Raw genomic sequence first — 57,186 nt, forward strand, 5'->3', positions numbered from 1 at the left:
ACGGGGCAGCCTCCAGGACGCCGGCCGGACACAGGGGCGGGCGCCGCCGGGAGCGGCGACCCGAGCCGCCCCTACCCAGATCGACCGGTGCTTGCACGCACCGTGGCCGGCCGGCGCCGGCCGCTCCCCCACCGGGCAGGATCGGCGCCCGTGGGCTCCTCCGTCGTCGACCTCGGCCCCCGGCTCGCCGTGGTGCTCGGCCTGCTCACCGTCCTCGCGGCGGTGGCCGGCCGGGTCTCCGGCCTCGGCCAGGACCGTCCGGTCGTCGTGGCCGCGCTGCGGGCGACGGTGCAGCTCGGGGTCGTCTCCGCGGTCCTGCTCGCGGTGGTCGGCTCGCTGCCGCTGTCAGTGGCGTTCGTGCTGCTCATGCTCGGCGTCGCCGCGGCCACGGCGGCGGGCCGGGCCACCGGGCTGCCGGTCCGCGCCCCCGGCACGCTGCGCCGGGTCGGGACCGCCGCCCTGCCGGTGGCCGTCGGGGCGGTCCCCGTGACCGCCCTGGTGCTGGCCGGCGGCACCGTGCCGCTGCGCGGGGTGGCGGTGATCCCGATCGCCGGCATCCTCATCGGCGGCGCGATGACGGCGACCTCGCTGGCCGGCCGCCGGCTGCGCGAGGAGCTCACCTCGCGGCGCGGCGAGGTGGAGGCGGCACTGGCCCTCGGGTTCCTGCGGCGGGACGCCGTCCTGGAGATCGGCCGTCCCGCCGCGGCGACCGCCCTCGTCCCGCCCCTGGACCAGACCCGCACCGTGGGACTGGTCACACTGCCGGGCGCGTTCGTCGGTGTGCTGCTCGGGGGCGGCAGCCCGCTGGAGGCCGGCGCCGCCCAGCTGCTCGTGCTCGTCGGCCTGCTCGCCGCGCAGGTCGGAGCCGTGTGGACGGTGACCGAGCTCGTCGCGCGCGGCCGGCTGCTGGCCGACGTGCCCCGGTAGGGGCGTCCAGCGACCTCACAGCGGGTCACCAGCAACGGGGCAGCGGCCGGACCGACAGTGTTCTGCGAGGGCAGCGGACCGCTGCTCGTGAGGAGGACTCGGACAGTGAGCGACTACGGCACCCCCCGCCCGGCGCCCGGCCCGTGGGCGCCCCCGTCGGCGTGGCAGCAGCCGGTGCCGGCGCAGCCGGCCGGAGGACAGCCAGGCGCCACGCACCCCGCGGCGCACCCCGCCGGCCCCGGCCAGGCGACGGCCCCGCAGCACGGCGCCGCGTACCCCGCCGCGGGGTACCCGCCCGCCGGGCAGCCGGTCCCCGGCCAGCCCGGGGGCCCGGGCGGGCCCGACGGCACCGCGCAGTTCCCCCCGGCCGCGCCCGGCCCCCAGCGGGGGCAGCGCTCCGGCAGGTGGCGGATGGGCATCGCCGGCCTGGTCGCCGGCGCACTGATCGGTGGTGGCGCCGGTGCCGGTGTCGCCACCCTCGTCGACGGTCCGGACGGCGGCGGCGGATCGGTCGCCGCCCAGAACGTCACGATCACCAACCCCGAGACGGCCACCGCGGTGACCGCCGCCGCGGCCAAGGCGGCGCCCAGCGTGGTGACGGTGTACGTCACCGGCGCGTCGGGCTCCGGCAGCGGCTCCGGCGTCGTGCTGACCGACGACGGCTACGTGCTCACCAACAACCACGTGGTGAGCCTCGACGGCGCCGGCGGGCAGGCCACGGTCTCGGTGCGCACCTCCGACGGCACGCTGCACGACGCCACCGTGGTGGGCACCAACGCCGTCTACGACGTCGCGGTGCTCAAGGTGGACGGCGTCTCGGACCTGACCCCGGCCACGTTCGCCGACTCCGACGAGGTGCAGGTCGGCGACCTCGCCGTCGCCATCGGTGCCCCGCTGGGCCTGTCGGACACCGTGACCGACGGCATCATCAGCGCCACCGGCCGGGCCGTGGCCACCGGCTCCACCGAGGGCGACGCCACGGTCATCGACGCCCTGCAGACCGACGCGGCGATCAACCCGGGCAACTCCGGCGGCGCGCTGGTCAACGGCGCCGGCGAGGTCGTCGGCATCAACACCGCGATCGCCACGGTGGCCTCCGGCGGCCCCGGCGGGCAGTCGGAGAGCGGCAGCATCGGCGTCGGCTTCGCCATCCCCGGCAACACCGCCCACCGGATCGCCGAGGAGATCATCCAGAACGGCTCCGCGGAGACGACCTACCTCGGGGTCAGCGCGCAGACCGCGTCCGCCGGCGGCAACAGCGAGATCGGCACCGGCGCGCAGATCGTCCGGGTGGAGCCCGGCACCCCCGCGGCCGACGCCGGACTGCAGGCCGGCGACGTCGTCACCGCCGTCGGCGACCGGGTGGTGACCACCTCCACCGAGCTGACCGCCGCGGTCCGCAGCGCGACCCCCGGTGACCGGGTGAGCCTCACCGTCCAGCGCGGCCAGGACACCAGCCAGGTCGAGGTCACGCTCGGCAGCACCACCGGCTGACCTGCCCGTGGACGGGGATGGCGGCGGGGTGCCTAGGCTCGGGGGGGGGGGGGGGGGGGGGGGGGGGCGCGGCCCCCCCCCCCCCCCCCCCCCCCCCCCCCCCCCCCCCGACCGCCCCGCTCGCCCGCTCCCTCGACGACCCGGAGCGGGCCCGCGACCTCGCCCGGATGAAGCGGCTGGCCACCGGTCTGTTCCTCGTCGCCGCGGCCGTCTTCGTCGCCTGCGTGCTGCTGGGGCCCGAGACCGGGGCGTGGGTCGGCTACGTCCGTGCGACCGCCGAGGCCTCGATGGTCGGGGCGCTGGCCGACTGGTTCGCCGTCACCGCGCTGTTCCGGCACCCGCTGCGGCTGCCGATCCCGCACACGGCGATCATCCCGCGCAAGAAGGACCAGATCGGCGCCAGCCTCGGCTCGTTCGTCCAGGAGAACTTCCTGACCCGGGCCGTGGTCGAGGAGAAGCTGACCACCGTCGACGTCCCGGGCCGGCTCGGCGCCTTTCTCGCCGCCCCCGGCCGGGCCGAGCGGCTGGCCGGGGACGCCTCGGCGGTGCTGCACTCGGTGGCCGACCTGCTCAAGGACGACGACCTGCAGCCCGCCGTCGCCGCCCTCGTCGACCGCAAGCTGCACGCCACCCCCGCGGCCCCGGTCGTGGCCCGCGCCCTGGAGCTGGTCGTCGACGGCGACCGCCACCAGGAGGTGCTCTCGGCCGCGCTGCGGGGGCTGGCCCGCTTCCTCGAGGACAACCGGGTGGTCTTCCGCGCCCAGCTGGGCGACGCCTCCCCCGCCTGGGTGCCCGACTGGGTCGACGACCGGGTGTTCGACCGGGTCTTCGCCGCCGTCCAGGGCTTCCTGGAGGAGGTCGGCGAGGACCCCCGGCACGAGCTGCGGCGGGACTACGACGCCCGGCTGCGGGCCTACGTGCACGCGCTGCGCACCGACCCGGCGACCGCGGGCCACGTCGAGGAGCTGAAGAAGGAGCTGCTCGAGCACCCCGCCGTCCGGGCCTGGTCGGGATCGCTGTGGAGCAACCTCAAGAACGCCGTCCTCGCCGCCGCCGCCGACCCCGAGTCGGTGCTGCGGACCCGGGTCGCCGCGCTGATCGGCGACGGCGCGCGGCTGCTGCAGACCGACCCGACGGTGCGCGAGCTGGTCCAGCGGCGGGCGCACACGATCGCCGGCTCCCTGGTCGAGCGGTTCGCCGGCGACCTGGCCGACCTGGTCGGCGGGACGGTGGCCCGCTGGGACACCGAGGAGACCAGCCGCCGGATCGAGCTGCAGGTCGGCCGGGACCTGCAGTGGATCCGCGTCAACGGCACCGTGGTCGGCGGCCTGGCCGGCCTGGTGATCTACACGGTCGCCCAGCTGCTCGGGTAGCGGAGGCCGACGGCGCAGGAGCCGTGCGGGGTCACCCTCCGCCGGAGCGGCGGGCGGAGGCGGCGGCGTAGAGGGCGATGCCGGCCGCCACGCTCACGTTGAGCGACTCGGTGTCCCGGGCGATGGGGATGCGGACGACGACGTCGCAGCGCTCCCGCACCAGCCGCGACAGCCCGGTGCCCTCGGCGCCCACCACCAGCGCCACCGGGTCGGCGAACCCGTCGAACTCGTGCACGTCGACGTCCCCGTCGCCGGCCAGGCCCACGGTCATGAGCCCGGCGTCCTGGTAGGAGCCGAGCGCCCGGGCCAGGTTGACCGCACGGGCGACCGGCAGCCGCGCCGCGGCGCCCGCGCTGGTGCGCCACGCCGAGGCGGTCATGCCCACCGACCGGCGCTGCGGGACGACGACGCCGTGCGCGTCGAACGCGGCCGCCGACCGGACGACGGCACCGAGGTTGCGGGGGTCGGTCACGCCGTCCATGGCGACGACCAGCGGCGGCCGGCCGGAGTCACGGGCGAGGTCGAGCAGGTCGTCGGGGTGCGCGTACTGGTACGGCGGCACCTGCAGGCCGATGCCCTGGTGCAGCGCCCCGCCCGACATCCGGTCGAACTCGGCCTTGCCCACCTCCAGCAGCGGCAGTCCCCGGTCGCCGGCCAGCGCGATGGCCTCGGCGATCCGCTCGTCGACCGCACCGCGGGTGTCACCGGTGACCACGTAGAGCGCGGTCGCCGGGATCTGCGCCCGCAGCGCCTCGACCACCGGGTTGCGGCCCAGCAGCAGCTCGGGCGCCTCCTCGGCGCGCTGCCGGCTGCGCTCCCGCTCGACCCGGCGCCGCGCGTCGGCCTGGGCCCGGCGCTGCGCCGGGTGCCCGGTGCGGGCCTCGGCCGGCGGGGTGGCGCCGCGACCGGCCAGCGCCCGGCGGTTCTTGCCACCGGTGCCCGCGGTGGCCGTCTTCTTGCCGGCGCCGCTGCTGCGGCCCCGTCGCTGACTGTTGCCGGCCATCAGCGGCTCAGCTCCCATCGGGGTCCGTTCGGGGTGTCCTCGACCTGCACGCCCAGACCGGCGAGCTGGTCGCGGATGGCGTCGGCGGCGGCGTAGTCCTTGCGGGCGCGGGCGGCCTGCCGCTGCTCCAGCGCCAGCGCCACCAGCCCGCCGGTGACCTCGGTCAGCCGGTCGTCGCCGCTCCCAGCGGCCCAGTGCGGGTCGAGCGGGTCCAGGCCCAGCACGGCGAGCATGGCACGCACCGAGCCCAGTGCCGCGGCCACCGCCTCGTCCTTGCCCTCGGACAGTGCGGTGTTGCCCTGCCGCACCACCTCGTGGACCACGGCGATCGCCGCGGGGGTGCCCAGGTCGTCGTCCATCGCCGCCCGGAACTCCGGGGGGAGCTCGGGCTTGCCGGCGTCCGGCCCGACCCGCTCGGCCGCCCGCCTGACGAACGACTCCAGCCGCCGGTAGGCCGCGCCGGCCTCGGCGAGTGCGGCGTCGGTGAACTCGATCGTCGACCGGTAGTGCGGTGCGACCAGGTAGTAGCGCAGCTCCACCGGCCGCACGCGCTTCACCACCTCGTCGACCAGCGCGGTGTTGCCCAGCGACTTGCTCATCTTCTCGCCGCCGAGGGTGACCCAGCCGTTGTGCAGCCAGTACCGCGCGAACCCGTCACCGGCGGCCATCGACTGGGCCCGCTCGTTCTCGTGGTGCGGGAAGCGCAGGTCCAGCCCGCCGCCGTGGATGTCGAACTCCGCACCGAGGTAGCGCTCGGCCATCGCCGAGCACTCCAGGTGCCAGCCGGGCCGGCCACGGCCCCAGGGCGTCGCCCAGCCGGAGGACTCCGGCTCGTCGGCCTTGTGCGCCTTCCACAGGGCGAAGTCGCGGGGGTCGCGCTTGCGCTCGTCGCTGTCGGTGTCGGCGGCCGGCTCGAGGGCGTCCAGCCGCTGCCCGGTGAGCTCCCCGTAGCCGGGGAAGGAGCGGACGTCGAAGTACACGTCACCGTCGGCGGCGTAGGCGTGGCCGCGCTCGATGAGCCGCTCGATCATCGCCACCATGTCGGGCACGTGGCCGGTGGCGCGCGGCTCGTAGGTCGGCGGCAGCACCCCGAGCACGTCGTAGGCGCGGGTGCAGGCCAGCTCGTTGGTGTAGGCCCAGGCCCACCACGGGACGCCGTGCTCGGCCGCCTTGGCCAGGATCTTGTCGTCGATGTCGGTGACGTTGCGGACGTACCGGACCTCGAGGCCGCCCGCGGCCAGCCACCGCCGGAGGACGTCGAAGTCGAGCTGCGCCCGCACGTGACCCACGTGCGGCGGCCCCTGCACGGTGAGCCCGCAGACGTAGATGGAGGCCTGTCCCGCACGCAGGGGCGTGAAGTCGCGGACCGCTCGGGCGGCCGTGTCGTACAGGCGGAGGCTCACTGCGCGGAGTCTACGGAGCGCGGCACCGGCTCCGCGCGGAGTCCACGGAGCGCGGCACCGGCTCCGCACGGAGTCCACGGAGCGCGGCACCGGCTCCGCACGGGGCCGCGGTGCTCAGGTCGGCCCGGCGTCGGCCCGGACCACCAGCGCGGTCGCCATCGCCGCGCGGCCCTCACCCCGGCCGGTGAGGCCCAGGCCGTCGGTCGTGGTCGCGGTGAGGCTGACCGGTGCGCCCAGGGCGGCCGACAGCACGGCCTCGGCCTCGGCCCGGCGCGGCCCGACCCTGGGACCGTTCCCGACCAGCTGCACCGCGGCGTTGCCGACCCGCCACCCGGCCGCGGCGAGCGTGGCCCGGACGTGCTCGAGCACCGCCGCACCGCGGGCGCCGGCCCAGCGGGGGTCGTCGGTGCCGAGCAGCCCGCCGATGTCGCCGAGGCCGGCGGCCGAGAGCACGGCGTCGGTCAGCGCGTGGGCGACGACGTCGCCGTCGGAGTGACCGGCGCAGCCGTCGACCCCCGGCCACTCCAGCCCGGCCAGCCAGCAGGACCGGCCGGCCTCGATCGGGTGGACGTCGACCCCGAGCCCCACCCGCGGCAGGTCGGCGCTCACCGGTCCGCGCCCAGCTGCAGCTCGGCGAGGGCCAGGTCGTGGGCGACGGTCACCTTCGCCGCCCGCTCGTCGCCGGCCACGGTGGCGACCGGGAGCCCGGCGGCCCGGACCACCGCGGCGTCGTCGGTCAGCTCCGCGTCCGCGGGCAGGCCCGCGTAGGCCGCGGCGAGGGCGGCCCGGGCGAAGCCCTGCGGGGTCTGGACCCGGCGCAACGCCTCCCTGGGGAGGGCCCCGGTGAGCACGCCGTCGCCGTCCACGGTGACGGTGGTGTCGACCACCGGGAGGACGGGGACCACGGCCGGGGCGCCGGCGTCCAGCGCGTCGAGCACCCGGCGGACGACGTCCGGTGGCGTCAGCGGACGGGCGGCGTCGTGCACCAGCACCGCGTCGGCGCGGTCGGTGGCCGCGGCGAGGGCGGCGCGCACCGACGCGGTGCGCGTGGCACCGCCGACGACCAGTCGCACGTCCATCGGCAGCACCGTCGCAAACGCGCCGAGCTCCGACGCCGGGACGGCGACCACCACGTCGGCCACGCCGGCGTCCCGGAGGGTGTCCACGGCCCAGCAGACCAGCGCCCGCCCGCCGAGCGGCACCAGCGCCTTGGGCCGATCCGCCCCCAGACGCAGACCACTCCCGGCCGCTGCGACGATGCCGACAGCGTGCACGGGAGTGGTCTGGGACGTGCGGGGGTTCGCCGAGCCGGGGCTCAGCTGGCGAGGACCTCGTCCAGGAGCACCTCGGCCTTGTCCTCGTTGGTGCCCTCGGCGAGCGCGAGCTCGCTGACCAGGATCTGGCGGGCCTTGGAGAGCATGCGCTTCTCGCCCGCGGAGAGCCCACGGTCCTTGTCGCGGCGCCACAGGTCGCGGACGACCTCGGCGACCTTGTTGACGTCACCGGAGGCGAGCTTCTCGAGGTTGGCCTTGTAGCGACGCGACCAGTTGGTCGGCTCCTCGGTGTGCGGGGCGCGCAGGACCTCGAAGACCCGGTTCAGCCCCTCCTGACCGACGACGTCACGGACGCCGACGATCTCTGCGTTGTCGGCCGGCACGCGCACGGTGAGGTCGCCCTGGGCGACCTTCAGCACGAGGTAGGCCTTCTCTTCACCCTTGATGACCCGCTTCTCGATCGCCTCGATGAGCGCGGCACCGTGGTGCGGGTAGACAACGGTCTCGCCGACAGTGAAGCCCATGTGTGTGTGACCCCTTTCGCTGTCCACAGGTTACCACGGCAAACTGACGAACGGGACGGCCGAGATTCGTAAATCCGCAGGTCAGCGGCCCCATGAAGTACCCGGGAGGGGTTGACAGCAGCGTGGTCGATGTGCCTGCACACCCCGCCCGGCCGGGGGTCACGGCCCGCGCCCTGGTGCTCGCCACCCACCCCGGGCCCGCCGTCGCGGTGACCCTCGTGGCCACCCTCCTGGCCGTCGCCGCGGGCTCACCGGCGGGTCGGGTGGCGCTCGTGGGGGTGGCCGTCCTCGCAGGTCAGGCATCCATCGGCTGGAGCAACGACTGGCTCGACGCCGATCGCGACCGCGCCGTCGCCCGCGCCGACAAGCCGGTGGTGCAGGGTGCGGTCGCCCCCGCGCTGCTGCGCTCGCTCGCCCTGGGCGCGGCCGCGGCGGCCGTCGTCCTGTCGCTGCTGCTCGGGCCCGTGCCCGGCCTGCTGCTGCTGGTCCTCGTGGTGAGCGGGTGGGCCTACAACGCCGGCCTGAAGCGCACCGCCGTCTCGGCCGTGCCCTACGTGACGGGGTTCGGCGCACTGCCCGCCGGCGTGGTCGCCGCGGCACCCGGCGCCCCGGCCGCACCGTGGTGGCTGGTCGCCGCCGGCGGCGCGCTCGGTGCCGCCGCACACCTGGCCAACGTCGCGCCCGACATCGAGGACGACCTGGCCACCGGCGTGCGCGGGCTCCCCCACCGGCTGGGCGCCCGCGTCTCCGCCGTCGTCGGTGCGCTCCTGCTGGGCGGGGCCTCGCTGGTGCTCGTCCTCGCCCCCGACGGCCGACCGACCGCGGCCGCCTGGGTGGGGCTCGCGCTGGCGCTGCCCGCCGTCGTGGTCGCCGCCCTCGCGGGCGGCCCCCGGTTCCGGCGGCTGGCCTTCCCCGCGGTCATGCTGCTGACCGTCCTGGACGTCGTCCTGCTGCTGGCCGGTGGGGGGGGGGCGGGGGGGGGCCCGCCCCCCCCCCCCCCCCCCCCCCCCCCCCCCCCGCCCCGGTCACTTGCGGCCGTTGCCGTTCCCGTTCCCGTTCCCCTGGCCGTTGCCGTTGCCGTGGCCGTTGCCCGGGGCGGACTGCTCGACGGGGACCGACTGCTGCGGGGTGACGGGCACCGCCTCCTCGACCGGGGCCGGGACGGGAGCCGGCACCGGGGCCGGAGCGGGAGCCGGCTCCGGAGCGGGAGCCGGGGCCGGAGCGGCGTCCCGGGCGGCCTTCTGCTCGGCCTTGCGCTGGTCGTGCTCCGCCTTGCGGGCTGCGTTGCGCTCGTGCGCCTCCCGGCTCACCGTCGCGCCGTGGTTGTCCGGGTGCGCCTTGCCGACCCCGCCCTCCGTGGGCTCGGGCGCCTCGGCGGCCGGGTCCTCCGGCTCGGCCACCGGGTCCGTTCCCGGATCGGTCGCCGGGCCGGTGGGCTGGGTCGGGTCGGTCGCCCCGTCGTCGCCGGTGACCGGGTCGACGGTGCCGCCGTCCTCGACAGGGGCGCCGTCCCCGACGGGGGCGCCGCCCTCGACGGGAGCGTCGCCCTCGACAGGGGCGCCGTCCTCGACGGAGGACGAGCCGGCCGGGTCGACCGACCCCGGGGCGTCGACGCCGCCGGTCTCCTGGGCGGGGTCGCCGGAGTCGGGCAGGTCGGCGCCGGTGACCGTCTCGACGGCGCCGGAGACGGCGTCCTGCACCGGCCCGGGCAGGACGCCGGCGGTGCCGGCGCCGGTGAGGGCGACGACGACGGCGCCGGTCCCGGCGGCCGCCTTGGCGAGGGCGCCGGCCGAGGCGATCTTGGCGGCGAGGGTGGTGAGCAGCATGCGAGGCCTCTTCCGTGAGGTCCGGGCGGTGGGCCCGGCCGTCCCGCAGGACGGTTCCTGGGTGGGGGTGAGGTGACCGGTCGCCAGCAGCTCGGCCAGGGCCGCGTTCGGCCGTCCCGGCGCGGTGCCGCCGGCCCGGACCGCGTCGGTGAACGCGGCCAGGCCGGAGGCGCCGTCCGGTACCGGACGGCCGGCGAGGCAGGCCTCGAAGGCCTGCTCGGCGGCTCGGGCGTCGGCTGGGATGGTCATCTCGTCCTCGTCATCGCCGGAGGGCCGCTGGAGGGTGCGCGGGGGATGCCACCCGTTCGGGTGGAACGCCCTCGAGGGCGGCCCGCAGGCTGCGCAGCCCGCGCCGCTGCAGGGCCTTGACCGAGCCCGCGGACCGGCCCAGCACCTGCGCCACCTGGTCGACGGTGAGGTCGCCGAGGATCCGCAGGAGCAGCACGGCCCGCTGGTCGCCGGGGAGGGTGCCGCAGAGCCGGTGGACGTCCGTGGCGCCGATCCGCACCAGGGCGTCGTCCTCGACGTCACCACCGCCCAGCTCGTCCAGCGACGCGTCGTCGTCGTGCACCTGCGGACGGCGACCGCGGCGCCGCCAGTCGTCGACCAGTCGCCGGTGGGCGATGGTGAAGACCCACGCACGCAGGGCGTCCTCGTCCCCACGGAAGCCGGCCAGCCCGGTGAGGACGCCGATGAACGTCTCGCTGGCCAGGTCGTCGGGTTCGACCGCCCCGTGCAGGCGCAGGTAGCCGGTCACCGCCGGGGCGAGGTCGCGGTAGAGCACCTCGAAGGCCCAGGCGGCCCCCGCCTGGGCCGCGGCCAGGACGTCGTCGAACGGCAGTCCCGTCCGCACACAGCCTCCCGTCGCCGGTCCCCGTCTCCGCCTGGTGATCGGCAGCCGAGGAGCGGGCCTGCACCGACATCACCCGGACGGGTCGCGGAGGCCGCCGCACCGTCCGGCCACGGCGCCCCGGCACCCGTTCCCTCCCGGCGGGCGCGGGGGGACGGGCGTTAGGCTCGGCGCGACCCGGGCCATCGACGTGCGGTGGCCGGCACGTCCCTGGAGGTCGACGGCTGTGAACCGCGCACTGCGCGCCGCCACGATGGGTGCCCTGCTCCTCAGCCCGATCGCGCTGACCGCGTGCGGCGCCGGGCAGGTGACGCAGACCGCCACCCAGAACCGGGACAAGGTCGGCGCCGAGGCCCAGGTGGGCTCGATCACCCTCCGCCAGGTCACGCTGGAGCACCCCGACGAGGGGCGCTACGACGCCGGCGACGACGCCCCCTTGCGGATGGCGGTGATCAACTCCGGCAACGAGGACGACACGCTCGTCGGCATCGAGGGCGAGGGTTTCGACGGCGTGCTGGTGACCGGCCAGGCCAGCGCCTCCCCCGCCGTCCCCGCGTCCCCGTCGGCGTCCGCGCCGGCGACCGGCGCCGCAGGCACGACCACCGCACCCGCCGCCGGCGCCACCACGGCCGCACCGGCAGCGTCGTCGCGGGTCGACGTCCCCGTCCCCGGCAACTCCACCGTCTTCATCGGGGGTGACGGCGACCTCACCGTCGAGCTGGCGGACCTGACCGAGGAGCTCACCGCCGGTCAGAGCATCGAGCTGACCCTGACCTTCCAGCAGGCCGGCGAGGTGACCGTCCGCGCGATCGTGGCCAACCCCGACCGCGTGCTGCCGCGCGAGGAGGGCTTCGACTTCCACACGGAGGAGGGGTCCCACGACCAGGACACCGAGGTCGCCGGCGGGGGCAACCCCGAGTCCGGCGGCTGAGCCCGCGCGGCTGTCCCGGGACTGTCGTACCCGGCGGTTAGCGTCGCCGGGTGCCCGCAGGAGTGAAGTCCGCCCGCCCCGCCCACCGCTGCACCGAGTGCGGCTACGCCTCGGCCAAGTGGGTCGGCCGCTGCCCTGAGTGCCAGGCGTGGGGCACCCTGCAGGAGGTGGGCGTCCCGGCGTCGCCGCTGCGTGCCGTGGCCGCCGGCCCCGTCACCGCCCCGGCCGTGCCGATCGCCCAGGTCGAGCTCGCCGCGGCGCGCGCCGTCCCGACCGGCATCGAGGAGTTCGACCGGGTCCTGGGCGGCGGCCTGGTCCCGGGCGCGGTGCTGCTGGTGGCCGGCGAGCCCGGCGTCGGCAAGTCCACGTTGCTGCTGGAGGTGGCCCACCGGGTCGCCGCCTCGAACGGCCCCGCGCTGGTGGTGTCCGGCGAGGAGTCGGCGGCCCAGGTGCGGCTGCGCGCCGAGCGCATCGGGGCCCTGCACGACCGCCTCTACCTGGCCGCCGAGACCGAGCTGTCCGCCGTCCTCGCCCACGTGGAGCAGGTCGCGCCCTCGCTGCTGGTCCTCGACAGCGTGCAGACGGTGCGCTCCCCCGCCGTCGACGGCACCGACGGCGGCGCCACCCAGGTGCGCGCGGTGGCCAGCGCGCTCACCGGCGTGGCCAAGAGCCGCGGGATGACGACGATCCTGGTCGGCCACGTCACCAAGGACGGCGCGATCGCCGGCCCCCGCGCCCTCGAGCACCTCGTCGACGTCGTCATCTCCTTCGACGGCGAGCGGCACTCGACCCTCCGGCTGATCCGCGCGGCGAAGAACCGGTTCGGCCCGGCCGACGAGATCGGCTGCTTCGAGATCGGCGACGGCGGCGTCATCGGCGTCCCCGACCCGTCGCACCTGTTCGTCTCCCGGCGCGCCGCCCCGGTGCCCGGCAGTTGCGTCACCGTGACGATGGAGGGCAGCCGCCCCCTGCTGGCCGAGGTCCAGGCCCTCGTCGCCGGCTCCGGTGGGGGCGGGTCGCCCCGGCGCGCGGTCAGCGGCCTGGACAGCCAGCGGGTGGCGATGGTCAACGCCGTGGTGGAGCGCCGCGGCGGGGTGCGCCTGGCCGACGCCGACGTCTTCGCCGCCTCCGTGGGCGGGGTGCGCATCGCCGAGCCGGCCGCCGACCTCGCCCTGGCCCTGGCCATCGCCTCCGCCGCCAAGGACGTCCCTCTCCCCCAGGGCCTGGTCGCCCTCGGCGAGGTCGGGCTGTCGGGGGAGATCCGCCGGGTCGGCGGCACCTCCCGCCGCCTGGCCGAGGCCGCCCGCCAGGGCTACCGGGTGGCCCTCGTGCCCGAGGACGCCGGCCCGGCGCCACGCGGCATGCGCCTGGTCGAGGTACCCGACCTGGGAGCCGCGTTCGCCCGCCTGTTCTGAGAGTGACGATCCCGGGACGACCGTCGCCGGAACCGGTGGGACAGGTCACCGCCCCCGGCCGATACGGTCGGGTGACACGTAGACTCAGCCGCCACTACACCGAACGTCAGGAGCGCTCGTGCCCGCCGCCGTGGATCCCGAGGTCGCGCTCCGGGAACTGCTCGGTCGAATCGCCCCCGGGACGGCGCTGCGCGACGGCCTGGAGCGGATCCTCGCCGGGCGCACCGGTGCGCTGATCGTGCTCGGCTACGACCGCGTGGTCGAGTCCATCTGCACCGGCGGGTTCGCCCTCGACGTCGCCCTGTCCGCCACCCGGCTGCGGGAGCTGGCCAAGATGGACGGCGCGGTGATCGTCTCCTACGACGGGTCGCGGATCGTGCGGGCCGGCGTGCACCTCATGCCCGACCCCACCGTCCCGACCGAGGAGTCGGGCACCCGGCACCGCACCGCGGAGCGGGTCGCCATCCAGACCGGCTTCCCGGTGATCTCGGTCAGCCAGTCGATGCACATCATCAGCGTCTACGTGGCCGGCCGGCGCTACACCCTCGAGCACCCGACCACGATCCTGGCCCGCGCCAACCAGGCCCTCGCCGCCCTCGAGCGGTACAAGCTGCGGCTCGACGAGGTGGCCAGCACGCTGTCGGCACTGGAGATCGAGGACCTCGTCACCGTCCGCGACGCGATGAGCGTCAGCCAGCGGCTGGAGATGGTCCGGCGGATCGCCGACGAGATCGAGGGCTTCGTCGTCGAGCTGGGCACCGACGGCCGGCTGCTCGCCCTGCAGCTGGACGAGATGCTCGCCGGCGTCGAGGAGGACCGCGGCCTGCTGGTCCGCGACTACCTCCCCGGCGGCGCCCGCCGGCCCCGGACGATCGAGCAGGTGCTCACCGACCTGCGCGCCCTGTCGGCGACCGAGCTGCTCGACCTCTCCGCGGTGGCCCGGTGCTACGGCCTGCCCACGTCGGCGGAGGCGCTCGACTCCCCGGTCAGCCCGCGTGGCTACCGGCTGCTGGCCCGCGTGCCGCGGCTGCCGGCCGGGATCATCGACCGTCTGGTCGACCACTTCGGCGGCCTGCAGAAGCTCCTCGCCGCCACGATCGAGGACCTCCTGGCCGTCGAGGGCGTGGGCGAGGCCCGTGCCCGCGGCATCCGCGAGGGCCTGTCCCGGCTGGCCGAGACCTCGATCCTCGACCGCTACAGCTGACGGAGGACCCGTCCTCCCCGTCCCTCGCGAGCCCCGGGACGGGGCCGCCCCTCAGACGACGGCGAACGGGGCGTCGCCGCTGACCTTGGTGTCCAGCCGGCCCCGCAGCACGTACTCCCCCGGCCCCAGCACGGCGCGCTCGGCGCTGCAGGTCGGCTCGCTGGTGCGGCTGCCCCAGACCAGCGGGAACGCGACGCTCTCCCCCGGCGCCAGCGTGCGGGTGTCGTCGCTGGCCTCCGGGAAGCAGTCGTTGCTGCCCCACAGCCGGGTGCCGGCCCCGTCGAGGAGCAGGATCTCCTGCACCTCCTTGTCCAGGGTCCGCACGCACGGCACGGCGGACACGTTGGTGACCACCAGCTCGAACGTCGGCCGCCCACCCACCGGGGCACTGCCGGGGCTGCGCACCTCCAGCCCGATCATGTCGTCGCCGCAGGGCCCACCCGGGGTCGGAGCGGGCGGGGCCTCGGCCGGGGCCGGCTCGGGCTGGTCGGGCACCTCGGGCGGTGGCGTCGGCGTCTGCACACTGGCCAGGGACGGCACCACCTGCTCCAGCGCGGGGGGGTCGGTGGGCTCGGCCGGCGTCGTCCCGGTCGGTGTCGAGGCCGCCGTCGCGCCGCGGGAACCGCCGCTCGCCGCCGCCACGACCAGCCAGCCCCCGCCGCCGAGCACGGCGACGAACAGGGCCAGGACCAGGAGGCGACGCCGCCAGTAGACCGCCGCGGGCAGGGGTCCGACCGGGTGCAGCACGCCGAGAACGGTAGTGCGCGTGCCGCCGGCCGGTGCCGTCGGCACGCCGTCCCCGGCAGGCGGCACACTGGGTCCCCGTGGACAGCTCGCCCAGCCCCTCGCCGACGCGCGGGGACGACGTCGGCGAGGTCCTCGTCGACTGGTTCGCCACCGCCGCCCGCGACCTGCCGTGGCGGGGTCCGGACGTCGACCCGTGGGCGGTCCTGGTCAGCGAGGTGATGCTCCAGCAGACGCCGGTGGCCCGCGTGGAGCCGGTCTGGCGGGCGTGGATGGCCCGCTGGCCGGACCCGGCGGCGCTGGCCGCCGCCTCGCCCGCGGAGGTGATCCGCGCGTGGGGCAAGCTCGGCTACCCGCGGCGGGCGCTGCGACTGCGGGAGGCGGCCCTCGCCCTCGTGACCCGGCACGGCGGGGTCGTGCCGGCCGACGTGGCGGCCCTGGAGGCCCTGCCGGGGATCGGCACGTACACCGCCCGCGCCGTCGCCTGCTTCGGGCACCACCGCCCCCAGCCGGTGGTGGACACCAACGTGCGCCGGGTCGTGGCGCGACTGGTGCACGGCCGGGCCGAGGCGGGCACCGCCCGGGCCGCCGACCTGACCGACATCGCGGCGCTCGCCCCGGCGGACCCGCAGCGGGCGGTGCGCTTCTCGGTGGCGGTCATGGAGCTCGGCGCGCTGGTGTGCGTAGCCCGGACGCCGCGGTGCGGGGCATGCCCGGTGCGGACCGCCTGCGCCTGGCGCCGCGCGGGCTGCCCGGCGCCCGACGGTCCGGCCCGCAGGGTGCAGAAGTTCGCCGGCACGGACCGGCAGGTGCGCGGACGCCTGCTCGACGTCCTGCGGGGCGCTGAGGGGCCCGTGGCGGCGTCCCTGCTCGACGAGGCGTGGTCCGACGCGGTGCAGCGCGCCCGGTGCCTGGACTCGCTGCTGGTCGACGGCCTGGTCGAGCAGACCCCGGACGGGCGGTTCCGGCTCCCCGGCTGAGCGGGGCCGCACCTCCCCCGCGCTCGACCGCGGGGTCGTGGCCGGCTCGCGCGGCGTGTCGTCGCGTGTCGCCGGCGACGACCCCGTGGACGACGCGAGGGGAGGAGCGACGGCTCGGCCGGCACGCACCGGACACGCGAGAGGGCCGCCCCCGCTCGCGGTGAGCGGGGACGGCCCTGTCGTGTCCTGCTAGCGGGTCACTCGGCCTGGGTGGCCGGCGGCTCCTCGTCGCCGACCGACAGCGCGACCGGCGGGGTGTCGGGGAGGTCGATCGGCTTGGTCTCGCCGCGGAAGGTGAACTTCGCGTCGGCGCCCTCGCCCTCGACGTCCACCACGATGATCTGACCCGCGGTCAGCTCGCCGTAGAGGATCTTCTCCGACAGCGCGTCCTCGATCTCGCGCTGGATGGTCCGGCGCAGCGGCCGGGCACCCAGCACCGGGTCGAAGCCGCGGTGCGCCAGCAGCTTCTTGGCCGCCGGGGTGATCTCGAGGGACATGTCCTTGTTCGCCAGCTGGCCCTCCACGCGGGAGACCATGAGATCGACGATCTCGATGATCTCGTCCTCGGTCAGCTGGTGGAACACGACGATGTCGTCGATCCGGTTGAGGAACTCCGGCCGGAAGTGCTGCTTGAGCTCCTCGTTGACCTTGAGCTTCATGCGCTCGTAGTTGGACTGGTTGTCGTTGCCGACCTGGAAGCCCAGCCCCACGGCCTTGGAGATGTCCCGCGTACCGAGGTTGGTCGTGAGGATCAGGATCGTGTTCTTGAAGTCCACGATCCGGCCCTGACCGTCGGTGAGCCGGCCGTCCTCCAGCACCTGCAGGAGCGTGTTGAACACGTCCGCGTGCGCCTTCTCGATCTCGTCGAAGAGGACCACCGAGAACGGCTTGCGCCGCACCTTCTCGGTCAGCTGGCCACCCTCGTCGTAGCCGACGTAGCCGGGAGGGGCACCGACCAGGCGCGAGACGGTGAAGCGGTCGTGGAACTCACCCATGTCGATCTGGATGAGCGCGTCGTCCTCACCGAACAGGAACTGCGCCAGTGCCTTCGCCAGCTCCGTCTTACCGACACCCGAGGGGCCGGCGAAGATGAAGGAGCCACCGGGACGGCGCGGGTCCTTGAGGCCCGCCCGCGTGCGCCGGATCGCCTGGCTGACGCTCTTGATGGCCTCTTCCTGGCCGATGATCCGCTTGTGGAGCTCCTCCTCCATGCGCAGGAGTCGGGTGGTCTCCTCCTCCGTCAGCTTGAAGACGGGGATCCCGGTCCAGTTGGCGAGGACCTCGGCGATCTGCTCGTCGTCGACCTCGGCGACGACGTCCATGTCGCCGGCCTTCCACTGCTTCTCGCGCTCGGCCTTCTCGGCCAGGAGGGTCTTCTCCTTGTCGCGCAGCGACGCGGCCTTCTCGAAGTCCTGGGCGTCGATCGCCGACTCCTTCTCGCGGCGGATGGCCGCGATCCGGTCGTCGAACTCGCGCAGGTCCGGCGGGGCGGTCATCCGCTTGATCCGCATCCGGGCGCCCGCCTCGTCGATCAGGTCGATCGCCTTGTCGGGCAGGAAGCGGTCGGAGATGTACCGGTCGGCCAGCGTCGCGGCGGCGACGAGGGCGCCGTCGGTGATGCTGATCCGGTGGTGCGCCTCGTAGCGGTCCCGCAGGCCCTTGAGGATCTCGATCGTGTGGGTGAGCGTCGGCTCGCCCACCTGGATCGGCTGGAAGCGGCGCTCGAGCGCGGCGTCCTTCTCCAGGTGCTTGCGGTACTCGTCGAGCGTGGTGGCGCCGATGGTCTGCAGCTCGCCGCGGGCCAGCATCGGCTTGAGGATGCTGGCGGCGTCGATCGCGCCCTCCGCGGCACCGGCCCCGACGAGGGTGTGGATCTCGTCGATGAACAGGATGATGTCGCCGCGGGTGCGGATCTCCTTGAGGACCTTCTTCAGCCGCTCCTCGAAGTCACCGCGGTAGCGGGAACCGGCGACGAGGGCTCCGAGGTCCAGGGTGTAGAGCTGCTTGTCCTTCAGCGTCTCGGGCACCTCGCCCTTGACGATCGCCTGGGCCAGGCCCTCGACGACGGCGGTCTTGCCGACGCCGGGCTCGCCGATGAGGACGGGGTTGTTCTTGGTCCGCCGCGAGAGGACCTGCATGACCCGCTCGATCTCCTTGGCCCGCCCGATGACCGGGTCGAGCTTGGAGTCGCGCGCGGCCTGGGTCAGGTTGCGGCCGAACTGGTCGAGCACGAGCGAGGTCGACGGCGTGCCCTCGGCCGGGCCGCCGGCCGCGGCCGGCTCCTTGCCCTGGTAGCCGGAGAGCAGCTGGATGACCTGCTGGCGGACGCGGTTGAGGTCGGCGCCCAGCTTCACGAGGACCTGGGCGGCGACGCCCTCACCCTCGCGGATCAGGCCGAGCAGGATGTGCTCGGTGCCGATGTAGTTGTGGCCGAGCTGCAGCGCCTCGCGCAGGGACAGCTCGAGCACCTTCTTGGCCCGCGGGGTGAAGGGGATGTGCCCGGACGGGGCCTGCTGGCCCTGCCCGATGATCTCCTCCACCTGCTGGCGGACACCCTCCAGCGAGATGCCCAGGGACTCGAGAGCCTTGGCAGCGACGCCCTCACCCTCGTGGATCAGGCCCAGGAGGATGTGCTCGGTGCCGATGTAGTTGTGGTTGAGCATCCGGGCCTCTTCCTGGGCCAGGACGACCACGCGGCGGGCTCGGTCGGTGAACCGTTCGAACATCTGCTGCTTCTCCTCTGACCGGCTGGTCCGGCACTGCCCTCCCCGTGGTGGGGAGGAGCACCCGACGTCCGTCGGCGCACGGGGGCACCGGTCTTTCCACTGTAGTCGCGGACCCCGCTCCCCCGTCGGCACGCGGCCGGGGCGGTGGAGAGGGACTGCACGGTCCAACCGATGGTGCCCGGACGGTGTTCCGGCCCGGTTACGCCGTGAGCGGACGCCCGTGGGACCGGCGTGCGATCGCGCCGGAGGTCACTCGACGAGCAGTCGCACGCCGTCGGCCGCGAGCCGGTCGGCGAGGTCGGCGAGCACCGCCCGCGCCTCGGCGTCCACCGTGGCCGACGGGCCGATCCGGACGGTCACCTGCAGGTGCCCCTGCCGCTGCAGCGCGACGACGCTCCCGCGGAGGAGGTCGGCGGCGAGTGCGTCCAGGTGGCCGCGGGTCCGGATGAGCCCGTGGTGCTGGTCCACGGTCGCGGTGAACGAGGGCGCGCACGGCGGGGCGGCGTCCACCCCCGCCCACTGGTCGACGGGGTCGCTGCCGTCGGCGGCGGTCGTCGAGGCCGCACCGGAACTCACATCCGGATCCTGACGGTTCCGTTCGCATTCCCCCAGGGACCTTCGTCCCTGTCTCCGCAGGTCAGGCCCCCGACCGACCGGGGAACGGCGACGGCCCGGCCCCCGAAGGGGACCGGGCCGTCGTGGTCCACCTGTTGCGACCCCGTCCCGGGGCCCGCCCCGAGCGCGCGAGGGGTGGGGAGGACGGGGTCACCCCTACGCTCCTGGCCCCGTCCCGGGGCCCGCCCCGAGCGTGCGAGGGGTGGGGAGGACGGGGTCACCCCTACGCTCCTGGCCCCGTCCCGGGGCCCGCCCCGAGCGTGCGAGGGGTGGGGAGGACGGGGTCACACCTACGCTCCTGGCCCCGTCCCGGGGCCCGCCCCGAGCGTGCGAGGGGTGGGGAGGACGGGGTCCTTTCTCAGTGCGCGGCCTCGTAGGCCTCGACCACGCTGGCCGGGATGCGGCCGCGGTCGCTGACCGCGTGGCCGTTCTTGCGGGCCCAGTCGCGGATGGCGCCGGCCTGCTCGCGGTCCATCCGGCCGCCGCCACCGGTCGCCCGCGAGCGCCCGCCACCGGAGGCGCGCCCGCTGCCGCGGCCCACCTTCCGGGCGGCCTGCACGTAGCGGGAGAACGCCTCGCGCATCTCCTCGGCGTTCTTCTCCGACAGGTCGATCTCGTAGTTGGTGCCGTCGAGAGAGAAGCTCACGGTCTCGTCGGCCGGCAGGTTCTCGTCGAGGTCGTCACTGAGGATCACCTGGACCTTACGAGCCATTCCTGTTCCCCACTCCCTGTATCCCCGGATTCCCGGGCCGTTTTGTCACCCCTTGAGAGGCGACCGGATCGACACCCCGGACCATAGTGCATTCAGTGCGCTTTTCGGTACACCGCACACAATGGGGTGAAACGGGACACACGAGTTCAGCTGGAAATCGGCCGCACGAGTGGGAAGAGGATGGTCTCGCGGATTCCCAGACCGGTCAGCGTCATCATGAGCCGGTCCATGCCCATGCCCATGCCGCCCGTGGGCGGCATCCCGTACTCGAGCGCCTCGAGGAAGTCCTCGTCCAGGGCCATCGCCTCGGGGTCACCGGCCGCCGCCAGCGCGGCCTGGGCGGTGAAGCGCTCCCGCTGCGCGACGGGGTCGACCAGCTCGGAGTAGGCGGTGGCCCGCTCGACCCCGGCGATGTAGAGGTCCCACTTCTCGGCCAGCCCGGGCTGCGACCGGTGCGCGCGGGTCAGCGGCGAGGTGTCCAGCGGGTAGTCGATGACGAAGGTCGGCGACCGGAGGGTGTCCTGCACCAGCGCCTCGAACAGCTCCTCGACCACCTTGCCGGGCACCCATGCCGGGTCCACGCCGACGTCGTGCCGCTCGGCGATGGCCCGCAGGCGCTCGACCGGCGTCTCGGGGGTGACCTCCTCGCCGACGGCGTCGGACACCGCCGTGTAGAGGGGGATCTGCGGCCACTCCCCCGACAGGTCGATCTCCGTGCCGTCGTTGTGCCGCGCCACGTGGTCCCCGAACAGTGCCGCGCAGCATTCCTGGGTGAGTTCGCGCGTCAGCGTCGCCATGACCTGGTAGTCGGCGTACGCCTGATATGCCTCGAGCATCGCGAACTCCGGCGAGTGGGTGCTGTCGGCGCCCTCGTTGCGGAAGTTGCGGTTGATCTCGAACACCCGGTCCAGGCCGCCGACGATGCAGCGCTTGAGGAACAGCTCCGGTGCGATGCGCATGTACAGGTCGAGGTCGAAGGCGTTCATGTGGGTGCGGAACGGCCGCGCCGCCGCACCGCCGTGCACGGTCTGCAGCATCGGCGTCTCGACCTCGAGGTAGCCGCGGGAGACCAGGCCGGTGCGCAGGGTGGACATCACCGTGGCCCGCTGGCGCACGGTGCGGCGGGCCTCGTCGCGCACGATCAGGTCGACGTAGCGGCGGCGGACCCGCAGCTCCTCGCTCATCGGCTTGTGCGCCACCGGCAGCGGGCGCAGCGCCTTGGCGGTCATCTGCCAGGAGTCGGCGAACACCGAGAGCTCGCCGCGGCGCGACGTCCCGACCTCCCCGGTGACCAGGACGTGGTCGCCGAGGTCGATGTCGGACTTCCAGGCGGCGAGGGACTCCTCGCCCACCCGGTCGCGGGAGAGCATGACCTGCAGCTCGGCGTCCCCCTCGCGCAGGGTCGCGAAGCACAGCTTGCCGGTGTTGCGGGAGAAGATGACCCGCCCGGTGACCCCGACGGTCACGCCGGTCATGGTGTCCGGCGGGAGGTCGGGGTGGGCCGCGCGGACCTCGGCCAGCGTGGTGGTCCGGGCCACGGCCACCGGGTAGGGGTCGACGCCGCCGTCCCGCAGCCGGTCGAGCTTGGCCCGGCGGACCCGGAGCTGCTCGGGGAGTTCGTCGACGTCGTCGGCCACGGGCGGTGCCTCACTCACGGGGGACCAGCCTACGGGGACGCCGGACGCCGCCCCGCCCCCTGCTGCCGTTCGAAGGCCAGCCGCAGCCCGTGGACGGTGAGGTCCGGCTCGCGCTCGCCGATGGAGCGGCAGCTGTCGGCCACCAGGGGGGCCAGCCCGCCGGTGGCGACCACGACCGGGTCGCGGCCGAACTGGGCGACCAGTTCCGCGGCGATCCGCGACACCAGCCCGTCGACGAGGCCGGCGAAGCCGAGCACCAGCCCGGACTGCAGCGCCGCCACGGTGTTCTTGCCGATGGCGTGCGCCGGCACGGTGAGCTCCACCGAGCGCAGCTGCGCGGCCCGGGTGGCCAGCGCCTCGAGGCTGACCTCGACGCCGGGGGCCAGCGCCCCACCGAGGAACTGCCCGTCGGGGCCGACGGCATCGACGTTGGTCGACGTGCCGAAGTCGACCACCACGACCGGGCGGGAGGCCCCGTCGGGGCCGCGGCCGAACAGCTCGTGCGCGGCCAGCGCGGTGACCACCCGGTCGGCGCCGACCTCGCGGGGGTTGTCCACGTGCAGCGGGACGCCGGTCCGGACGCCGGGGCCGATGAGGACCACCGGCACGTCGAGGGAGTCCAGCAGCTGGCGCAGCGCCGGCAGCAGGGCGGGCACCGTGGAGCAGGCGGAGACACCGGTGACCGGCGTGTCGCGCAGCAGGCCGCGCCAGAGCATCCCCAGCTCGTCGGACGTCGCCCGCGGCGCGGTGGTGACCCGCCAGCAGCCCACCCGCCGCGGGCCGTCGAAGGTGGCGAGGACGGTCTGGCTGTTGCCGACGTCGACGGTGAGCAGCACGGCTCAGGCCCGCAGGTCGAGAGCGAGGTCGAGGATCGGCGCGGAGTGCGTCAGCGCGCCGACCGACAGGTAGTCGACGCCGGTCTCGGCCACCTCGCGGGCCACCTCCAGCGTCAGCCCGCCGGTGGCCTCCAGCTCGGCACGCCCGGCCACGAGGGCCACGACCTCCCGCAGCGCCGCGGGCGGCATGTTGTCGCAGAGCAGGAAGTCCGCGCCGGCCTCGACCGCCTCGACGGCCTGTACGGGCACGTCCACCTCCACCTGCACGGTCACCCCGGGCGCGCGCTCGCGGACGGCGGCGACGGCGGCGGCCACCGAGCCGGCGGCGGCGACGTGGTTGTCCTTCACCATCGCCACGTCGTAGAGACCCATGCGCTTGTTGGACCCGCCCCCGCAGCGGACGGCGTACTTCTCCAGCGGCCGCAGGCCGGGCGTGGTCTTCCGGGTGTCGAGGACGACCGCGCCGGTGCCCTCGACGGCGTCGACCCAGCGGCGGGTGAGCGTGGCGATGCCGCTGGCCCGGCTGGCGATGTTCAGCGCGCTGCGCTCGGCGGCCAGCAGCGCGCGCACCGGCCCGCGGACGGTCAGCAGGACGTCGCCGCGGGTCACCCGGTCGCCGTCGGTGGCGACCGCGGTGAGCGTCGCGCCGGGGGCCAGCCGGCTGAAGACCCGGGCCGCGACGGGCAGGCCGGCGACCACGCCGTCGGCGCGGGCGACCAGGTCGGCGGTGCCGAACTGGGTGGCGGGCACCGTGGCGGCGCTGGTGACGTCGTGGGCGACGGCGAGGTCCGGCGCGCTGGGCAGCGGGGCGCCACCGGTGAGGTCCTCGGCGAGGGTGCGCTCGACCAGCTCGGCGACCCACGCCTCGGTCAGGCCGGTGCCGCTCAGGTCGCGGGGATCGGTCACGGCGCTCACCACGGCTGCACCACCGGGGTGCCGACGGGACGGCGGGCCACCGACAGGCGCCCGTGCGGATCGAGCCGGATGTCCAGGTGCACCCGCCAGGCCTCCTCGGTGTCGGGGTGGTCCTCCCGCCAGTGGCACCCGCGGGTCTCCTCGCGGGCGGCCGCCGCGGCGGTGACGGCGCTGGCGACGGTGAGCAGGTCGGTGGCCTCCCAGCTGTCCACGCCGGGACCCACCCCGCCCAGCCCCGCGGCCAGTGCGGCCAGCCGGTCGGTCGCCTCGGCGAGGCCGGCGCCGCTGCGCAGGGCCGCGACCCGGGCGGACATCGTGTCGGTCACCTGCCGGCGACCGGCGGGGTCCAGCAGCCCCGACGGCGGAACCGCGGGGGACCGCACCGCGGCCGGCTCGGGCAGCCGGGCGGCCAGCTCGGCACCGATCCGGGCGGCGAACACCAGCCCCTCCAGCAGCGAGTTCGACGCCAGCCGGTTCGCCCCGTGGACGCCGGTGCAGGCGACCTCGCCGCAGGCGTAGAGGCCGGGCACCGTCGTCCGCCCGGCCAGGTCGGTGACCAGACCGCCGGAGGCGTAGTGCGCCGCCGGGGTGACCGGGACGAGGTCGGTGGCCGGGTCGACGCCGATGGCCAGGCAGCTGGCCGTGATGGTGGGGAACCGGCGGGCGACGTCGGGGACCGCGCGGGCGTCGAGCCACACGTGGGGGACGCCGTCGCGCAGCTGGATCCCGGTGATCGCCTTGGCCACGACGTCCCGCGGCGCGAGCTCGGCCAGCGGGTGGACGCCGACCATGAACCGCTCCCCCGCACCGTCGCGGAGCACCGCCCCCTCGCCGCGCAGCGCCTCGCTGACCAGCGGCTGCTGGCCGCGCGCGCCCGGGCCCAGGTAGAGCGACGTCGGGTGGAACTGGACGAACTCCAGGTCGGTGGCGACCGCTCCGGCGCGCAGGCCGAGCGCGACGCCGTCGCCGGTGGAGACCGAGGGGTTGGTGGTGGCGGCGTAGACCTGCCCCATGCCGCCGGTGGCCAGCACCACCGCGCGGGCGCGCACCGCGCCGACGCCGTCGGCGCTGCCCTCACCGAGCACGTGGAGGGTCACGCCGGCGGCGCGGCCGTCGGCGTCGGTCAGCAGGTCGAGCACCATCGCGTGCTCGACCAGGGTGACCCCGGGGTCGGCGCGGACGGCGTCCTGCAGGGCGCGCTGCACCTCGGAGCCGGTGGCGTCACCGCCGGCGTGCACGATGCGGTCGGCGGAGTGCCCGCCCTCGCGGGTGAGCAGCAGCCGGCCCGAGGCGTCCCGGTCGAAGGCCGCGCCCCAGTCCATCAGCTGGCGCAGCCGGTCGGGCCCCTCGTGCACCAGCGCGTCGACGGCGTCCGGCTCGCACAGGCCCACGCCGGCGACCTCGGTGTCACGGGCGTGCGCCTCGGGGGTGTCGGCGGGGTCGAGGACGGCGGCGATCCCGCCCTGCGCCCAGCGGGTGGACCCCGCGTCCACGCGCACCTTGGTGACGACGGCGACCGACAGCCCGGCGGCGCGGGCGTGCAGCGCGACGCACAACCCGGCGATCCCGGAGCCGACGACACAGACGTCGGCGGCGAGCTCCCATCCCGGCGCCGGCGCGGCCAGTCGCAGCGGGAGCCCGGTGACCGGGCCGGCCGCCAGCGTCGTCACCGAACCGGTACGCCGAGGTCGCTGCGCATCTGGTCGGTCGCGCCGGGCACGGGCGCCGACGGGTCGCCGCCGAGCTCGACGATCCGGTTGGCGCCGTCGACGTGCACGACCTTGGGGATGTAGGACTTCGCCTCGGTCTCGTCCATCACGCCGTAGCTGATCATGATGACGAGGTCGCCGGGGTGGACCAGGTGCGCGGCCGCGCCGTTGATCCCGATCACACCGGTGCCGCGCTCGCCGGGGATGACGTAGGTCTCCAGGCGGGCGCCGTTGGTGATGTCGACGATGGCGACCTGCTCACCCGGCAGCAGGTCGGCGGCGTCGAGGAGGTCCTCGTCGATGGTCACCGACCCCACGTAGTGCAGGTCGGCCTGGGTGACCGTCGCGCGGTGGATCTTGGACTTGAGCATCGTGCGCATCATGACGGGTCCCCCAGTCGGACAGCGGTGTTGTCGAGGAGTCGGGTGCTGCCGGCGCGGGCGGCGACCAGCAGGCGGGCCGGACCGGCGGCGGGCGCCGGGCCGAGGTCGGGGTCGGTGAGCTCGAGGTAGTCCGGGACGAGCTCCGGAGCGGCGGCCAGCACCTCGCGGGCGGCGGTCAGCACGGCGTCGGCACCCTGCGGGCCGGCGGCGGCACCGGCACGCAGCGCCCGGGACAACGCGGCCGCCGTGGCCCGCTGTCCCGGGCTGAGGTACCGGTTGCGGGAGGACAGCGCCATGCCGTCGTCCTCCCGGACGGTCGGGACGCCGACGACCTCCGGGCCCAGGGCCAGCTCGCGGGCCATGGCGCGGATCAGTGTCAGCTGCTGGTAGTCCTTCTCGCCGAAGAACGCGAGGTCGGGCCGGGTGAGGCCGAACAGCTTGGCGACGACGGTCAGGACGCCGGCGAAGTGGCCAGGGCGCACCGCGCCCTCGAGCACCCCGCCGAGCGGGCCCGGGTCGACGGTCACGCCCAGCGCTCCGGGCGGGTAGACCTCCTCCACCGGCGGGTGGAAGACCACGTCGGCGCCCTCCTCGGCCAGCGCGGCGAGGTCGGCGTCCCAGGTGCGGGGGTAGCGGTCGAAGTCCTCGCCGGGGCCGAACTGGGTGGGGTTGACGAAGACGGACACGACGACGCTGCCGGCCCGCTCCCGGGCGGCGCGCACCAGGGTCCGGTGGCCCTCGTGCAGCGCGCCCATCGTCGGGACCAGCGCGACCGGGCCGGGCAGGCCGGCCCGCAGCCCGGCCAGCTCGGCGGTGGTCTCCGCGACGTGCGGGGCGGTCACCGCGAGCCCATGGGGTCGGCGGCCTCGTACAGCAGGTCGAGCAGCGGGGCGCCCTCGTGCCGCTTGAGCCGGCCGGCGGCCAGGGCGCGCTCGGTGGTGCGCTGCGCCATGGCGACGTAGGCGGCGACGGACTCCGGCGCCCGGTCGGTGAGCGTGTCCAGGTGGTCGCGGACGGTGCCGACGTCCCCCCGGCTGACCGGCCCGGTGAGCCCGCGGTCGCCGCGGCGCAGCCCGTTGTCCAGCGCCGCGGTCAGCAGCGGGGCGAGCACGCGGGCGGGCTCGGTGACGCCAGCGGTGCGGAGCAGGTCGGCGGCCTCGGCGACGAGGGTGACCAGGTGGTTGGCGCCGGTGACCAGCGCGGCGTGGTAGAGCCGCCGGTCGGCCTCGGCGACGAAGAAGGGCTCGCCGCCCATCTCCAGGACCAGCGTCTCGGCGACGGGCCGGTGCTCGGGGGCGCTGGTGACGCCGAACGGGGCGCCGGCCAGCCGGTCGGTGTCCTCGGCGGCGCCGGTGAAGGTCATCGCGGGGTGCAGCGCCAGGGGCAGGACGCCGGCCCGGGCGGCGGGGGCGAGGACGGCCAGCCCGTGCGCCCCGGAGGTGTGGAAGGCCAGCTGGCCGGCGCGCCAGACGCCGGTCTCGGCCAGGCCGGCGACGAGGCCGGCGAGGGTGTCGTCGGGGACGGCCAGGACGACCAGGTCGGCGGCGCGGACCACCTCGTCGGTGTGCAGCAGCGGCACGCCGGGCAGCAGCCGGGCGGCGCGCTCGGCGGAGGCGGCGGAGAGGCCGGCGGCGGCGACCACGTCGTGGCCGGCGGCGGCGAGGGCGGCGCCCAGGACGGCGCCGACGCGGCCGGCGCCCACGACGCCGACGCGGAGACGGGCGGGAGCGGTGTCGGCCGGGAAGAGACCGGCAGCACGGGGGGTCCTGCGGGCAGCAGGCATCGGTGCACCTCTCGTTCCAGTCCCTCGCGGGTACCGGACTGGCAGGTCGTGGCCCCCTCCGTCGGAGGCCGGTGGGTGGTGCTGGTGGTGCTGGTGGTGCGGGCCGGCGCCGGCCCCGCTGCGACCGGCTGTGTCACGCGGGTGGAACGCCGAAGGCGAGTGTGTGACCGGCAGGCGACCGGTGCAACGCCTGGGGGCTGTGCGCTGGGTCACCTACCGTGTGCGCGGCACCCCGACGACAGCAGGAGGAGACGCGTGGGCACCCTCGAGAGACGGACCGCACTGGTCACCGGCGCCAGCCGCGGCATCGGGCTGGCGATCGCCCGCAGTCTGGTCGACCGCGGCGCGCGCGTCGTCGTGACCGCCCGCAAGGCCGAGGCCCTGTCGGAGGCGGTGCGCGACCTGGGCGGGCCCGACGTGGCGGTCGCCGTCGCGGGCAACGCCGCCGACCCGGGGCACCGGGCCGAGGCGGTGCGCACCGCCGTCGACACCTTCGGCAGCCTGGACATGCTGGTCGGCAACGTCGGGATCAACCCGCTCTACGGCCCGCTGGTCGACCTGCCGCTCGACGGGTTCCGCAAGATCCTCGACACCAACGTCGTCTCCACGCTCGGCCTGGTGCAGGAGGCGTGGCGGGCGTGGATGGCCGAGCACGGCGGCTCGGTCCTCGTCGTCGCGTCGGTCGCCGGGCTCAAGGCCTCGCCGATGATCGGCGCGTACGGGGTGAGCAAGGCCGCGCTGATCAACCTGGTGACCCAGCTGTCGGTGGAGCTCGGCCCCAGGGTGCGGGTGAACGGGGTGGCACCGGCGGTGGTCAGGACCCGCTTCGCCACGGCCCTGTACGAGGGCCGGGAGGCCGAGGCGGCCGCCCAGTACCCGGTCGGCCGGCTCGGCGAGCCGGCCGACGTCGGGGAGGCGGCGGCCTACCTGCTCGGCGACGGCGCCGGCTGGGTCACCGGCCAGACGCTCGTCCTCGACGGAGGCGCGCTGTCCCGCGGCCCCGCCTAGCGGCCCCCCGCGTGGGCGTGCGGGCGGTGGGGGTGCTCGTTCAGTCGGTGCGGCCGAGCACCCGGGAGAGGACGTCGTCGCCGTCGTCGTCCTCGCGGTAGCGGCGCCGACGGCGGGCTCCCGACGGCGCGGCGACGCCGTTCTCGGCGAGGATCTCGGCCAGCCGCGACGACCCCGTCCCCGGCTCGTCAGGGGCGGCCGGTGCCGCGGGCCGGGTCGGACCGGGCGCCGGCGAGCGGTCCGCGCCCAGGGCCGGCCGCTGCTCGGTCGGCTGCTCCGCGGGCACCGGTGGCCGGCGGTGCGGCCCGTCGGTGTGGCGGCGGCGCTGCTCGGGCTCCGGCACCCCCACCGGGGGCCGGGTGGGCCGCGGCCGCGGCGGGGCGGCGGCCGCGGCGTGCCGGGACCGGCGCGCGGAGTCGGCCTCCTCCGGCTCGACGAGGGCCCGCTCGGCCAGCCAGTCCAGCGGCGGCGGGGGTGGCGCGGTCGCGGCGACGGCGGCGGTCGCGGCCGGCTGCCCGGCGCGCACCCCGTCCCCCGGCCGCGCCCAGGCGTCGCCGGGGAGGTCCTCCGGCCGCAGCGCCGGGCGTGCCGCGGTCAGCTCCGAGACCGGTGCGGACCACCCCGCGGCGTCGATCGTGCGCGTGGCCGGGGGATCGGCGACGGAGCGGGACGACTGGGTGCGCAGCATGATCCGCTCGACGAGCATCTCGCCGGAGAGCTGCTCGGCGAGCTCGGTGCGCAGGCGGCCGACGTCGGCCCGCAGCTCGGCGAGCTGGGCGAGGTCACCCTGGAGGTCGCCGAGCCGGGACAGCCCCGCGCGCAGCTCGCCGAGGGCGGCGACGTCGCGACGCAGCTCGGCCACCTGCCCCAGGTCGCGGCGCAGCTCCGTGACCTGGGCCATGTCGCGGCGCAGCTCGGCGACCCGGGCGAGCTCGCCCCGCAGGGCGTCCAGCTCGGTGCGCACGGCCTGCTCGGTCTCGCGGCGCACGTCGTTCTCCGCCCGCAGCTCGGCCTCCCGCCGCGCGGCGACCTCGCGCTCCAGCTCGAGCTCGTAGGCCAGCCGGAGCTCGGCCTCCCGCTCGGCGGCCGCCCGCTCGACCGCGGCCAGCTCGCCCCGGTCGGCCGGCTCCCCGCCGCTGCGGCGCGAGGTGGCCAGCGCGGCGAGCACGAACGCCCACGCGGCTCCGACGACCGCCAGCCGCAGGACCTCCGGGTCGTCGGTGACGAAGACGACGACCGTGGCGGCGACGGCGAGCACGAACCCGGCGACCAGGCCGGCCGCCCGCAGCCTCGAGGGTGCCGGGCGAGCGGCCGGGGAGCGACCGGGCCGCGCGTCGTCCCGGTCGGCCCGCATGGGCTCCAGGGTAACGGTGCGCAGGCCCCCGATCACGTCACGAGAGGACGGGGCGCGGGCGGCCCCACCCTGGGCGTGCGCAGGGTGGGGGGAACGGGGTCCTCCTACTGGGCCAGCGCCCCGTCGGAGCTGAAGACCAGGCCGACGGAGATCTCGCCCTGCTGGAGCGCGGCCTTGGTCAGCGGGCCACCGGAGTCCAGCTCGCGGAACTCGGCGAACTGCAGTCCGTAGGTCTCCTCCAGGCCGGGCTGGCAGAACGGCCGCTCCGGGCACTCCGTGGGGCCGCCGAGTACCAGCGAGCCGTCCCCGCAGGCGTCGGCCAGCTCGGAGAGCGTCGCGACCCCCACCTGGTCGGCGAAGGCCTGGGTGACGGCGAAGGCGTTCTGGTCGGCGGCCTGCGACGGCTCGCCGAGGACCAGGCCGACCTGCTCCACGAGCGGCTGCACGGCGGTCAGCGTCTCCTGCGGGTCACTGCTGGCGACCGGGGCCTCCTGGGTGGCGTCGGGCCCGTTGACCTGCCGGTTGAGGGTCTCGGCCAGGGTGGCCAGGTACTCGGGGAAGACCTGGATCTCCGAGCCGGAGATCAGCGCCGGCAGGTACAGCTCCCGGTTGCCGACCTCGCGCACGGAGGCGTCGAAGCCCGCGGCGGTCAGCACGTCGGCGTAGACGTTGGCCAGGATGGTCGACTCGGTGAAGTTGGCGCCGCCGACGGCGATCGGGCCGCTGCCCTGCTCGAGGCCGTCGGTCACGCCGCTGTCCTCGACCCAGCCGGCGGCGACGTCCTCGGCGCTCTGCCGGTCGACGTCGACGGCGGCGTTGAGCTCGATGAGGTCCTCGGTGGTCATCGCCGCGGAGACCGCGTTCAGCGCGGTCAGCAGCGCCGGGTTGGCCTGGGCCGTCGCGGCGTTGACGGCGGGGACGACGTTGTCGGCGTTCTGCAGCCCGCGGTCGTCCTCGAGCACAACGAGCTGGTCCCCCGCGACCGGGGCGCAGGCGTCACCGGAGGCGGCGCTCCCCCCGCCACCACCCCCGCCGGTGCCCGACGAGCCGGACTCGCCGCAGGCGGTGGCGGTGAGCAGCACCGCCGCGAGGGCGAGGGGAGGGAGGATCCGGGTACGGCGCATGTCGCCCGCCTTCTGTGTCCCGTGCGACCGACCGGCCGCGACGCGTGTCTGGCGGGAGGAGCCCCGCGACCGACATGCAACTCCGCAGCCCACCGCGGGACCAACCCGCGGGGACAGCTGTTGCCCGGTTGTTACGAAGCGGCCCTGGTCAGCGGGCTCACAGCGGCACCCCGGAGGCGGTGGGCTCCGGCTGCCCGGCCGGGCCCCGGCGGACGCCGAGCAGCGGCAGCCGGCGCGGCCCCGGGGTCACCGCCCACGACAGCAGCACCAGCACGAGCTCGGTGAGCAGGGCGAGCGCGGCCACGAGGACCGCCCCGGCGATGATCTGGCCGAGGTCCTGCTGGCCGAAGCCCAGGTTGATGATCCGGCCGAGCCCTCCCCCGCCGACCAGCGCCGCCAGGGTCGCGGTGGCGACCACCTGCACCGCCGCCGTCCGGACGCCGGTCATGACCAGCGGCAGGGCCAGGGGGAGCTCCACGCGGCGGAGCATCTGGCCGCGGCTCATGCCCATCGCCCGGGCCGCCTCCCGGACGTCGCGGTCGACCTCGCGGAAGCCGACGAAGGTGTTGGTCAGCATCGGCGGGACGGCGAACACCGCCAGCGCCACGATCGTCGCGGCGTCGCTGAAGCCGATCGGGGTCACCGCGAAGACGGTGAGCAGCGCGAGGGTCGGCACCGCCCGGCTGACGTTGGAGAGCACGACGATCGAGCCGGCACCGCGGCCGCTGCGGCCCAGCAGGACCCCCGCCGGGAGCGCGACCACCGCGGCGGCCAGCACCGCGGCCGCCGAGACGGTGAGGTGCTGCCCGAGCAGGTCGAGGACCCCGCCGCTGCGGGTCCAGTTCAGCGGGTCGTTGAGGTAGACGAGGGCGTCGCCGAAGGCGCTCATGCGCGCGCCCTCGTCCACGGCGTCAGCACCCGCTCCACCCCGGCGAGCAGCACGTCGGCCAGCAGGGCCAGGAGCACGCAGCCGACCGCGCCGGTGACGATCTCGGCCCGGTAGAAGTTGGAGTTGAAGCCGCCGACGATCAACTGCCCCAGCCCGCCGTTGCCCGTGATGACCCCCACCGTGACCAGGGCGACGGTGGAGACGGTGGCGATCCGCAGCCCCGCCATGAACGCGGGGAGGGCCAGCGGCAGGTCCACCTGGAGGAACAGCCGGGCCGGGCCGTACCCCATCCCCCGGGCCGCCTCGCGGACGTCGTCCGGCACCGACTGCAGCCCGGCGAGGAAGTTCCGGACCAGGATGACCAGCGTGTACAGCGTCAGGCCGATGAGCACGGTCGTGGCCGAGAGGGGCCCGGTCAGCGGCGCGAGGAACGCGAACATCGCCAGCGACGGGATCGTGTAGACCACCGACGACAGGCCCAGCACCGGCCCCGACAGCAGGCGCGTGCGCCGGGCCAGCAGCGCCAGCGGCAGCGCGACGAGGGCCCCCAGCAGCACCGCGCCGACGGTGAGCCTGACGTGCTGGCCGAGGTACCCCACAATGGTGTGCCAGTTGTCGGTCACGTACGACGGGTCGAACCACGGGTTCGGCGCCCCGTCCGCCGCGAGCACCTGCCCGCCCGGGTCGCTCGCCGCGCCCAGCAGCGGGCGCGCACCCAGGGAGGCCACGTCGTGGACGCTACTGCCGCTCCGCCCGCCCCCACCACGGCGCACCCCGCACACGCCGGGGACGGTGCCGCCCAGGAGATCCGCCTGGACGGGGTCGGCAAGGTCTACCCGGACGGCACGGTCGCCGTCGCGGAGCTGGACCTGACCTTCGCCGCCGGGGAGTTGTCGGTGCTGGTCGGGCCGTCGGGCTGCGGCAAGACGACGACCATGAAGATGATCAACCGGATCATCGAGCCCTCGGCCGGGCGCATCCTGATCGGCGGGGAGGACGTCACCCGCGTCGACGCCGACCGGCTGCGCCGCCGCATCGGGTACGTCATCCAGAGCGTGGGTCTGTTCCCCCACCAGACGGTGCGCACCAACGTCGGCACCGTCCCCCGCCTGCTCGGGTGGGACAGGCGGCGCACCCGTGCCCGGGTCGACGAGCTGCTGGCGACGGTCGGCCTCGACCCCGCCGTCCACGGGGACCGCTATCCCGCCCAGCTCTCCGGCGGACAGCGGCAGCGCGCCGGGGTGGCCCGCGCCCTGGCCGCCGACCCCGCCGTCCTGCTGATGGACGAGCCGTTCTCGGCCGTCGACCCGGTGGTGCGCGAGCGGCTGCAGACGGAGTTCCTGCGGCTGCAGGAGACGGTGCGCAAGACGATCGTGTTCGTCACCCACGACATCGAGGAGGCGGTGCGGCTCGGCGACCGCATCGCGGTGATGAGCAGCGGGGGGCGGGTCGAGCAGTTCGCGCCGCCCGCCGAGCTGCTGGGCCGCCCCGCCAACGACCGCGTGGCCGACTTCGTCGGCGCCGACCGCGGGCTCAAGCGGCTGGCGGTCACCGCCGTCGACGCCGCCGACCTGGAGCAGCCACCGGTCCTGCACGCCGCCGACGGCCTGGCCGACGCCGGCGCGGTGCTGGACCGGGCCGGCGCCACCTGGGCGGTGGTCCTGGACGGGGCGCGGCCGGCCGGGTGGCTGCCGGCGTCCCGGGCCGTCGGGGCCGGGACCGTGGCCTCGGCGATGTCCCCCGGCGGGGACACGGTGCCGGTCGGGGCCCCGCTGAAGACGGCGCTGGCGACGATGCTGCAGTCCGACGCCGGCTGGGTCGCGGTCGTCGACGGGGACCGCTACCTGGGCGTCCTCACGCCCGGCTCCCTGCACGCCGCCCTGCGCCGGTCGGTCACGTCGTCGTCCTGACGGACCGGTCAGCCGCGCGCTGCCGCGGGGGGTTCGTCGTCCGCGCTCGACGGCGGGACGCGGCAGACAGACTCCAGCCACAGCGCGGCGCCGACCAGGGCCGCCGCGCACGCCACGCCCACCACGCCGGCGACGGTGTCCCCCGCCGCCGCCTCGAGCCGCGACACCGCCGGCCCCACGTGCGCGAGCACGCCCAGCCAGATCCCGACGAACGCCGCCCCGACGTAGGCGCTGGCCTGGGCCAGTACCGCGGCACGGGCCACGAGCATCGGCTCCACCGGCCGCACGGGGGCGGCCGAGCCGCGCTCGGCCGGCGGACGGTGGTCGCGCTGGGCGGCCAGCCGGGCCCGCAGCGTGCGGGCACCGAGCAGCTCGGCCACGGCGAGGACGGCCAGCGGCACCGCCAGCCACCAGCGCAGCGCGGGCAGCGAGCCGTAGGCCGCCCGCACCACCAGCCAGGTCGCGACGGCCAGGCCGGCGGCGAGCACGGCGAGGTCCCGCCGGGACACCGGCTTCACCGGAGGTGGTCCCAGCGGACGACGGCCGCGACGTCCTCGGGCGGCAGGGCGGCCAGCAGGTCGGCGACGCGCCCGTGGCCCGGCACCTCCGCGGTGGGGTCCAGGCTCAGCCACGGCACGAGGACGAACGCCCGCTCGTGCGCCCGCGGGTGCGGCAGCGTGAGCGCGGGGTCGTCGGAGAGCACCGGCCGCCCGTCGTCGTCGGCGACCGTGACGACGTCGACGTCGAGGGTCCGCGCGCCCCAGCGGACCTCCCGCGTCCGCCCGGCCGCCTGCTCCAGCTCGTGGGCGCGGGCCAGCCACCCGGCGGCGTCCCGGTGGCCCCGCACCACGACCACCGCGTTGAGGTACGGGGGCTGCTCGACCGGCCCCCACGGCGGCGTCTCGTACAGCGTGGAGCGGGCGACGAGCACGCCGTCGTCCGCCAGCGCGGTGATGGCGCCGCGCAGCGCGCCGGCGCGGTCGCCGAGGTTGGCGCCCAGGGACAGGACGGCGCGGCTCATGCCCGCTTCTCGCGGCGGATGCTCACGGCGACGTCGTCGAAGGGCACGCCGAGGTCCGCCTCGGGCTTGTGCACGGTGATCTCGACCGCGTCGACGAGCGCGGACGCGAGGCACACGTCGGCCAGCCGCTGGGCGAGGGTCTCCAGCAGGTCCACCGGCTCCCCGGTGAGGACGGCGTGCAGCCGCTGGGCCAGCTCGGCGTAGTTGACCGTCTTCTCGAGGTCGTCACCGGCCGCGGCGGGCGCGGTGTCCAGCTCCAGGACGGCGTCGACGCGGAAGGTCTGGCCCTGCTCGCGCTCCCAGTCGTAGACGCCGTGGTGGGCGTGCGCGGTGATGCCGCGGACGGCGATGGTGTCAGGCACGGGTGCTCCCCTCGCGACGGGCGGCCTGGACGGCGGCGACGGTGCGGACGGCGTCGGCGGAGGCGGCCGCGTCGTGCACCCGCACCCCCCAGGCGCCGGCCTCCGCCGCGAGCACGGTGGTGGCCAGGGTGGCGGCGTCCCGCTGCTCGGCGGGACGGACGGCGCCCTCGGCGTCGGCCAGCAGCCGGCCGAGGAAGGTCTTCCGGGAGGCGCCGACGAGCACCGGCAGCCCGAGGCCGACGATGCGGTCGAGGCCGGCCAGCAGCCGCCAGTTGTGCTCGGCCCGCTTGGCGAAGCCCAGCCCGGGGTCGAGGACCAGCTGCTCGGGGGCGACGCCGGCGGCGACGACGTCCTCCACGCGGGCGGTGAGCTCCGCGCAGACCTCGGTGACGACGTCCCCGTAGCGGGCCGCGGCGTACATCTCCCGGCTGTGCCCGCGCCAGTGCATGAGCACCCAGGGGACGCCGGCGTCGGCCACCAGCCGCGCCATGCCGGTGTCGGCCAGCCCGCCGCTGACGTCGTTGACCAGGGCGGCGCCGGCACCCAGCGCGGCCTCGGCGACCTCGGCGCGGGTGGTGTCGACGCTGACCCGCACCCCGGCGTCGGTCAGCTCGCGGATCACCGGGAGCACCCGCCGGCACTCCTCGTCGGCGTCCACCCGGTCGGCGCCGGGGCGGGTGGACTCGCCGCCGACGTCGACGTAGTCGGCGCCGGCGGCGTGCATGGCCAGTCCGTGCGCGATCGCCGTCGGCGCGTCGGCGAAGCACCCGCCGTCGGAGAACGAGTCGGGTGTGACGTTGAGGACCCCCATGACCACGCAGTGGCCGGGGCGCGGCAGGTCGAGCGGGGTCACCGGCCCAGCACGAGGCTCATCGCCTCGCTGCGGGTCGCCGGGTTGTCGCGGAAGATGCCGCGGACGGCGGAGGTCACCGTCGTGGAGCCGGGCTTGCGGATGCCGCGCATCGCCATGCACAGGTGCTCGGCCTCGATGACGACCAGCACGCCGCGCGGCTTGAGCACGTCGGCCAGCGCGTCGGCGATCTGGCTGGTCATGCGTTCCTGCACCTGGGGGCGGCGGGCGTAGACCTCCACCAGCCGGGCCAGCTTCGACAGGCCGGTGACCTTGCCGTCCTCGCCCGGGATGTACCCGATGTGCGCGACGCCGTGGAAGGGCACCAGGTGGTGCTCGCAGGTCGAGTACATCGGGATGTCCTTGACCAGGACCATCTCGTCGTGGTCCTCGTCGAAGGTGGTCGCGAGGACGTCCGCCGGGTCCTGCCACAGCCCGGCGAAGGTCTCCGCGTAGGCGCGGGCGACCCGGCCCGGGGTGTCCCGGAGGCCGGGCCGGTCCGGGTCCTCCCCGACCGCGATCAGCAGCTCACGGACGGCGGCCGCGGCTCGCTCCTGGTCCACGCCCGCGCCGGGCGGGCGCTCCAGCAGCAGGTCGTCCGGCTCCGCGGGGACCTCGCTCACCGCTGCACCGGTGCGCCGACGTCACCGACCGCCGTGGACCCGCCGGCGACCCGGCCGTTGCCGTTCTGCGCCGCCCGCTCGGCGGGGGTGAGCACCGGCGGCTGGTCCGAGGGCGTCCGCTTGCCGAAGCCGTTGTACGGCGCCAGCGAGGGCCGCTTGGTGACCGGCGCGCAGATGCGGGCCATGTCCTCCTTGGAGAGGGTCTCCTTGTCCATGAGCTCCAGCACGAGCTGGTCCAGGACGCCCCGGTACTCGACCAGGATCTCCCAGGCCTCGTCGTGGGCCGCCTCGATCAGCGCGCGGATCTCGGCGTCGATGTCGGCGGCGACGGCGTCGGAGTAGTCCGGGCGGGTGTGCATGTCCCGGCCGAGGAACGGCTCGGACTCGTTGCTGCCGTACTTCACCGCGCCCAGCTTGGCGCTCATGCCGTACTGGGTGACCATCGCGCGGGCCAGCGAGGTGGCCTTCTCGATGTCGTTGCCCGCGCCGGTGGTCGGCTCGTGGAAGACCAGCTCCTCGGCGGCCCGGCCGCCCAGGGCGTAGGCGAGGGTGTCGATCATCTCCGACCGGGTCTGGGTGTACTTGTCCTCGGTCGGCAGCACCAGCGTGTGCCCGAGGGAGCGGCCGCGCGGCAGGATCGTCACCTTGTGCACCGGGTCCAGGTTGGGCAGTGCGTGCGCCACCAGGGCGTGCCCGCCCTCGTGGTAGGCGGTGACCTTCTTCTCCTTCTCGCTCATCGCCCGCGTCTTGCGCTCGGGGCCGGCGATGACGCGGTCGATCGCCTCCTCGAGGGTGTCGTCGGTGATCACCGTGCCGTTGTTGCGGGCGGTGAGCAGCGCGCCCTCGTTGAGCACGTTGGCGAGGTCGGCGCCGGTGAAGCCGGGCGTGCGGCGGGCGACGGTCTCGAGGTCGACGTCCGGCGCGAGGGGCTTGCCCTTGGCGTGGACGGAGAGGATCGCCTTGCGACCCTCCAGGTCGGGCCGGTCGACGGCGATCTGCCGGTCGAAGCGGCCCGGGCGCAGCAGCGCGGGGTCGAGGATGTCCGGCCGGTTCGTGGCGGCGATCATGATGACGCCGCCCTTGACGTCGAAGCCGTCCATCTCGACGAGCATCTGGTTGAGCGTCTGCTCGCGCTCGTCGTGGCCGCCGCCCATGCCGGCGCCGCGGTGCCGGCCGACGGCGTCGATCTCGTCGACGAAGATGATCGCTGGCGCGTTCTGCTTGGCCTGCTCGAACAGGTCGCGCACGCGGCTGGCACCGACACCGACGAACATCTCGACGAAGTCCGAGCCGGAGATGGAGAAGAACGGCACCCCGGCCTCGCCGGCGACGGCGCGGGCGAGCAGGGTCTTGCCGGTGCCGGGCGGGCCGAACAGCAGCACGCCCTTGGGGATCTTCGCGCCCACGGCCTGGAACTTGACCGGGTTGGCCAGGAAGTCCTTGATCTCGTGCAGTTCCTCGATCGCCTCGTCGGCGCCGGCGACGTCGGCGAACGTCGTCTTCGGGGTGTCCTTGCTGACCACCTTGGCCTTGGACTTGCCGAAGGCCATGACGCCGCGGCCGCCGCCCTGCATGGAGTTGAACAGCCAGAACAGCAGCAGGAGGAGGATCACGAACGGCAGGAAGCTGATCAGGATGCTGACCAGCACGTTGTCCTGCGTGACGTTGGTGTTGAAGTCGACGCCGTCCCCGTCGCCGTTGAGGCCGGAGACCAGGTCGAAGATGTCGTCCGACGCGCCGATCGGGTAGGACGCGGTGATCTTGTCGCTGCCGTCGACCGCGGTGTTGAGGTCGAGGTCGAGCGTCTGTTCCTTGTCGTTGATCGTGACCGACTCGACGTTGCCGCCGGTGATCTGCTGCAAGGCGGTCGCGGTGCTGACCTCCTGGTAGCCACCGTTGCCGCGGAACAGGGAGGAGAACGCCAACGCCAGGAGGACGACGAGGACGACCCAGAACCACACGGAGCGGAAGATCTTCTTACGTTCCATACACCGATGCCGGGCGGCCGGGGGTCCGGCCTGACCCGTCCACCCTCCTGATCGTCCGCGGGGACGCTACGGCGACCCGGGCGGGCACCCCGGCGCTCGTGCAGCGTCGTTGGGATCGACGGTACACCGGGCACCCTGGACGACAGCTGTGCGCGAGCCGCGAACCGGCTGCACGTCCCCCGCCCGGATGAGCCCGTCAGACGCGCAGGCGAAGCGTCCGATCAGCGCCGTCCGTCGGTCACGGTCGCGAGCGAGCCGGGGACGGTACCCGCCGCGGGTGGACCGGTCGCGGGGGTCCGGAGGACCTCCCGACCGGGACACGGGCAGCGGCTCTGCTCAGGCCGGGGACGGTACCTGGCCGCGGTGCGGTACGGAGGACCGCGGTGTCACTGGTAGACCTCCGGGCGGAGCGTGGCGATGTAGGGCAGGTCGCGGTAGCGCTCGGCGTAGTCCAGGCCGTAGCCGACGACGAACTCGTTGGGGATGTCGAAGCCGATGTACCGGACCGGCACCTCGACCTTCACCGCGTCGGGCTTGCGCAGCAGGGCGCACACCTCGAGGGACGCCGGCCGGCGGGCGCCGAGGTTCTTCAGCAGCCAGGTGAGGGTGAGCCCGGAGTCGATGATGTCCTCGATCACCAGGACGTGCTTGTCGCTGATGTCGCGGTCGAGGTCCTTGAGGATGCGCACGACCCCGGAGGAGCTGGTGGCCGAGCCGTAGGACGACACGGCCATGAACTCCATCTGGGTGGGCAGCTGCAGCGCCCGGGCGAAGTCGCTCATGAAGAGCACCGCACCCTTGAGGACGCCGACGAGCAGGACCTCCTTGCCGGCGTAGTCCCCGGCGATCCGGGCGGCCAGCTCGGCGATCTTCGCCTGGATCTGCTCCTCGCTGAGGAGCACGTGGTCGATGTCGGGGCCGTAGCCGTGGTGGTTGCCCAGCTCTGCGGTGCCGCTGGCCTGCTCACTCACGTGTCGCGCTCCTCAGCTGGTGCGGATCAGGAGCCCCGCGCATCCGGGGGCAGGACCACGAGCCTGCCAGACGCCCGGACCACCCCCGCACCACCGGGTAGGTGGACCCGCCCCTGCCCGCGCCAGCGGGTCAGCAACGCGTCGACGGCCGCGAGGTGCACCGCCTGCAGGTCGGGCACGCCCGCGCCGCGCAGCCAGCCCCGCAGCACCCGGCGCCGGAGCGCGGCTGGCAGCGCGGCGAGGTCGCGGGCCGGGAGGGGGTGGGCGGGGCGCGCCTCGGCCCCGGCCAGCCGGCACAGCTCGGCGGCGGCCAGGTCGTCGAGGGCGTCGAGGTCCTCCCGCAGCATCTCCCCGGTGCGGGCGAGGGCGGGGGCGACGCCGCTGCCGAGGACCTCCTCCAGCAGCGGCAGCACCTCGGTGCGCAGCCGCACGCGCGTGTAGGCCGGGTCGGCGTTCCACGGGTCGTCCCACACCGGCAGGTCCTGGTCGGCACAGGCGGCGCGGGTGGTCTCCCGGCGCACGCCGAGCAGCGGCCGCCACCAGGTGCCCGCCCGGTCGCGGCGCTCGGGCACCATGCCGGCCACCGACCGCGGCCCCGAGCCGCGGCCGAGCCCCAGCAGCACCGTCTCGGCCTGGTCGTCGAGGGTGTGACCGAGGGCGACGCGGGCTCCGCTGGGCGCCGCGGCCGCCGCGAGCGCGGCGTACCGGGCGGCGCGGGCGGCACCCTCGGGGCCGCCGTCGGCACCGACGCGCACCGGGACGACGGAGACCGGGTCCAGGCCCAGCCCGCGCAGCAGGGCGGCGGTGGCCCCGGCGCGGGCGGCCGACCCGGGCTGCAGCCCGTGGTCGACGGTCACCGCGCCGGCGGGGACGCCGGCCCGCGGCGCCTCGAACGCCACGGCCGCGGCGAGGGCGAGGCTGTCCGCTCCCCCGCTGACGGCGACCAGCACGGGGGCCGTCGACGCCGTCAGGCCGGGACGCACCGCGCTGCGGACGCGGGCGACCGCCGGGGAGGGACCGCCCACCGTCCTCAGGCGGGGATGGCCGGGCGGCCGTGCACGCGCTCCACCCAGCGCGCCGGGTCGGTGAGCTCCTCGATGCGGGGCAGCGTCTCCGGCCCCGACCAGACGCGGTTGAACCCCTCCATGCCGACGAGGTCGACCACGCCGCCGACGAAGTGCCGCCCGTCGGCGTACTGCTTCATCTTCTGCTCGAGCCCGAGCAGCCGGCGCAGCACGCGGTCCAGCGGGCCGCGGCCCTTGCGGCGCTGCGCGAACCGCTTGCGCAGGGTCTTCACCGAGGGGACGACGTCGGGGCCGACGCCGTCCATCACGTACTCGGCGTGCCCCTCGACCAGGCTCATCACCGCGGTCACCCGGTCGAGGACGGCGCGCTGCGCGGGGTCCTGGATCAGCGCCATCAGCCCGCTGTCGTCGCCGCCGTCCCCACCGCGGACGGCGTCGCCGATGCTGCGCAGGACGTCGCGCAGCCGGTCGCGCAGGACGTCGGCGTCGAGGTCGGTGGCCGCAACGAACTCCGCGACCTGTGCCTCCAGGTGGTCGCGCAGCCACGGGAAGGCGGTGAACTGCAGCTGGTGGGTGACCTCGTGCAGGCACACCCACAGCCGGAAGTCGCTCGGGTCCACACCCAGGCGACGCTCGGCGTCGACGATGTTGGGGGCGACCAGCAGCAGCCGGCCGCCGGTGCCGAACACCTCGTACTGGCCCAGCACGCGGGAGGACAGGAACGCGAGGATGCCGCCGGCCTGCACGCCCGTGGCCCGCGAGCCGATCGCGGCGGCCAGCGGACCGGGGCGGGACTCCTGCCGGGCGATGAGCGCCTCGACGAGGGGGTCCATCAGCGCGGCCATGCCGGCGGCGTTGGCGTCGACCCAGCCGGGGCGGTCGACGACGGCGACCTCGGGCACCGGGCCCGAGGGGAGGGCCTGCAGGCCGGTCAGCCGCTCGACGTGGGCCACGGCCGTGGCGGCGGCCTCGTGCAGCTCGCGGACGACGGCGGCGGCCTCCTCCCGCGTCGTCTCCGGGCCCGGGCCGACCAGGCGGCGGGCGGTGCGTCCGGCGAGCTCCCAGTCGACCATCGAGGCGGCGCTGCTCATCGCCTCACCGTACGCGGAAAGAGGACCACCCTTCCCCCCACGCCTCGCACGCTCGGCGCGGGTCCCTGGAGGGTGGCCGTTCCAGCGCGTGACCGCCGGTTCAGCGGCAGCCGCAGCCGGCCAGCGCGGTGGCGACGTCGTCCAGGGTGTCCTCGGCCGCCTGGCCGTCGGCCGGCGCGCCGTCGGCGACGACGGCGAAGGTCAGCAGCCGGCCGTCGACGGTGACCACGGTGCCGGCCAGCGCGTGCACACCGAGCAGCGTGCCGGTCTTGGCACGCACCGTGCCCGGAGCGGTCCGGGGGTCCTCGTCGCCGCGGTCGGCGAGGGTGCCGTCGTAGCCGGCGACGGCCAGCCCCGACAGCACCGCCGTGGCCCCGGGGACGGTGCCGTCGGCCACACCGGTGAGCAGGTCGGTGAGCAGGTCGGCGGGGACCCGGTCGTCCTGGGAGAGTCCGCTGCCGTCGGAGAGGGCCACCCCGGTCACGTCGAGGCCGGCGTCGGCCAGGGCCGAGCCCACCGCGTCCGCGGAGCCCTCGAAGGTGGCCGGCAGGTCGCGGGCGAGGGCGACGTGGCGGGCCAGGGTCTCGGCGAGCAGGTTGTCGGACTGGGAGAGGGCCTGCTCCACGAGCCGGGCCACCGGCGCCGAGCGCACCGTGCCGAGCGTCTCGGCCCCCTCCGGTGCGACGTCCAGCGCGACGGTGGCGTCGGGCACGCCGAGGGCGTCGGCCAGCGCCGCCCCGGCGTCGAGGCCCGGCTGCCCGCTGCGCGGGGACTCCCCGGGGCGCACGCGGGCGCCGTCCACCGCGACGGCGGTGACGGGGGCGGCGTAGGTGGAGGGGGCGTCCCCGGGCCCCCAGCCGGGGGCGGTGAGCGGACCGGTGAACAGCGAGGCGTCGACGACGACGCGGGTCACCTGCGTGCCCGCGGGCAGGGCGGCGCGGACCTGCGCGGCGAGGTCGGCCACGGTCGGTGCGCCGGGATAGGTGAGCGACGGCGCGGTGGTCGACAGCGTCGGGTCGCCGCCACCGACGAGGACCACCTCGCCCGGGGCCCGTCCCGCCACGACCGTCGTCTCGAGGGTGGTCTCCGGGCCCAGGGTGGTCAGCGCCGCGACGGCGGTGAGCAGCTTCGCCGTCGACGCGGGGACCGACGGGGTGTCGGCGTCCCGGTCCAGCAGCACCTCGCCGGTCGCGACGTCGACCACGGACGCCGAGACACCGGCGCCGAGGGCCGGTGCTGCCAGCAGCGGCTCCAGGTCGGCGGCCAGGACGTCGGCGGCCGGGGCGGGCGCCTCGGCGGCCAGCGCGGCGAGGACCGGCGCGGCGGCCTCGACGTCGGGCAGGCGGGCCTCGGCGACGCCCGGGTCGCCCGCCGTCCCGCCGTCCCCGGACCGCGGGGCGACGAGGAACCACACGCCGCCGCCGACGACGAGCAGCACCACGACGAGTCCGAGGAGGAGCCGGCGGCGCAACCGTGAGTACTTCGGCGTGACGGTCGCCGGCCCGCTCGACGCGATGGTGCCCACCCCCTGGAACGACCTCCGGCAGTCGCCCGGGGCCCGGTGGGCCACACTACGACCCGTGCAGTTCGACGTGACGATCGAGATCCCGAAGGGCCAGCGGAACAAGTACGAGCTGGACCACGCCACCGGACGCATCCGCTTGGACCGGATGCTCTTCACCTCCACCCGCTATCCCGCGGACTACGGCTACATCGAGAACACCCTCGGCATGGACGACGACCCGCTCGACGCCCTGGTGCTGCTCGACGAGCCGACGTTCCCCGGGTGCCTCATCACCTGCCGGGCCATCGGCATGTTCCGGATGACCGATGAGAAGGGCGGGGACGACAAGGTCCTCTGCGTGCCGGCCACCGACCCGCGCATGGCCCACCTCACCGACATCCACGACGTGTCGGAGTTCGACCGGCTGGAGATCCAGCACTTCTTCGAGACCTACAAGGACCTCGAGCCCGGCAAGTCGGTCGAGGGCGCCGAGTGGGTCGGCCGCGCGGAGGCCGAGGCGGAGATCAACGCCTCACTCGAGCGCGCCCAGGAGAACGGCCACCACTGACCCCACCCGCTACCGCTGGCCCCTCTCCGAGCGGCCGCCGAGCGCACGACGGACGCCGACGGCGGTGCACCCCCCAGCGGGTGCACCGCCGTCGGCGTTCCCGGGCCGTGTCCCGGAACGACGCAGCGCCGCCGCCCCGAGGGGCGACGGCGCTGGTCACGTGCGAGCCGCCTGTCGGAATCGAACCGACGACCTTCTCATTACGAGTGAGATGCTCTACCGACTGAGCTAAGGCGGCGGGCGTGCGGCGAACAGCTTACGTGACGGTCACGCTGCCGCCGCGCAGGGGCCGGTGTGTCAGCCGGGCAGCCGCAGCGCCACGGTGAGCGCCTCCACCGCGATCTGCGGCTTCACGTTCTGCTCCAGCGCCACCCGGCAGGCCAGGACGGCGTCGATGCGGCGCACCGCGCCCTCCGCGCCGATCCGCCGCGCCAGCTCCTCGGCGTCGGCCCGGCGGTCGGGGTGGTTCAGGGGCAGCGGCTCGGCCGTCGCGGCGTCGAGGACCAGGGCGTCGCGGTAGAGCCCGGCCAGGTCGACCAGGGCCCGGTCGAGGGAGTCCCGGCCGATCCGGGTGGCCCGGGACTTCTGCCGCTTCTCCAGCTCCTTGAGCTGGCCGGCACTGCCCCGGCTGGCCGCGACCACGCCGGGCCCGCGGGCGCCCACGCCCAGGCTGGCCTTGAGGGCCTCGGTCTCCGCACCGTTGAGGGCCTCGGTCGCCGCGTCGGTCTCCTCCTGCGCCGCCCCGACGAGGTCGTCGGCGGCGTTGAGGCAGGCGGCGAGGGAGACCAGCGACAGCGGGATGTCGAGCACGGCCTTGCGGGCCAGCCGCGCGTCCTCGTCCCGGGCCAGCCGCCGGGCCCGCCCGACGTGCCCTCCCGCCGCGGCCGCCGACCACGCGGCGAGCGCGGGGTCCACACCGTCGCGACGGACCAGCACGTCGGCGATGGCGTCGACCGACGGCGTGCGCAGGCTGACCACGCGGCAGCGCGAGCGGATGGTCACCGGCACGTCGTCGGGGTGCAGGCTCGGGGCGCAGAGCACCACCACGGTCCGCGGCGGCGGCTCCTCGATCATCTTCAGCACCGCGTTGGCCGCGGCCTCGCTCATCCGGTCGGCGTCCTCGACGATGATCACCTGCCAGCGGCCCTGCGACGGGGCCCGGCCGGCCACCCGCACCAGCTCGCGGGCCTCCGTGACGCCGATCGACAGCCCGTCGGGCACGATCAGGTTCACGTCGGCGTGGGTGCCGGCGAGCACCGTGCGGCAGTCGTGGCAGGTGCCGTCGCCGCCGTCCCGGCACTGCAGCGCGGCGGCGAACGCGCGGGCGGCCACCGACCGCCCGGAGCCGGGCGGGCCGGTGAACAGCCAGGCGTGGGTCATCGCCGCGGGTTCGGCGACCGCGCCGCGCAGCTCCGCGACGGCCGCGGGCTGGCCGACCACCTCGTCCCAGACGGTCACGCGCCCTCCCCCAGCAGCGCGCCCACCCGGGCCCGGACGTCGGCGGCGAGCTCGTCCACGCCGCGGGTGGCGTCGAGGACGAGGTAGCGACCCGGGGCGGCCGCGGCGAGGGCCAGGAACGTCGCCCGGACCCGCTCGTGGAAGTCCAGCGACTCCGACTCCAGCCGGTCGGCCACCGCACGCCCGCGGGCCCGGGCCAGCCCCACCTCCGGCGGCAGGTCCAGCAGCACCGTGAGGTGGGGACGCAGGCCGCCGGTCGCCCAGCGCGAGATGGCCGCGACGTCGTCGAGCGGGATGGTGCGCCCGGCGCCCTGGTAGGCCAGCGAGCTGTCGACGAACCGGTCGGTGACGACGACCTCGCCGGCCTCGAGCGCCGGGTGGAGGACGGCGGCGGCGTGCTGGGCCCGGTCGGCGGCGTACAGCAGCGCCTCCGCGCGGGGCGAGAGACCGGTGTGGGCACGGTCGAGGACGATCGCCCGGATCGCGGCGCCGGCCGGCGTCCCGCCCGGCTCGAACGTGGCCCGCGCCCGCCGCCCCCCGGCCGTCAGCCACTCGCACAGCAGCCGGACCTGGGTGGACTTGCCCGCCCCCTCGCCGCCCTCGAAGGCGACGAACAGGCCGGGCGCCGCGGCGCCGTCGGCCGCGACGGGCAGGACGAGCGGGCCGTCGTCGGACACGGGGATCGCGGGCTCCCGGGCGTGGGTGGGGCGGGTGGACCGGGCGCCACGGTACCGGCCGGCACCGACCGTTCCGCGCCGCCGCGACCTAGGGTCCCGACCGTGACGAGCACCGGCGCGTGGGACCCGGCCGGCTACCTCCGCTTCGCCGACGAGCGGGCACGGCCGTTCGCCGACCTGGTGGGCCGCATCGGCGCCCGGGACCCGCGGGTCGTCGTCGACCTGGGCTGCGGCGAGGGCGCGCTGACCGCCTCCCTGGCCGCGCGGTGGCCCGGCGCGCGGGTGACGGGGGTGGACTCCTCCCCCGAGATGCTCGCCGCCGCGGGCACCCACGCCGTCCCGGGGCGCCTGACCTTCAGCCGGGGCGACGTGCGCGACTGGCGCCCCGGCGGCCCGGTCGACGTCCTCGTGACCAACGCCGTCCTGCACTGGGTGCCCGGGCACGCGGACCTGCTGCGCCGGTGGGCGGGGCACCTGGCGCCCGGCGGGTGGCTGGCGCTGCAGGTGCCGGGCAACGGGCGGGCCCCGACGCACGCCCTGCTGGCCGACCTGTGCCGCTCGCCCCGCTGGGCCGCCTCGCTGGCTGCCGCCGCCCCGGCGCCGGACGCGGTGCTCGACCCCGCCGGCTACCACGACGTCCTCTCCGGCGCCGGGCTGGCCGTGGACGCGTGGGAGACGACCTACCTGCACGTCCTGACCGGGGCGGACCCGGTGCTCGGCTGGGTGCGCAGCACGGTGCTGCGACCGGTGCTCGCCCTGCTCGAGGAGGGCGACGCCGCCGAGTTCGAGACGGAGTACGCCGCCGCGCTGCGGGCCGCCTACCCGCGTCGGGACGACGGCACGACGCTGTTGCCCTTCCGGCGGGTGTTCGCCGTCGGCTCCCGGCCGGGCTGACCCGGCTGCTCGCGACGGCAAGTACTTGACGGTTGGGAAAGTAGTTGCCAGAGTCGCGCCCACCCCGCCGGTAGAGAGGGAAGCCGATGACCGCTCCCACGCCCCAGTCCGCCGCCGCACTGCTCGCCGAGGCCGACGCGGCCGACGCCCGGGTCCGGCGCGAGGCCGGCCCCGCCGCGTCGGGGTTCCTCGCCACGCTGGGGTGCGCGAGTGCCGGGTTCTTCCTGGCCCAGCCGGTCGCCGACGGCGACCGCGGTGTGCTGGCGGCCGCGGTGGTCTTCGTGCTGGCCGTGCTCGGTGCGGTGCTGGCGCTCCTGGCCGGCCGGCGCTCGACCCGCCACGGGTTCGCCCGCCGGTTCGGTCTGGCGATGGGTGCCTGGGCGGTGGTCTTCGCCGTCGGGCTCGCCGTGGGGCTGGAGTCGGGCCTGGCCCGCAGCTGGGTCCTCTGGGCGCCGCTGGCGGTCCTCGTCGCGGTCCCGTGCCTGGTGGGCGCCTGGCGCGAGCTGCCGCGGTGAGCGCCGAGCACCCGCGCCACCTCCTCGACGAGCTCATCCACGCACCGGTGCGCTTCTCGGTGATGGCGACCCTGGCCTCGGCCGAGGAGGCGGAGTTCGGGTTCGTCCGGGACGGCGTCCAGGTCAGCGACTCGCTGCTGTCGAAGACGGTGAGCGCCCTGGAGAGGGCCGGCTACGTCGAGGTGCGCAAGGGCTACGTGGGCAAGCGGCCGCGCACCTGGCTGCGGCTGAGCCGGCGCGGCCGGGAGGCGTTCGGCGCGCACGTCGCCGCGCTGCGGGCCATCGCCGACGGCGCGGTCGCCCCGGATCAGCCGGGGACGAGCCGGTAGGCGTCGGTCCGGTAGGGCAGCTCGACCAGCTCACGCCCCCGGGTGTCGGGGTGGGTGGCGAGCACCTCCCGGACCTCGGCGAGGAACGCCTCGCGCCGCGCCTGGTCCATGGTGGCGACGTAGCTGCGGGTGGCGATGCCCGCGACCACCTGCTCCGGGGTGATCCGCTGGACGACGGCCGAGCGGAACCGGTCGACCCGCGCGCCCAGCTCGCGGGCGAAGTCGTCGACGACGCGCTGGTCGGCCTCGTGGTCGCGGGACTCCGCGACCAGCACCCGGCCCAGCGCACCGACCCACGGCACCTGCTCGTCGCGGGTGTTCCACACCAGCCCGACGACGCCGCCGGGACGCAGCAGCCGGCGCATCTCCGCGGCCGCCGTGGCCGGCTGGAACCAGTGCGCGGCCTGACCGGCGACGACGGCGTCGACGGCGGCGTCCGGGAGGGGGACGGCCTCGGCACCGCCGGCGACGGCCACCACGCCGGGGTGGCGGGTGCGCAGCTCGGCCAGCATCCCCTCGGCGGGGTCGACGGCGACCACCTCGTGCCCGAGGGCCAGGAGGACGCCGGTGAGCAGTCCGGTGCCGGCACCGAGGTCGAGGACGCGCCGGGGCCGCTCCCCCACGAGGAAGGTCACGGCGTCGGCCGGGTAGCTCGGCCGCAGCTGCGCGTACCCCGCTGCCACCGAGCCGAACGACCGGCGCCGCTCCTGCCAGACGGCCGGGTCGAGGTCCCCGGTCGGCACCGCGGACCTCAGCCGGCGGGGACGGCGTCGGTGCCGGCGGCGGCCTTCTTCGTCGCGGCCTTCTTCGCCGTCGTCTTCTTGGCGGTGGCCTTGGCGGCCGTCGCCTTGGTCGCGGTCGGCTTGGTCGCGGTCGCCTTGGCCGTGGTCTTCTTGGCCGCCGCCTTCTTCCGGGTCGCCTTCTTCGTCGTCGGCCGCGCCCGCCGGTCGGCGAGCAGCTCGGCGGCGCGCTCGAGGGTGATGCTCTCGACGTCGTCGCCCTTGCGCAGGCTGGCGTTGGTCTCGCCGTCGGTGACGTAGGGACCGAACCGGCCCTCGCGGACGGTGATCGCGCCCTCGGTGACCGGGTCGGGGCCGAGCTCCTTCAGGGGCGCGGCCGCGGCCCGGCGTCCGCGCTGCTTGGGCTGGGCGAAGATCGCGAGGGCCTCGTCGAGGGTGACGGTGAACAGCCGTTCCTCGTTCTCCAGCGACCGGCTGTCACTGCCCTTCTTCAGGTAGGGCCCGTAGCGGCCGTTGAGCGCCTGGATCTCCTCGCCGTCGGGCGCGGCACCGACCGTGCGCGGCAGGGTGAGCAGCTTGAGCGCGTCGTCGAGGGTGACCGTCTCCGGGGACATCGACGACAACAGGCTCGCCGTCCGGGGGGCGTCCTTGCTGCCCTCGGGGACGACCGTGGTGACATAGGGGCCGTACCGGCCGGCCTTCACCACGACCGGCAGGCCCGATTCGGGGTCGGTGCCCAGCTCCCGGTCGCCGGAGGGCGCGGCGAGCAACTCCTCGACCTTGGCCTGGGTGAGCTCGTCGGGCGCGAGGTCCTCCGGGAGGCTGACCCGCGGGCCCTCCTCCCCGCCGACCTGCAGGTAGGGGCCGTAGCGGCCGACCCGGACCACGACCGGCTCGCCGCCGGGGCCGGTGGCCCGCAGCGGGATCGAGTTGATGCCGCGGGCGTCGATCTCCTCCAGCCGCTGGCCGATGACCTGCTTGAGGCCGCCGGCCTGCGCGATCGCCCCGGCGTGCCGACCCTCCCCGCCGAAGTAGAACTCGGTGAGCCAGTCCACGCGGCGCAGGTCGCCGGCGGCGATCTCGTCGAGCTCCTCCTCCAGGCTGGCGGTGAAGTCGTAGTCGACCAGCTGGGCGAAGTGCTGCTCGAGCAGGTTCACCACCGCGAAGGCCACGAAGGTGGGGACCAGCGCGGCGCCCTTCTTCCAGACGTACCCGCGGTCCTGGATGGTCTGCAGGATCGAGACGTAGGTCGACGGCCGGCCGATGCCGAGCTCCTCCAGCCGGGCGGTGAGGCTGGGCTCGGTGTAGCGGGACGGCGGCGTCGTCGTGTGGCCCTTGGCCTCCAGCGCCTGGGTGTCGAGCTGCTGACCGCGCTCCAGCCGGGGCAGCCGGCGCTCGGCGTCGTCGCTGCCCTGGTCGTCGTCGCCCGCGTGGCCCTCGTCGCGCGACTCGACGTAGGCGCGGAGGAACCCGGGGAAGGTGATGGTGCGGCCGCTGGCGGTGAACTCGACGGCCTCGTCGGTGCTGCTGCGCCCGGCCAGCCGGATGCTCACGGTCTGCCCGACGGCGTCGGCCATCTGCGAGGCGATCGTGCGCTGCCAGATGAGCTCGTAGAGGCGGAACTCGTCGCGGGCCAGCTGGCCGGCGAGCTGCCCGGGGGTGCGGAAGTTGTCGCCGGCGGGGCGGATCGCCTCGTGGGCCTCCTGGGCGCCCTTGGCCTTCTTCGCGTAGCGGCGCGCCTCCGCGGGGACGAACGCGTCGCCGTAGAGCTGCCGCGCCTGGGTCCGGGCGGCGTTGATCGCCTCGTTGGAGAGGTTGGTCGAGTCGGTCCGCATGTAGGTGATGTGGCCGTTCTCGTACAGCCGCTGGGCCACCCGCATGACCTGCGCGGAGGACCAGCCGAGCTTGCGCCCGGCCTCCATCTGCAGGGTGGAGGTGGTGAAGGGGGCGTAGGGACGGCGCCGGTAGGGCTTCTCGTCGACCCGGCTGACGGTGACCTGGCGGCCCTCCAGGCGGGCGGCCAGCCCGCGGGCGCCGGCCTCGTCGAGGTGCACGACGTCGCCGGTCACCCGGCCGGTCGCGGGGTCGAAGTCGCGGCCGGTGGCCACGCGGCTGTCGTCGACGCTGACCAGCTTCGCCCGCAGGGTCGTCGGCTCACCCTCGTCCGCGCCGGCCCGCTGACCGGTGACCGCGAAGGTGCCCTCGAGGGACCAGTAGTCGGCGGCGTGGAAGGCCATCCGCTCGCGCTCGCGCTCGACCACGATGCGGGTCGCCACCGACTGCACCCGGCCGGCCGAGAGCTTCGGCAGGACCTTCTTCCACAGCACGGGGCTGACCTCGTAGCCGTAGAGCCGGTCGAGGATGCGACGGGTCTCCTGCGCGTCGACCAGCGCGGTGTCGAGCTCGCGCGGGTTGGCCACGGCGCGGGCGATCGCCTCGGGGGTGATCTCGTGGAACACCATCCGGCGCACCGGCACGCGGGGCTTGAGGGTGTCGACCAGGTGCCAGGCGATGGCCTCGCCCTCGCGGTCCTCATCGGTGGCGAGGTAGACCTCGCTGGCGTCCTTGACCAGCTGCTTGAGCCGGCCGACCTGCTGCTTGCGGTCGGGGCTGACCACGTAGAGCGGCTCGAACCCGTTGTCGACGTCCACCCCGAGCCGGGCCCACGAGGCGCCCTTGTGCTCGGCCGGCACGTCGGCGGCGTTGCGGGGCAGGTCACGGATGTGCCCGACGCTCGCCTCGACGACGTAGCCGCTGCCCAGGTAGCCGGCGATCTTCCCGGCCTTGGTCGGGGACTCCACGATGACCAACGGCCGCCCACCGCCGGCGGCCGCGGTGCGGCGGCGGGCAGGGGTGCTGGTGCCGCCGGCGGTCCGGCCGGCGGTCTCGGTGCCGTTGTTCGCGGTCTTCGTGGGGGCCACGGTGCTCCTGTCGGTGCTGCTCGGTGCAGGCGCCGTCCATCCGGCGCCGGACGACGCGGTTGCTGCGCGTACGCCCTCGGCGACGCCACGGTAGGCCACGACCCCGACGAGAGGGTGCGGGGCGACCCACCGTGGGCGCGCCGTCACCCGCTCCAATGGACGACGGTCGCCCCGTGTTCCCGCCGCCCAGCGGCTCACCCCGGCTCCTGCGCCGCCACGAGCACCTCGCCGATCGCGGCGCGGGTCGGGAAGTACTCGTCGTAGTACTCGGTGTGCATCATCACCGGGCCCGTGGGCAGCTCGACGGCTCCGAAGGAGTCCGACCAGGTCGGGTGCGAGCCGTGCCAGTCGGTCCAGGTGATCGGGTCGGCGGGTGACGACGCCTCGTAGACCTCGTCGGCCTCCAGGCCCGAGGCGTCGTTGTCCATGCCGGGGCTCCCGTTCAGGACGACCGCGTCCGCGGCCAGCCGCCCCGGCTCCTCGGCCGCGGCGTCCACCACCGTCGTCCCGTAGCTGTGCGCGCTGACGACCACCCGCGCGGGGTCGGCGACCCGCGATGCCGCGACGCCGTCGAGGAACCGGTCGAGCGAGTGCCCGCCCTCCCGGCTCGCCGCGCGGCCCAGGGCGCCGGTGGCCACCGGTGGCCGGTAGCCGAACCAGGCCACCGTCGCCACGGCGAGCCCTGGCGCGACCGCGTGGGCGGCGCCGGCGAGCGCGTCGGCACCGTCGGCCAACTCGTCGAGGTCGTCCTCCACGCTGTTGCGCATCCCGGGGATGGTGACGAGGACGGAGTCGGCGGTGTCCACGTCGCCCGAGGCGAGGGCCACCAGCTCCTGCGCCGGGAGGAACTGCAGGAGCTGCACCGTCTCGCCGGCCGCCTCCCGGTCGGCGATCTCCGCGGCGACCGCCGCGGCCACGTCGTGGCCGCGCGCCGACGGGTCACCCAGCACCCGGCCGAGCACCAGCCGGTTGGCGCGGTCGCGGGCCCAGGCGGGGAGGCCCTCGCCGTTCCCGATCCGTTCCGGGTGGCCGTGGACCACGCTGGTCCGCGCGGCCACGGACAGGGCCGTCCACCAGTCGGCGACCGCTCCGGGCCCGGCGGCGCGCGGAGGCGGCAGGACCGGCGCGGGCGACGTGCCGGCGGCGACCAGCGCCGACAGGTCGTCGAGGGACACGGGCGCGAGGGAGCCACCGATCCCCAGCCGGCTGAGTGCCGCGACCGCCTCGGCTGCGGCGAGGTCCGCCCGACGCGCCGCCTCCACGGCGTCGATCCCGAGGGCCTCGGCCCTCAGCGCCGCCGCCGTCCGCCCGGTGTCACCGGCGGTGAGGGGATCCACCGGCACCGGCCCGACCATCCTCCCGGTGCCGTCCAGGGTCACCGGGACGGCCGAGGCCATGGCCAGCGCCTCCTCGGCCAGCTGCTGCGCGGTCGCGGCGTGGACGAGCAGCCGCTCGGCGTGCCCGAGCGACTCGGTGAGCGCCGCGGCCGTCGCGGTGGCGACGGTCGAGACCTCGATGAGGGCGGCACCGGCCGAGTGCGCCGCGGGCCCGTACCAGCACCCGGTGTCGGCGAGCGACCGCCCGACGGCCTCCATGCGGGCCCGCCAGGGAGGCAGCCGCTCGGCCACCGCGGTGAGGGTGAGCACGGCGCCCCGGAGCAACGGCACGTCCCAGGCGGCGACCTCGGTCAGGGCACCGGCGCTCACCGGGTGGCCGTGTCCTGGCGGCGGGCCAGCAGCCGGTCGGCGAGGACGGCGTCGGTCCGGCGGTAGGAGTCGACCGCCGCGTGCAGCGTCTCGGCGAGGACGCCGGTCTGCTGGGCGACCAGGTCCAGCAGTGCACTCCACCCAGAGCCGGCGGTGCCCGCCTGCTCGCCGGCGTCCCCGGGGACCGCGGCGCCCAGGGACACGGCGGTCGAGCGGCACAGCCGCGCGTCCTCACCCAGCTCGGCAGCGAGCACGCCCAGCTCTGCGGCCAGGGCGTCGATGGCGTCGAACTGGGCGGCGATGGTCACGGACACGGGGCCTCCGGGCGGTCGGGCCGTCCCGCGGTGGGATCGGCGCGACCGGACGCTAGGGCCGGCGTCCGGCCGACCGCGGCGCCCCGTCCACAGCACCCGCCGGTGTCCACAGACCGCCCCGGGACCCTCCGGCCGGCGCGAGCCGGGCCGGAGGATCCCGGCGTGCGGTCAGGGAGCGGAGACGGTGAGCGAGCCGGCGGGGGTGGTGGCCGCCCCGCCGACGACGACCGACCGGCGCTTGGACACCACGACCGCGCCGATGATGATGGCGGTCGCGACGAGGGCGATGGCCACCCGGAGCGTCGTGTTCTGGTCCTCCCCCACCGACATGCCGACCACGGCCGGCGCGATGAGCAGCGCCACCAGGTTCATGACCTTGATCAGCGGGTTGATGGCCGGCCCGGCGGTGTCCTTGAACGGGTCGCCGACCGTGTCGCCGATGACCGTCGCGGCGTGGGCCTCGCTGCCCTTCCCGCCGTAGGCGCCGTCCTCCACCATCTTCTTCGCGTTGTCCCAGGCGCCGCCGGAGTTGGCGAGGAACACCGCCATGAGGGTGCCGGCCGCGATCGCGCCCACCAGGTACGCCGCCAGCGGCCCGAAGCCCAGGCCGAAGCCCACCGCCACCGGCGCCAGCACGGCCAGCAGCCCGGGGGTCGCCAGCTCGCGGAGGCTGTCCTTGGTGCAGATGTCGACGACGCGGCTGTAGTCCGGCCGCTCGGTGAAGTCCATGATCCCGGGCCGGGTGCGGAACTGCTCCCGCACCTCGAAGACCACGCGTCCGGCCGCCCGCGACACGGCGCTGATCGCCAGACCGGAGAAGAAGAACACCACGGCGGCGCCGAGCACCGCGCCCACCACGTTGTTCGGGTTCACCAGGCTGAAGGCGTCGCCGAGGGTGTCGCCGGCCTCCTCCAGCGCCACGCCGATCTGCGCGTTGTAGGAGCCGAACAGCGCCGTGGCGGCGAGCACCGCCGTGGCGATCGCGATGCCCTTGGTGATGGCCTTGGTGGTGTTCCCGACCGCGTCGAGGTCGGTCAGCACCCGGGCGCCGTCCTCGTCGATGTCACCCGACATCTCGGCGATGCCCTGCGCGTTGTCGCTGACCGGGCCGAAGGTGTCCATCGACACGATGACGCCGGCGGTGGTCAGCAGGCCGCAGCCGGCCAGCGCGACGGCGTAGAGGGCGGCGCCGCCACCGATGAGGAACGCGCCGTAGACCGCGCCGCCGATCAGCAGCGCGGCGTAGACGGCCGACTCCAGGCCGAGGGAGATGCCGGAGAGGATCACCGTCGCCGGGCCGGTCAGCGAGCTGCGCCCGACGTCCTTCACCGGCTTGCGACTGGTCTCGGTGAAGTAGCCGGTCAGCAGCTGGATGGCGGCGGCGAGCACGATGCCCACGAGCACCGACACGAAGCCCAGGACCTGCGGGCTGATCACGCTGTCGGGCACGTCGGCGACGCTGGGCAACACGGTGAACGAGGCGGCGGCGACCAGCACGAGCGAGACGACCGCGGAGGTGAAGAAGCCGCGGTTGATCGGGGCGAGGCCGTTCGCGTCGCTCTTGCCCGGGTTGCTGGCGAGGATGCCGACGACGGAGGCGACCACCCCGATGGCGGCGACGGTCAGCGGGAAGACCATGCCGACGGCGCCGAAGAAGACCTGACCGAGGATCAGCGCCGCGACCAGCGTGACCGCGTAGGACTCGAAGAGGTCGGCGGCCATGCCCGCGCAGTCGCCGACGTTGTCGCCCACGTTGTCGGCGATGGTGGCGGCGTTGCGGGGGTCGTCCTCGGGGATGCCGGCCTCGACCTTGCCGACGAGGTCGGCGCCGACGTCGGCGGCCTTGGTGAAGATGCCGCCCCCGACGCGCATGAACATCGCCAGCAGCGCGCCGCCGAAGCCGAAGCCCTCGAGGACCACGGGGGCGGTCTCGTCGAAGAGCAGCAGTGCGAGGGCCGCGCCGAAGAGCCCGAGGCCGACGGTGATCATCCCGCAGACGCCGCCGGTCCGGTACGCGATGCGGAAGGCCGGCCGGTAGCCGCCGGTGCGCGCCGCCGCGGCGACCCGGACGTTGCCGCGGGTGGCCAGGGTCATGCCGATGAACCCGACCATCGCGGAGAAGAGCGCGCCGACGAGGAAGAACAGGGCCCGGCCGAGCCGGGTGCCCCAGCCGCCCTCGTGGACGGGCAGGACGAGCAGGACCAGGAAGACGATGACGGCGAAGACGGCGAGGGTGCGGAACTGTCTGCGCAGGTACGCCGCGGCACCCTCCTGCACCGCCTTCGCGATGTCGCGCATCGTCGCCGTGCCCTGGTCGGCCGCCATGACGGCGCGGACGAGGTAGGCGGCGAAGGCGAGGGCGGCGATCGAGATGGCGAGGACGATCGTCACGAGGACGACGTCCCCCCCGGAGAGTGCGCTGTCCGGCATGTGTTTCCTCCAAGCGGTCGGCTGCCCCCGGGGCCACCTGCGCTCCGGTCGGCGGAGGTCCTGTCCAGTCCGGGCGGGGCTCCGCACGTCCTGGGCGCCGCGTGAGTGTAAGGGAGATCACATGCCGTATCAGGAACTCGACGGCCCGCTGCCGCGGAGGGGGACGGGGTTGCCCCCAGGTGTGACAGTGGAGGGGTGACCGAGCTCCACCCGGTCCGGTCGGCTCCCCCTCCCGGCACGGACCCCGGTCCCGAGGGCGGAGCGCTCCCCGGCGCAGACCTGCTGGCCGCGCTCCTCGCCGGGACGCCGGAGGAGGAGCAACCGGTCACCCACGTCCACCGTGTGCCGGTGCGCCGGAGCTCCACGCAGCCGTGGCCGGAGTGGGTGGGCGCGCAGCTCAGGGAGCGGCTGGAGGCACAGGGCGTCCGGGCTCCCTACCGGCACCAGGAAGAGGCGGCGCAGCTGGCGCACGACGGCCGGCACGTGGTCGTGGCCACCGGCACGGCCTCGGGCAAGTCCCTGGCCTACCAACTGCCGGCGCTGACCCGGCTGGCCGAGGACCCGCGCGCCTGCGTCCTGTACCTGGCACCCACCAAGGCACTGGCCCGCGACCAGCTCTCCTCCGTGGCGGCGCTCGCCGACCCCTCCGTGCGCCCGGCCGCCTACGACGGGGACACCCCCATGGAGGAACGGGAGTGGGTCCGGCGGCACTCGCGCTGGATCGTCACCAACCCGGACATGCTCCACCGCGGGGTGCTGCCGGCCCACCAGAGGTGGTCGAGCACCCTGCGCCGGCTGGCCTACGTGGTGGTCGACGAGTGCCACTCCTACCGCGGCGTCTTCGGCTCCCACGTCGGGCACGTCCTGCGCCGCCTGCGCCGGATCTGCCGGCGCTACGGCGCCGAGCCGGTGTTCCTGCTCGCCTCGGCGACCGTGGCCGAGCCGGCCGCGGCCGCGAGCCGGCTGGTCGGCGCCCCGGTGGCTGCCGTGACCGAGGACGGCTCACCCCGGCCGGGCGCCACCTTCGCCCTGTGGGAGCCCCCGCTCACCGAGCGCACCGGCGAGCACGGTGCCCCGCTGCGCCGGTCGGCGGCCGCCGACGCCGCCACCCTGCTGGCCGACCTGGTGGAGCGGAACGCCCGCACCCTGACGTTCGTGCGGTCCCGCCGCAGCGCGGAGTCGGTCGCCGACCAGGCCCGCCACATCCTCCGGGACCGCGGCCGCGGGGACCTCGCGCGCCGCGTGGACTCCTACCGGGGCGGCTACCTGCCGGAGGAGCGGCGGGAGCTGGAGCGGGCGCTGTCCAGCGGGGAGCTGCTGGGCGTGGCGACGACCAACGCCCTGGAGCTGGGCATCGACATCGCCGGGCTCGACGCGGTCGTCCTGGCCGGGTACCCGGGCACCCTCGCCTCGCTGTGGCAGCAGGCCGGCCGGGCGGGGCGGGCGCAGCGTGAGTCGCTGGTGGTCTTCGTCGCCCGCGACGACCCGCTCGACCACTACCTGGCCCACCACCCGCGCGCGGTGTTCGGCAGGCCCGTGGAGGCGACGGTCACCGACCCGACCAACCCGTACGTGCTCGGACCCCAGCTGTGCTGCGCGGCCGCGGAGCTGCCGCTGGTCCCCGCCGACCTCGCGGACTTCGGCGGGCCC

54 protein-coding genes, 1 tRNA gene and 1 pseudogene (2 of these 56 cut by a window edge) are annotated in these 57,186 nt (G+C 75.6%); 15 read left to right on the plus strand and 41 right to left on the minus strand.

The genetic code is table 11. The features are described 5' to 3' along the window. A protein-coding gene (locus ACI79E_RS01420; RefSeq protein WP_456930760.1) for a hypothetical protein crosses the window boundary here: on the minus strand, positions 1-2 show a 2-nt sliver of it. The gene continues 625 nt to the left of window position 1, outside the view; a 2-nt sliver of its 627-nt coding sequence is all that appears in the window; its start codon straddles the left edge of the window (only 2 of its three bases are visible, at positions 1-2); its stop codon lies off the left edge, out of view. A 148-nt stretch (positions 3-150) separates the two neighbouring features. Between ACI79E_RS01420 and ACI79E_RS01425 the strand changes: the two genes are divergently transcribed. From ACI79E_RS01425 to ACI79E_RS01435, 3 genes are all read left to right on the plus strand, one after another. Next, complete coding sequence (locus ACI79E_RS01425) at positions 151-927, plus strand: ABC transporter permease (protein ID WP_456930761.1); 777 nt, start codon at positions 151-153, stop codon at positions 925-927. 105 nt (positions 928-1,032) lie between these two features. Further along, on the plus strand, positions 1,033-2,421 hold the full coding sequence (locus tag ACI79E_RS01430; protein WP_456930762.1) for a trypsin-like peptidase domain-containing protein: 1,389 nt from the start codon (positions 1,033-1,035) through the stop codon (positions 2,419-2,421). Between the two features lie 167 nt (positions 2,422-2,588). Further along, positions 2,589-3,794: a DUF445 domain-containing protein gene (locus ACI79E_RS01435; protein ID WP_456930763.1), complete on the plus strand. Its 1,206-nt coding sequence runs from the start codon at positions 2,589-2,591 to the stop codon at positions 3,792-3,794. 31 nt (positions 3,795-3,825) lie between these two features. Here the strand turns inward: ACI79E_RS01435 and rlmB are convergent, their stop codons facing one another. From rlmB to ACI79E_RS01460, 5 genes are all read right to left on the minus strand, one after another. Continuing rightward, complete coding sequence (rlmB, locus tag ACI79E_RS01440) at positions 3,826-4,815, minus strand: 23S rRNA (guanosine(2251)-2'-O)-methyltransferase RlmB (protein ID WP_456930764.1); 990 nt, start codon at positions 4,813-4,815, stop codon at positions 3,826-3,828. Further along, positions 4,797-6,200, minus strand: coding sequence for a cysteine--tRNA ligase (cysS, locus tag ACI79E_RS01445; RefSeq protein ID WP_456930765.1), 1,404 nt, complete (start codon positions 6,198-6,200; stop codon positions 4,797-4,799). Before cysS ends, rlmB begins: the two co-directional genes overlap by 19 nt. 114 nt (positions 6,201-6,314) lie before the next feature. After that, the gene (gene ispF, locus ACI79E_RS01450) at positions 6,315-6,809 is read right to left on the minus strand and encodes a 2-C-methyl-D-erythritol 2,4-cyclodiphosphate synthase (RefSeq protein ID WP_456930766.1); all 495 of its coding nucleotides are present in this window, start codon (positions 6,807-6,809) and stop codon (positions 6,315-6,317) included. After that, the gene (gene ispD, locus ACI79E_RS01455; protein WP_456930767.1) at positions 6,806-7,474 is read right to left on the minus strand and encodes a 2-C-methyl-D-erythritol 4-phosphate cytidylyltransferase; all 669 of its coding nucleotides are present in this window, start codon (positions 7,472-7,474) and stop codon (positions 6,806-6,808) included. Before ispD ends, ispF begins: the two co-directional genes overlap by 4 nt. A 41-nt stretch (positions 7,475-7,515) precedes the next feature. Further along, positions 7,516-7,998 (minus strand): CarD family transcriptional regulator, encoded by a 483-nt coding sequence (locus ACI79E_RS01460; RefSeq protein WP_097206868.1) that lies wholly within the window; start codon positions 7,996-7,998, stop codon positions 7,516-7,518. A gap of 92 nt (positions 7,999-8,090) precedes the next feature. On the opposite strand from ACI79E_RS01460, the pseudogene ACI79E_RS01465 reads away from it, so the two are divergent. Continuing rightward, a pseudogene (locus ACI79E_RS01465) lies at positions 8,091-8,852 on the plus strand (UbiA family prenyltransferase); the annotation flags it as partial. 171 nt (positions 8,853-9,023) lie between these two features. Here ACI79E_RS01465 and ACI79E_RS01470 read toward each other — a convergent pair. Both ACI79E_RS01470 and ACI79E_RS01475 read right to left on the minus strand, forming a co-directional pair. After that, positions 9,024-10,073 carry a hypothetical protein gene (locus ACI79E_RS01470; protein ID WP_456930897.1) on the minus strand — a complete coding sequence of 350 codons (1,050 nt, stop codon included), beginning with the start codon at positions 10,071-10,073 and terminating at the stop codon, positions 9,024-9,026. Positions 10,074-10,083: 10 nt separating this feature from the next. Further along, positions 10,084-10,677 carry an RNA polymerase sigma factor gene (locus ACI79E_RS01475; RefSeq protein ID WP_456930768.1) on the minus strand — a complete coding sequence of 198 codons (594 nt, stop codon included), beginning with the start codon at positions 10,675-10,677 and terminating at the stop codon, positions 10,084-10,086. A gap of 223 nt (positions 10,678-10,900) precedes the next feature. On the opposite strand from ACI79E_RS01475, the gene ACI79E_RS01480 reads away from it, so the two are divergent. The 3 genes from ACI79E_RS01480 (at position 10,901) to disA (ending at position 14,224) form a co-directional block, all read left to right on the plus strand. Continuing rightward, positions 10,901-11,605, plus strand: a complete 705-nt coding sequence (locus ACI79E_RS01480; protein WP_456930769.1) for a hypothetical protein — start codon at positions 10,901-10,903, stop codon at positions 11,603-11,605. Positions 11,606-11,655: 50 nt separating this feature from the next. Next, positions 11,656-13,020 carry a DNA repair protein RadA gene (gene radA, locus ACI79E_RS01485; protein ID WP_456930770.1) on the plus strand — a complete coding sequence of 455 codons (1,365 nt, stop codon included), beginning with the start codon at positions 11,656-11,658 and terminating at the stop codon, positions 13,018-13,020. A 118-nt stretch (positions 13,021-13,138) separates the two neighbouring features. Next, positions 13,139-14,224 carry a DNA integrity scanning diadenylate cyclase DisA gene (gene disA / locus ACI79E_RS01490; RefSeq protein ID WP_456930771.1) on the plus strand — a complete coding sequence of 362 codons (1,086 nt, stop codon included), beginning with the start codon at positions 13,139-13,141 and terminating at the stop codon, positions 14,222-14,224. A 51-nt stretch (positions 14,225-14,275) separates the two neighbouring features. Here disA and ACI79E_RS01495 read toward each other — a convergent pair whose 3' ends face one another. Then, positions 14,276-14,971: a MucR family transcriptional regulator gene (locus ACI79E_RS01495; protein WP_456930772.1), complete on the minus strand. Its 696-nt coding sequence runs from the start codon at positions 14,969-14,971 to the stop codon at positions 14,276-14,278. 77 nt (positions 14,972-15,048) lie between these two features. Here ACI79E_RS01495 and ACI79E_RS01500 point away from each other — a divergent pair, with 77 nt between their 5' ends. Continuing rightward, complete coding sequence (locus tag ACI79E_RS01500) at positions 15,049-15,948, plus strand: A/G-specific adenine glycosylase (RefSeq protein ID WP_456930773.1); 900 nt, start codon at positions 15,049-15,051, stop codon at positions 15,946-15,948. 197 nt (positions 15,949-16,145) lie between these two features. On the opposite strand, the gene ACI79E_RS01505 is transcribed toward ACI79E_RS01500, so the two are convergent. The 10 genes from ACI79E_RS01505 to ACI79E_RS01550 form a co-directional block, all read right to left on the minus strand. Further along, positions 16,146-18,674 carry an ATP-dependent Clp protease ATP-binding subunit gene (locus ACI79E_RS01505; protein ID WP_456930774.1) on the minus strand — a complete coding sequence of 843 codons (2,529 nt, stop codon included), beginning with the start codon at positions 18,672-18,674 and terminating at the stop codon, positions 16,146-16,148. 249 nt (positions 18,675-18,923) lie between these two features. Then, complete coding sequence (locus ACI79E_RS01510; protein WP_456930775.1) at positions 18,924-19,250, minus strand: hypothetical protein; 327 nt, start codon at positions 19,248-19,250, stop codon at positions 18,924-18,926. Between the two features lie 397 nt (positions 19,251-19,647). After that, a complete protein-coding gene (locus tag ACI79E_RS01515) occupies positions 19,648-20,001 on the minus strand; it encodes a histone-like nucleoid-structuring protein Lsr2 (RefSeq protein ID WP_456921509.1) in 354 nt (117 codons plus the stop codon). 146 nt (positions 20,002-20,147) lie between these two features. After that, entirely contained in the window at positions 20,148-21,656 is a 1,509-nt protein-coding gene (gene lysS, locus ACI79E_RS01520) for a lysine--tRNA ligase (protein ID WP_456930776.1), read from the minus strand. An 11-nt stretch (positions 21,657-21,667) separates the two neighbouring features. After that, positions 21,668-22,474 carry a type III pantothenate kinase gene (locus ACI79E_RS01525; RefSeq protein WP_456930777.1) on the minus strand — a complete coding sequence of 269 codons (807 nt, stop codon included), beginning with the start codon at positions 22,472-22,474 and terminating at the stop codon, positions 21,668-21,670. A 3-nt stretch (positions 22,475-22,477) separates the two neighbouring features. Continuing rightward, positions 22,478-23,380: a carboxylating nicotinate-nucleotide diphosphorylase gene (nadC, locus tag ACI79E_RS01530; RefSeq protein ID WP_456930778.1), complete on the minus strand. Its 903-nt coding sequence runs from the start codon at positions 23,378-23,380 to the stop codon at positions 22,478-22,480. Positions 23,381-23,385: 5 nt separating this feature from the next. Then, positions 23,386-25,059, minus strand: coding sequence for an L-aspartate oxidase (locus ACI79E_RS01535; protein ID WP_456930779.1), 1,674 nt, complete (start codon positions 25,057-25,059; stop codon positions 23,386-23,388). Further along, positions 25,056-25,469 carry an aspartate 1-decarboxylase gene (gene panD, locus ACI79E_RS01540; protein WP_456930780.1) on the minus strand — a complete coding sequence of 138 codons (414 nt, stop codon included), beginning with the start codon at positions 25,467-25,469 and terminating at the stop codon, positions 25,056-25,058. The genes ACI79E_RS01535 and panD overlap by 4 nt, the downstream gene beginning before the upstream one ends. An 8-nt stretch (positions 25,470-25,477) precedes the next feature. Then, entirely contained in the window at positions 25,478-26,323 is an 846-nt protein-coding gene (gene panC, locus ACI79E_RS01545) for a pantoate--beta-alanine ligase (RefSeq protein ID WP_456930781.1), read from the minus strand. Beyond that, positions 26,320-27,264: a Rossmann-like and DUF2520 domain-containing protein gene (locus ACI79E_RS01550; RefSeq protein WP_456930782.1), complete on the minus strand. Its 945-nt coding sequence runs from the start codon at positions 27,262-27,264 to the stop codon at positions 26,320-26,322. Before ACI79E_RS01550 ends, panC begins: the two co-directional genes overlap by 4 nt. 255 nt (positions 27,265-27,519) lie before the next feature. Between ACI79E_RS01550 and ACI79E_RS01555 the strand changes: the two genes are divergently transcribed. Then, entirely contained in the window at positions 27,520-28,272 is a 753-nt protein-coding gene (locus ACI79E_RS01555) for an SDR family oxidoreductase (RefSeq protein ID WP_456930783.1), read from the plus strand. Between the two features lie 40 nt (positions 28,273-28,312). Here the strand turns inward: ACI79E_RS01555 and ACI79E_RS01560 are convergent, their stop codons facing one another. The 4 genes from ACI79E_RS01560 to ACI79E_RS01575 all read right to left on the minus strand — a co-directional run bounded on the left by ACI79E_RS01560 (position 28,313) and on the right by ACI79E_RS01575 (position 32,367). Continuing rightward, positions 28,313-29,626 (minus strand): DUF6779 domain-containing protein, encoded by a 1,314-nt coding sequence (locus ACI79E_RS01560; protein ID WP_456930784.1) that lies wholly within the window; start codon positions 29,624-29,626, stop codon positions 28,313-28,315. Positions 29,627-29,730: 104 nt separating this feature from the next. After that, on the minus strand, positions 29,731-30,750 hold the full coding sequence (locus ACI79E_RS01565) for a glycine betaine ABC transporter substrate-binding protein (protein ID WP_456930785.1): 1,020 nt from the start codon (positions 30,748-30,750) through the stop codon (positions 29,731-29,733). Between the two features lie 157 nt (positions 30,751-30,907). Beyond that, a complete protein-coding gene (locus ACI79E_RS01570) occupies positions 30,908-31,639 on the minus strand; it encodes an ABC transporter permease (protein ID WP_456930786.1) in 732 nt (243 codons plus the stop codon). Continuing rightward, on the minus strand, positions 31,636-32,367 hold the full coding sequence (locus tag ACI79E_RS01575) for an ABC transporter permease (protein WP_456930787.1): 732 nt from the start codon (positions 32,365-32,367) through the stop codon (positions 31,636-31,638). The genes ACI79E_RS01570 and ACI79E_RS01575 overlap by 4 nt, the downstream gene beginning before the upstream one ends. Before the next feature lie 3 nt (positions 32,368-32,370). On the opposite strand from ACI79E_RS01575, the gene ACI79E_RS01580 reads away from it, so the two are divergent. Continuing rightward, the gene (locus ACI79E_RS01580; protein ID WP_456930788.1) at positions 32,371-33,549 is read left to right on the plus strand and encodes an ABC transporter ATP-binding protein; all 1,179 of its coding nucleotides are present in this window, start codon (positions 32,371-32,373) and stop codon (positions 33,547-33,549) included. A gap of 8 nt (positions 33,550-33,557) precedes the next feature. Here ACI79E_RS01580 and ACI79E_RS01585 read toward each other — a convergent pair whose 3' ends face one another. From ACI79E_RS01585 to dacB, 10 genes are all read right to left on the minus strand, one after another. After that, positions 33,558-34,067, minus strand: a complete 510-nt coding sequence (locus ACI79E_RS01585; protein WP_456930789.1) for a DUF3180 domain-containing protein — start codon at positions 34,065-34,067, stop codon at positions 33,558-33,560. Then, positions 34,064-34,570 carry a 2-amino-4-hydroxy-6-hydroxymethyldihydropteridine diphosphokinase gene (folK, locus tag ACI79E_RS01590; protein ID WP_456930790.1) on the minus strand — a complete coding sequence of 169 codons (507 nt, stop codon included), beginning with the start codon at positions 34,568-34,570 and terminating at the stop codon, positions 34,064-34,066. Before folK ends, ACI79E_RS01585 begins: the two co-directional genes overlap by 4 nt. Then, on the minus strand, positions 34,567-34,932 hold the full coding sequence (gene folB / locus ACI79E_RS01595; protein WP_456930791.1) for a dihydroneopterin aldolase: 366 nt from the start codon (positions 34,930-34,932) through the stop codon (positions 34,567-34,569). The genes folK and folB overlap by 4 nt, the downstream gene beginning before the upstream one ends. After that, positions 34,925-35,785 carry a dihydropteroate synthase gene (gene folP / locus ACI79E_RS01600; RefSeq protein ID WP_456930792.1) on the minus strand — a complete coding sequence of 287 codons (861 nt, stop codon included), beginning with the start codon at positions 35,783-35,785 and terminating at the stop codon, positions 34,925-34,927. The genes folB and folP overlap by 8 nt, the downstream gene beginning before the upstream one ends. Next, on the minus strand, positions 35,782-36,405 hold the full coding sequence (folE, locus tag ACI79E_RS01605) for a GTP cyclohydrolase I FolE (RefSeq protein WP_456930793.1): 624 nt from the start codon (positions 36,403-36,405) through the stop codon (positions 35,782-35,784). The genes folP and folE overlap by 4 nt, the downstream gene beginning before the upstream one ends. Further along, positions 36,402-38,393 (minus strand): ATP-dependent zinc metalloprotease FtsH, encoded by a 1,992-nt coding sequence (gene ftsH, locus ACI79E_RS01610; RefSeq protein WP_456930794.1) that lies wholly within the window; start codon positions 38,391-38,393, stop codon positions 36,402-36,404. Before ftsH ends, folE begins: the two co-directional genes overlap by 4 nt. 386 nt (positions 38,394-38,779) lie before the next feature. Next, positions 38,780-39,364 (minus strand): hypoxanthine phosphoribosyltransferase, encoded by a 585-nt coding sequence (gene hpt, locus ACI79E_RS01615; protein ID WP_456930795.1) that lies wholly within the window; start codon positions 39,362-39,364, stop codon positions 38,780-38,782. 26 nt (positions 39,365-39,390) lie between these two features. After that, complete coding sequence (tilS, locus tag ACI79E_RS01620; protein ID WP_456930796.1) at positions 39,391-40,389, minus strand: tRNA lysidine(34) synthetase TilS; 999 nt, start codon at positions 40,387-40,389, stop codon at positions 39,391-39,393. Positions 40,390-40,394: 5 nt separating this feature from the next. Further along, positions 40,395-41,480 (minus strand): zinc-dependent metalloprotease, encoded by a 1,086-nt coding sequence (locus ACI79E_RS01625; protein ID WP_456930797.1) that lies wholly within the window; start codon positions 41,478-41,480, stop codon positions 40,395-40,397. 100 nt (positions 41,481-41,580) lie between these two features. Beyond that, positions 41,581-43,005 (minus strand): D-alanyl-D-alanine carboxypeptidase/D-alanyl-D-alanine endopeptidase, encoded by a 1,425-nt coding sequence (gene dacB / locus ACI79E_RS01630; RefSeq protein WP_456930798.1) that lies wholly within the window; start codon positions 43,003-43,005, stop codon positions 41,581-41,583. A gap of 55 nt (positions 43,006-43,060) precedes the next feature. Between dacB and ACI79E_RS01635 the strand changes: the two genes are divergently transcribed. Further along, on the plus strand, positions 43,061-43,552 hold the full coding sequence (locus ACI79E_RS01635; protein WP_456930799.1) for an inorganic diphosphatase: 492 nt from the start codon (positions 43,061-43,063) through the stop codon (positions 43,550-43,552). Positions 43,553-43,717: 165 nt separating this feature from the next. On the opposite strand, the gene ACI79E_RS01640 is transcribed toward ACI79E_RS01635, so the two are convergent. From ACI79E_RS01640 to tmk, 3 genes are all read right to left on the minus strand, one after another. After that, positions 43,718-43,790 (minus strand) — tRNA-Thr (locus tag ACI79E_RS01640). 59 nt (positions 43,791-43,849) lie between these two features. Beyond that, positions 43,850-45,010 carry a DNA polymerase III subunit delta' gene (locus ACI79E_RS01645; RefSeq protein ID WP_456930800.1) on the minus strand — a complete coding sequence of 387 codons (1,161 nt, stop codon included), beginning with the start codon at positions 45,008-45,010 and terminating at the stop codon, positions 43,850-43,852. After that, positions 45,007-45,687, minus strand: coding sequence for a dTMP kinase (tmk, locus tag ACI79E_RS01650; protein ID WP_456930801.1), 681 nt, complete (start codon positions 45,685-45,687; stop codon positions 45,007-45,009). The genes ACI79E_RS01645 and tmk overlap by 4 nt, the downstream gene beginning before the upstream one ends. Before the next feature lie 102 nt (positions 45,688-45,789). Here tmk and ACI79E_RS01655 point away from each other — a divergent pair, with 102 nt between their 5' ends. The 3 genes from ACI79E_RS01655 (at position 45,790) to ACI79E_RS01665 (ending at position 47,425) form a co-directional block, all read left to right on the plus strand. Then, positions 45,790-46,581 (plus strand): trans-aconitate 2-methyltransferase, encoded by a 792-nt coding sequence (locus ACI79E_RS01655; RefSeq protein WP_456930802.1) that lies wholly within the window; start codon positions 45,790-45,792, stop codon positions 46,579-46,581. 86 nt (positions 46,582-46,667) lie between these two features. Further along, on the plus strand, positions 46,668-47,096 hold the full coding sequence (locus ACI79E_RS01660) for a hypothetical protein (RefSeq protein ID WP_456930803.1): 429 nt from the start codon (positions 46,668-46,670) through the stop codon (positions 47,094-47,096). Then, on the plus strand, positions 47,093-47,425 hold the full coding sequence (locus ACI79E_RS01665) for a winged helix-turn-helix domain-containing protein (RefSeq protein WP_456930804.1): 333 nt from the start codon (positions 47,093-47,095) through the stop codon (positions 47,423-47,425). The genes ACI79E_RS01660 and ACI79E_RS01665 overlap by 4 nt, the downstream gene beginning before the upstream one ends. On the opposite strand, the gene ACI79E_RS01670 is transcribed toward ACI79E_RS01665, so the two are convergent. The 5 genes from ACI79E_RS01670 to ACI79E_RS01690 form a co-directional block, all read right to left on the minus strand. Further along, complete coding sequence (locus ACI79E_RS01670) at positions 47,404-48,168, minus strand: class I SAM-dependent methyltransferase (RefSeq protein WP_456930805.1); 765 nt, start codon at positions 48,166-48,168, stop codon at positions 47,404-47,406. The genes ACI79E_RS01665 and ACI79E_RS01670 overlap by 22 nt on opposite strands. Before the next feature lie 8 nt (positions 48,169-48,176). Further along, entirely contained in the window at positions 48,177-51,086 is a 2,910-nt protein-coding gene (gene topA, locus ACI79E_RS01675) for a type I DNA topoisomerase (protein WP_456930806.1), read from the minus strand. A 194-nt stretch (positions 51,087-51,280) separates the two neighbouring features. Then, entirely contained in the window at positions 51,281-52,792 is a 1,512-nt protein-coding gene (locus tag ACI79E_RS01680) for an alpha/beta hydrolase (RefSeq protein WP_456930807.1), read from the minus strand. Further along, positions 52,789-53,106 carry a hypothetical protein gene (locus ACI79E_RS01685; protein WP_456930808.1) on the minus strand — a complete coding sequence of 106 codons (318 nt, stop codon included), beginning with the start codon at positions 53,104-53,106 and terminating at the stop codon, positions 52,789-52,791. The genes ACI79E_RS01680 and ACI79E_RS01685 overlap by 4 nt, the downstream gene beginning before the upstream one ends. Before the next feature lie 168 nt (positions 53,107-53,274). After that, the gene (locus tag ACI79E_RS01690; RefSeq protein WP_456930809.1) at positions 53,275-55,536 is read right to left on the minus strand and encodes a sodium-translocating pyrophosphatase; all 2,262 of its coding nucleotides are present in this window, start codon (positions 55,534-55,536) and stop codon (positions 53,275-53,277) included. Positions 55,537-55,731: 195 nt separating this feature from the next. Between ACI79E_RS01690 and ACI79E_RS01695 the strand changes: the two genes are divergently transcribed. Continuing rightward, on the plus strand, positions 55,732-57,186 hold the 5' portion of the coding sequence (locus ACI79E_RS01695; RefSeq protein WP_456930810.1) for a DEAD/DEAH box helicase. The gene runs 1,134 nt beyond the window's last position; the window shows 1,455 of its 2,589 coding nt (coding positions 1-1,455); the start codon lies at positions 55,732-55,734; the stop codon falls past the right edge of the window.

It is taken from the genome of Geodermatophilus sp. SYSU D00079 (genome assembly GCF_054050635.1).

Bases quoted from the DNA above. Each gene is read 5' to 3' on its own strand.
- ACI79E_RS01435 (WP_456930763.1), top strand. From the start codon at position 2,589: ATGAAGCGGCTGGCCACCGGTCTGTTCCTCGTCGCCGCGGCCGTCTTC.
- rlmB (WP_456930764.1), bottom strand. From the start codon at position 4,815: ATGGGAGCTGAGCCGCTGATGGCCGGCAACAGTCAGCGACGGGGCCGC.
- ACI79E_RS01460 (WP_097206868.1), bottom strand. From the start codon at position 7,998: ATGGGCTTCACTGTCGGCGAGACCGTTGTCTACCCGCACCACGGTGCC.
- ACI79E_RS01470 (WP_456930897.1), bottom strand. From the start codon at position 10,073: ATGACCATCCCAGCCGACGCCCGAGCCGCCGAGCAGGCCTTCGAGGCC.
- ACI79E_RS01505 (WP_456930774.1), bottom strand. From the start codon at position 18,674: ATGTTCGAACGGTTCACCGACCGAGCCCGCCGCGTGGTCGTCCTGGCC.
- ACI79E_RS01515 (WP_456921509.1), bottom strand. From the start codon at position 20,001: ATGGCTCGTAAGGTCCAGGTGATCCTCAGTGACGACCTCGACGAGAAC.
- panD (WP_456930780.1), bottom strand. From the start codon at position 25,469: ATGCTCAAGTCCAAGATCCACCGCGCGACGGTCACCCAGGCCGACCTG.
- ACI79E_RS01550 (WP_456930782.1), bottom strand. From the start codon at position 27,264: ATGCCTGCTGCCCGCAGGACCCCCCGTGCTGCCGGTCTCTTCCCGGCC.
- ACI79E_RS01560 (WP_456930784.1), bottom strand. From the start codon at position 29,626: ATGCGGGCCGACCGGGACGACGCGCGGCCCGGTCGCTCCCCGGCCGCT.
- ACI79E_RS01565 (WP_456930785.1), bottom strand. From the start codon at position 30,750: ATGCGCCGTACCCGGATCCTCCCTCCCCTCGCCCTCGCGGCGGTGCTG.
- ACI79E_RS01570 (WP_456930786.1), bottom strand. From the start codon at position 31,639: ATGAGCGCCTTCGGCGACGCCCTCGTCTACCTCAACGACCCGCTGAAC.
- folK (WP_456930790.1), bottom strand. From the start codon at position 34,570: ATGAGCCGCGCCGTCCTGTCCCTGGGCGCCAACCTCGGCGACCGCGCC.
- ftsH (WP_456930794.1), bottom strand. From the start codon at position 38,393: ATGGAACGTAAGAAGATCTTCCGCTCCGTGTGGTTCTGGGTCGTCCTC.
- ACI79E_RS01625 (WP_456930797.1), bottom strand. From the start codon at position 41,480: ATGAGCAGCGCCGCCTCGATGGTCGACTGGGAGCTCGCCGGACGCACC.
- ACI79E_RS01660 (WP_456930803.1), top strand. From the start codon at position 46,668: ATGACCGCTCCCACGCCCCAGTCCGCCGCCGCACTGCTCGCCGAGGCC.
- ACI79E_RS01690 (WP_456930809.1), bottom strand. From the start codon at position 55,536: ATGCCGGACAGCGCACTCTCCGGGGGGGACGTCGTCCTCGTGACGATC.